The 54,003-nt window shown below is 39.2% G+C and carries 48 protein-coding genes; 12 read left to right on the top strand and 36 right to left on the bottom strand.

Annotated elements, in window-relative coordinates; translation table 11 throughout:
• Window positions 1-179: 179 nt before the first annotated feature.
• The 5 genes from rpoE to IW492_RS15200 all read right to left on the bottom strand — a co-directional run bounded on the left by rpoE (window position 180) and on the right by IW492_RS15200 (window position 4,275).
• The gene (gene rpoE, locus IW492_RS15220; protein ID WP_236671945.1) at window positions 180-809 is read right to left on the bottom strand and encodes a DNA-directed RNA polymerase subunit delta; all 630 of its coding nucleotides are present in this window, start codon (window positions 807-809) and stop codon (window positions 180-182) included.
• Between the two features lie 75 nt (window positions 810-884).
• Window positions 885-1,319 (bottom strand): DUF1934 domain-containing protein, encoded by a 435-nt coding sequence (locus IW492_RS15215; protein ID WP_202068663.1) that lies wholly within the window; start codon window positions 1,317-1,319, stop codon window positions 885-887.
• A gap of 20 nt (window positions 1,320-1,339) precedes the next feature.
• Complete coding sequence (locus IW492_RS15210; RefSeq protein ID WP_202068662.1) at window positions 1,340-2,287, bottom strand: sugar-binding transcriptional regulator; 948 nt, start codon at window positions 2,285-2,287, stop codon at window positions 1,340-1,342.
• Entirely contained in the window at window positions 2,288-3,280 is a 993-nt protein-coding gene (locus IW492_RS15205; protein ID WP_202068661.1) for an alpha-ketoacid dehydrogenase subunit beta, read from the bottom strand.
• The gene (locus tag IW492_RS15200; RefSeq protein ID WP_202068660.1) at window positions 3,280-4,275 is read right to left on the bottom strand and encodes a thiamine pyrophosphate-dependent dehydrogenase E1 component subunit alpha; all 996 of its coding nucleotides are present in this window, start codon (window positions 4,273-4,275) and stop codon (window positions 3,280-3,282) included. Before IW492_RS15200 ends, IW492_RS15205 begins: the two co-directional genes overlap by 1 nt.
• A 378-nt stretch (window positions 4,276-4,653) precedes the next feature.
• Here IW492_RS15200 and IW492_RS15195 point away from each other — a divergent pair, with 378 nt between their 5' ends.
• Genes IW492_RS15195 through yidA form a run of 4 tightly spaced genes read left to right on the top strand, consistent with a single transcriptional unit; the run spans window position 4,654 to window position 8,077 of the window.
• On the top strand, window positions 4,654-5,016 hold the full coding sequence (locus IW492_RS15195) for a hypothetical protein (protein WP_202068659.1): 363 nt from the start codon (window positions 4,654-4,656) through the stop codon (window positions 5,014-5,016).
• Entirely contained in the window at window positions 5,006-5,884 is an 879-nt protein-coding gene (locus IW492_RS15190; RefSeq protein WP_202068657.1) for a lipoate--protein ligase family protein, read from the top strand. Before IW492_RS15195 ends, IW492_RS15190 begins: the two co-directional genes overlap by 11 nt.
• The gene (locus tag IW492_RS15185; RefSeq protein ID WP_202068656.1) at window positions 5,868-7,238 is read left to right on the top strand and encodes an HD domain-containing protein; all 1,371 of its coding nucleotides are present in this window, start codon (window positions 5,868-5,870) and stop codon (window positions 7,236-7,238) included. The genes IW492_RS15190 and IW492_RS15185 overlap by 17 nt, the downstream gene beginning before the upstream one ends.
• A 29-nt stretch (window positions 7,239-7,267) precedes the next feature.
• A complete protein-coding gene (gene yidA / locus IW492_RS15180; RefSeq protein WP_202068655.1) occupies window positions 7,268-8,077 on the top strand; it encodes a sugar-phosphatase in 810 nt (269 codons plus the stop codon).
• A gap of 264 nt (window positions 8,078-8,341) precedes the next feature.
• Here yidA and IW492_RS15175 read toward each other — a convergent pair whose 3' ends face one another.
• The gene (locus IW492_RS15175) at window positions 8,342-8,785 is read right to left on the bottom strand and encodes an NUDIX hydrolase (protein ID WP_202068654.1); all 444 of its coding nucleotides are present in this window, start codon (window positions 8,783-8,785) and stop codon (window positions 8,342-8,344) included.
• 258 nt (window positions 8,786-9,043) lie between these two features.
• Between IW492_RS15175 and gloA the strand changes: the two genes are divergently transcribed.
• Together gloA and IW492_RS15165 are read left to right on the top strand one after the other, a co-directional pair.
• The gene (gene gloA, locus IW492_RS15170; RefSeq protein ID WP_202068653.1) at window positions 9,044-9,421 is read left to right on the top strand and encodes a lactoylglutathione lyase; all 378 of its coding nucleotides are present in this window, start codon (window positions 9,044-9,046) and stop codon (window positions 9,419-9,421) included.
• A gap of 783 nt (window positions 9,422-10,204) precedes the next feature.
• Window positions 10,205-10,927, top strand: a complete 723-nt coding sequence (locus IW492_RS15165) for a gamma-glutamyl-gamma-aminobutyrate hydrolase family protein (protein WP_202068651.1) — start codon at window positions 10,205-10,207, stop codon at window positions 10,925-10,927.
• 139 nt (window positions 10,928-11,066) lie between these two features.
• On the opposite strand, the gene IW492_RS15160 is transcribed toward IW492_RS15165, so the two are convergent.
• The 8 genes from IW492_RS15160 to IW492_RS15125 form a co-directional block, all read right to left on the bottom strand.
• A complete protein-coding gene (locus IW492_RS15160) occupies window positions 11,067-11,891 on the bottom strand; it encodes an aldo/keto reductase (protein WP_202068649.1) in 825 nt (274 codons plus the stop codon).
• A gap of 267 nt (window positions 11,892-12,158) precedes the next feature.
• Complete coding sequence (gene essC / locus IW492_RS15155; RefSeq protein ID WP_330928237.1) at window positions 12,159-16,403, bottom strand: type VII secretion protein EssC; 4,245 nt, start codon at window positions 16,401-16,403, stop codon at window positions 12,159-12,161.
• Window positions 16,404-16,622: 219 nt separating this feature from the next.
• Window positions 16,623-17,837, bottom strand: coding sequence for a type VII secretion protein EssB (gene essB / locus IW492_RS15150; protein ID WP_202068647.1), 1,215 nt, complete (start codon window positions 17,835-17,837; stop codon window positions 16,623-16,625).
• Entirely contained in the window at window positions 17,821-18,093 is a 273-nt protein-coding gene (locus tag IW492_RS15145; RefSeq protein WP_324254748.1) for an EsaB/YukD family protein, read from the bottom strand. Before IW492_RS15145 ends, essB begins: the two co-directional genes overlap by 17 nt.
• A 7-nt stretch (window positions 18,094-18,100) precedes the next feature.
• Complete coding sequence (locus IW492_RS15140) at window positions 18,101-18,562, bottom strand: hypothetical protein (protein ID WP_202068643.1); 462 nt, start codon at window positions 18,560-18,562, stop codon at window positions 18,101-18,103.
• The gene (gene esaA / locus IW492_RS15135; RefSeq protein WP_236671944.1) at window positions 18,559-21,936 is read right to left on the bottom strand and encodes a type VII secretion protein EsaA; all 3,378 of its coding nucleotides are present in this window, start codon (window positions 21,934-21,936) and stop codon (window positions 18,559-18,561) included. The genes IW492_RS15140 and esaA overlap by 4 nt, the downstream gene beginning before the upstream one ends.
• Window positions 21,937-22,042: 106 nt before the next feature.
• The gene (locus IW492_RS15130) at window positions 22,043-22,336 is read right to left on the bottom strand and encodes a WXG100 family type VII secretion target (RefSeq protein ID WP_202068640.1); all 294 of its coding nucleotides are present in this window, start codon (window positions 22,334-22,336) and stop codon (window positions 22,043-22,045) included.
• A 206-nt stretch (window positions 22,337-22,542) separates the two neighbouring features.
• Window positions 22,543-23,568: a branched-chain amino acid aminotransferase gene (locus tag IW492_RS15125; protein WP_324254798.1), complete on the bottom strand. Its 1,026-nt coding sequence runs from the start codon at window positions 23,566-23,568 to the stop codon at window positions 22,543-22,545.
• A gap of 272 nt (window positions 23,569-23,840) precedes the next feature.
• On the opposite strand from IW492_RS15125, the gene IW492_RS15120 reads away from it, so the two are divergent.
• On the top strand, window positions 23,841-24,773 hold the full coding sequence (locus IW492_RS15120; RefSeq protein ID WP_202068638.1) for a mechanosensitive ion channel family protein: 933 nt from the start codon (window positions 23,841-23,843) through the stop codon (window positions 24,771-24,773).
• A gap of 121 nt (window positions 24,774-24,894) precedes the next feature.
• Here the strand turns inward: IW492_RS15120 and IW492_RS18450 are convergent, their stop codons facing one another.
• From IW492_RS18450 to racE, 7 genes are all read right to left on the bottom strand, one after another.
• On the bottom strand, window positions 24,895-25,023 hold the full coding sequence (locus IW492_RS18450) for a hypothetical protein (RefSeq protein ID WP_269160945.1): 129 nt from the start codon (window positions 25,021-25,023) through the stop codon (window positions 24,895-24,897).
• A gap of 119 nt (window positions 25,024-25,142) precedes the next feature.
• Window positions 25,143-26,276 carry an N-acetyldiaminopimelate deacetylase gene (locus tag IW492_RS15115; protein WP_202068637.1) on the bottom strand — a complete coding sequence of 378 codons (1,134 nt, stop codon included), beginning with the start codon at window positions 26,274-26,276 and terminating at the stop codon, window positions 25,143-25,145.
• A gap of 216 nt (window positions 26,277-26,492) precedes the next feature.
• On the bottom strand, window positions 26,493-27,194 hold the full coding sequence (gene dapD, locus IW492_RS15110; RefSeq protein ID WP_202068636.1) for a 2,3,4,5-tetrahydropyridine-2,6-dicarboxylate N-acetyltransferase: 702 nt from the start codon (window positions 27,192-27,194) through the stop codon (window positions 26,493-26,495).
• Window positions 27,195-27,263: 69 nt separating this feature from the next.
• On the bottom strand, window positions 27,264-27,758 hold the full coding sequence (cbpB, locus tag IW492_RS15105; RefSeq protein WP_202068635.1) for a cyclic-di-AMP-binding protein CbpB: 495 nt from the start codon (window positions 27,756-27,758) through the stop codon (window positions 27,264-27,266).
• A gap of 551 nt (window positions 27,759-28,309) precedes the next feature.
• The gene (locus IW492_RS15100) at window positions 28,310-28,825 is read right to left on the bottom strand and encodes a metallophosphoesterase (RefSeq protein WP_202068633.1); all 516 of its coding nucleotides are present in this window, start codon (window positions 28,823-28,825) and stop codon (window positions 28,310-28,312) included.
• Between the two features lie 18 nt (window positions 28,826-28,843).
• On the bottom strand, window positions 28,844-30,190 hold the full coding sequence (gene rph / locus IW492_RS15095) for a ribonuclease PH (RefSeq protein WP_236671942.1): 1,347 nt from the start codon (window positions 30,188-30,190) through the stop codon (window positions 28,844-28,846).
• Window positions 30,183-31,001, bottom strand: a complete 819-nt coding sequence (racE, locus tag IW492_RS15090; protein WP_202068630.1) for a glutamate racemase — start codon at window positions 30,999-31,001, stop codon at window positions 30,183-30,185. Before racE ends, rph begins: the two co-directional genes overlap by 8 nt.
• 549 nt (window positions 31,002-31,550) lie before the next feature.
• On the opposite strand from racE, the gene IW492_RS15085 reads away from it, so the two are divergent.
• The 4 genes from IW492_RS15085 (at window position 31,551) to IW492_RS15070 (ending at window position 34,639) form a co-directional block, all read left to right on the top strand.
• Entirely contained in the window at window positions 31,551-32,282 is a 732-nt protein-coding gene (locus tag IW492_RS15085) for an amino acid ABC transporter ATP-binding protein (protein WP_202068628.1), read from the top strand.
• Window positions 32,283-32,396: 114 nt separating this feature from the next.
• The gene (locus IW492_RS15080; protein ID WP_202068626.1) at window positions 32,397-33,203 is read left to right on the top strand and encodes a transporter substrate-binding domain-containing protein; all 807 of its coding nucleotides are present in this window, start codon (window positions 32,397-32,399) and stop codon (window positions 33,201-33,203) included.
• A gap of 48 nt (window positions 33,204-33,251) precedes the next feature.
• Complete coding sequence (locus IW492_RS15075; RefSeq protein WP_202068624.1) at window positions 33,252-33,968, top strand: amino acid ABC transporter permease; 717 nt, start codon at window positions 33,252-33,254, stop codon at window positions 33,966-33,968.
• A gap of 11 nt (window positions 33,969-33,979) precedes the next feature.
• Window positions 33,980-34,639, top strand: a complete 660-nt coding sequence (locus tag IW492_RS15070; RefSeq protein ID WP_229443824.1) for an amino acid ABC transporter permease — start codon at window positions 33,980-33,982, stop codon at window positions 34,637-34,639.
• Between the two features lie 134 nt (window positions 34,640-34,773).
• Here the strand turns inward: IW492_RS15070 and pheT are convergent, their stop codons facing one another.
• The 6 genes from pheT to lepB form a co-directional block, all read right to left on the bottom strand.
• Window positions 34,774-37,197 (bottom strand): phenylalanine--tRNA ligase subunit beta, encoded by a 2,424-nt coding sequence (gene pheT, locus IW492_RS15065; protein WP_202068621.1) that lies wholly within the window; start codon window positions 37,195-37,197, stop codon window positions 34,774-34,776.
• Between the two features lie 6 nt (window positions 37,198-37,203).
• Window positions 37,204-38,250, bottom strand: coding sequence for a phenylalanine--tRNA ligase subunit alpha (gene pheS / locus IW492_RS15060; protein WP_202068620.1), 1,047 nt, complete (start codon window positions 38,248-38,250; stop codon window positions 37,204-37,206).
• Between the two features lie 512 nt (window positions 38,251-38,762).
• Window positions 38,763-39,107, bottom strand: a complete 345-nt coding sequence (locus IW492_RS15055; protein ID WP_202068619.1) for a winged helix-turn-helix transcriptional regulator — start codon at window positions 39,105-39,107, stop codon at window positions 38,763-38,765.
• A 66-nt stretch (window positions 39,108-39,173) separates the two neighbouring features.
• Complete coding sequence (gene addA / locus IW492_RS15050; RefSeq protein ID WP_202068617.1) at window positions 39,174-43,013, bottom strand: helicase-exonuclease AddAB subunit AddA; 3,840 nt, start codon at window positions 43,011-43,013, stop codon at window positions 39,174-39,176.
• Window positions 43,006-46,581: a PD-(D/E)XK nuclease family protein gene (locus IW492_RS15045; protein WP_202068615.1), complete on the bottom strand. Its 3,576-nt coding sequence runs from the start codon at window positions 46,579-46,581 to the stop codon at window positions 43,006-43,008. The genes addA and IW492_RS15045 overlap by 8 nt, the downstream gene beginning before the upstream one ends.
• Window positions 46,582-46,982: 401 nt before the next feature.
• Window positions 46,983-47,525: a signal peptidase I gene (lepB, locus tag IW492_RS15040; RefSeq protein ID WP_324254747.1), complete on the bottom strand. Its 543-nt coding sequence runs from the start codon at window positions 47,523-47,525 to the stop codon at window positions 46,983-46,985.
• Between the two features lie 686 nt (window positions 47,526-48,211).
• On the opposite strand from lepB, the gene IW492_RS15035 reads away from it, so the two are divergent.
• Window positions 48,212-48,925 carry a hypothetical protein gene (locus tag IW492_RS15035; protein ID WP_202068669.1) on the top strand — a complete coding sequence of 238 codons (714 nt, stop codon included), beginning with the start codon at window positions 48,212-48,214 and terminating at the stop codon, window positions 48,923-48,925.
• Window positions 48,926-48,980: 55 nt separating this feature from the next.
• On the opposite strand, the gene IW492_RS15030 is transcribed toward IW492_RS15035, so the two are convergent.
• From IW492_RS15030 to IW492_RS14990, 9 genes are all read right to left on the bottom strand, one after another.
• A complete protein-coding gene (locus tag IW492_RS15030) occupies window positions 48,981-49,223 on the bottom strand; it encodes a hypothetical protein (protein ID WP_202068613.1) in 243 nt (80 codons plus the stop codon).
• A gap of 126 nt (window positions 49,224-49,349) precedes the next feature.
• Window positions 49,350-49,559: a hypothetical protein gene (locus IW492_RS15025; protein ID WP_202068611.1), complete on the bottom strand. Its 210-nt coding sequence runs from the start codon at window positions 49,557-49,559 to the stop codon at window positions 49,350-49,352.
• A gap of 3 nt (window positions 49,560-49,562) precedes the next feature.
• A complete protein-coding gene (locus IW492_RS15020) occupies window positions 49,563-50,033 on the bottom strand; it encodes a hypothetical protein (protein ID WP_202068610.1) in 471 nt (156 codons plus the stop codon).
• Window positions 50,034-50,052: 19 nt separating this feature from the next.
• Entirely contained in the window at window positions 50,053-50,253 is a 201-nt protein-coding gene (locus IW492_RS15015) for a hypothetical protein (RefSeq protein ID WP_202068609.1), read from the bottom strand.
• Between the two features lie 293 nt (window positions 50,254-50,546).
• Window positions 50,547-51,776 (bottom strand): IS110 family transposase, encoded by a 1,230-nt coding sequence (locus IW492_RS15010; protein ID WP_202068608.1) that lies wholly within the window; start codon window positions 51,774-51,776, stop codon window positions 50,547-50,549.
• Between the two features lie 249 nt (window positions 51,777-52,025).
• Window positions 52,026-52,406: a hypothetical protein gene (locus IW492_RS15005; protein ID WP_202068607.1), complete on the bottom strand. Its 381-nt coding sequence runs from the start codon at window positions 52,404-52,406 to the stop codon at window positions 52,026-52,028.
• 3 nt (window positions 52,407-52,409) lie between these two features.
• Window positions 52,410-52,871: a hypothetical protein gene (locus tag IW492_RS18160; protein ID WP_236671941.1), complete on the bottom strand. Its 462-nt coding sequence runs from the start codon at window positions 52,869-52,871 to the stop codon at window positions 52,410-52,412.
• Window positions 52,872-53,079: 208 nt separating this feature from the next.
• On the bottom strand, window positions 53,080-53,502 hold the full coding sequence (locus IW492_RS14995) for a hypothetical protein (protein WP_202068605.1): 423 nt from the start codon (window positions 53,500-53,502) through the stop codon (window positions 53,080-53,082).
• Window positions 53,503-53,520: 18 nt separating this feature from the next.
• Window positions 53,521-54,003 (bottom strand): hypothetical protein (locus IW492_RS14990; protein ID WP_202068604.1); only part of this gene is annotated, 483 nt, incomplete at its 5' end.

Genomic DNA, 54,003 nt, shown 5'->3' with positions numbered 1-54,003 from the left:
TTTGATGTGGTGGTCGGGAAACCAACTTCATCTTATCAGTTTAGGAGGCTTTTTTACTACCACGCTGGAAGCTCTCAAGAACCCCCAGCATAGCTGGGGGTTTTCAGAACATACAAAAAAAGAAACAGCCTGGAAAAATATTCCTTCCAAGCCATTTCCTATCCTATTTTAAAGACAGATTAGTTTTTTTCTTCAGCCCCGCCGATATACTCCTCTTCGTCTTCATCATCAAAGTCGCTGTCTACATCTTCATCGTCAATAATTGTCAGATCTTCTTCAATACCGGATAAGTCATCATCAGTATCTTCATCTGCCCCAATTTCCTGAAGGTCGCTGTTGTACGCTTTAATTTCTTCATCGTCGTCGTCTTCATCCTCATATAAATCGATGTCATCAGCAGTCAATTCTGCATCTTCCGGATCATCATCGTTATAATCAATTACATCTTCATCATTTGTATCCATAATGAATGCATTCACTTTTTTACGTTTTCTACGACGTGGTTTGTCTTCTTCATCTTCATCCAAGCCATGTGTTACTTCCTCATCGATTGAATCGATTGGATACCATGAACGAAGGCCCCAGCGGTTATCGCCCAGAGAGATAAAACTGCCATCAATATTCAAGTCAGTGTAAAATTGTGCTAAAGAATCACGAATTTCACTGTCAGACTTTTCAAGATAGTTCTGGATTTGGTTAACTAAGTCTGAAAAATCCATGACATCTCCTTTTTGTTCCAAAATTGCGTGAGCAACTTCAATCATGGATAGTTCGTTCTTATTTAATCCTTCAAATACATTAATTTCCAAGCGGTACACGTCCTTTCACAGTCTACACTTTATCATACAAAAACATGTAAAAAAAAGCAATTGATTCTTTAAGAATTACGCAGTAAATTCCAACTCTAAATGATATTCTCCCACTTTTTCACTTTGAGAATAAAGATCATAGTCAATAATAATTGAACCTGAGACCGGCTGATCTTTCAAACTGAATCGAACATTATGAGTAAATGTAGCAATTTCGAATAAACCATAAGGCGTTCGATAGGTAGTTTCCAGTCTTTCCTGATAACCGAATTTCAATCGCATCCGTAATTCTCCCGAACGAATCAACTGAACTTTTCCATCCGGCTCCACTTTTATGGTAACCGGTGTTTCCTCCCCGCCATCCTGAACTTCTTTATAGCGAATATACAATGTATCTCCTATTTTAACGATTTGCCCGGTCAGGTCAAAAAAGAAATCTTTCGTTTCACCAGCTTGTTTTACTTCTGTCTTCAATTGAATAGAAATAGTTGTTCCCTGTGTTAAATCCATCAAAACAATCTCCTTTACCTTTACATCGCCAGTAATGCTTCAGCTGCAGTCTGATTTGTCACTAAAATAGAGCAGCTGTTCCCCATCAGCAACGGGTGAATGCTCTCTGCTTTTTCCTTTCCGCTGCCAATCACCATGACCTGCGGAATATTGACCAAATCTTCTACTTTAATCCCCAGCATACGGCTGCTAATAGTATTGTTAACTGTTTGACCATTTTTGTCAAATAAGGAGGCCACTGCATCCCCTTTAACCTGATCTTTTTTTATGGTCTCCATTTCTTCTTTTCCAAAATATCCCAAGTCATTCCAGGTTGACCGCTTCACCGGATTGCCTACACCTATAATTGCCAGATCCACTTTTTTTGCAGACATCAGGATGGTGTGCATCAACTGACTTTGGTTTAATACATCTGCCAGTTCAGCACTTTCTGCCAATGCAGGAATATAGGCATATTGGCATTGACTGTTTAATTTTTCAGACAAACGAAAAGCCAGATGATTGGTGTCAAAATAAAGATGCTCACCGGAGACTCCTCCGACAAGCGGACAAACATTAATTGATGGGAACGAATAAAATGGCAGCGCATCAATCATATCTGCCAATGTTGTTCCCCATGATAATCCAATTGACATCGACGATACTAAAATACTGCTCAAATAATCAGCTGCTGCCTCACTGACTTTTTGTCTTATCTTTATATCCGGTGCGTGATCATTGTCTGAAACGATGATTACTTCGTCCAGCTGATACCTTTCCTCCAGAGCCAGACTCAGCTTTACGGTATGGGCGGACTCATCCTGAATTGAGACCTTCACAATCCCTTCTTCCTTAGCCTGTTGAAGAATTTTCGAAATGACTGGTCGGGAGATTTTCATTTTTCGGGCAATCTCTGCCTGTGTCAGCCCATTATCATAATAAAGAGTGACTATTTTCATCATTTTTCTTCGGTTTTCACTGATTTTCATCTATTTCTCATCACTTTCATTCATCAACTCTTTAATACACGCTATGATCGTTTCTTTTTGTGGAATCGCACGTTTTTCAAGTAATTGCTGTGCAGGCATCGGGACAAATTCTCCGCCTAAACGAACAACCGGATGCAAAAGTTTTCTGCTGACTGTAGACTCGGCAATAACTGCTGTCAGCTCAGCGCTAAAGCCGCTGTTTTTAACAGCTTCCGTTACCACTACTGCGCGACGGGTTTTGTCAATAGAATTCAGCAGCGTCTCTTTATCTAAAGGAACCAGTGTTCTTGGATCAATCACCTCTACACTAATTCCTGACTTAGCGAGCTCCTCTGCAGCTCTCAGTGTTTTTTCAACCATAATCCCTGTTGCAACAACTGTTACATCCGTTCCTTCCCGCTTAATATCTGCAACCCCCAAAGGCAAAACATACTTTCCTTCCGGTACAGACGCTTCTGTTTTATAAAGTAATTTATGTTCATAAAACATCACCGGGTTATCGTCTTCAATTGCAGCATGCAGCAGGCCTTTCGCATCATAGGCGTTGGAAGGTTGAATAACCTTCAGTCCGGGAATATGGGTCATCCAGTTTTCCAGACTTTGCGAGTGCTGTGCAGCCGCTCCGGTTCCTGATCCTCCTGCCGTTCTCATAACCATTGGTACACTGGCTTTCCCACCATACATATAATGAATTTTAGCTGCCTGATTCACCAGCTGATCCATCGCCACTGTGATAAAGTCTGAAAACTGCAGCTCCATAATCGGTCTCATCCCTGTCATAGCCGCTCCTACAGCTACACCTGCAATGGCACTTTCAGAAATGGGTGTCTCCCTTACGCGTTCAGAACCATACTTTTCCTGAAGACCTTTCGTCACACCAAAACCGCCGCCATACAAACCGATGTCCTCGCCTAACAGAAAGACTTTTGAATCAGCACTTAACGCTTCTCCCAGAGCTTCATTTAATGCTTCCAAATAAGTAATCGTCCGCATTATTGCTTCACTCCTTCCTGATAAACATCCTGCCACAGTTCTTTCAATTCAGGCTCAGGATCATTTAAAACAGATCGAACCATTTCTTCTGTTTCCTGCTGAACAGCTGTTCTGATCTCAGCCAGCTGCGCATTTGATATTGAAAATTCTTCCGCTAATCGTTGCTCAAGCTTTAAAATTGGATCGTGATTTTCCATCCAGTACTGACATTCTTCTTTCGAACGATAAACGAGCTTATCTGATTTCGAATGACCTTTATAACGGTAAGTAATGGCTTCGATCAGGGTTGGACCACCGCCTTTCCGTGCTTTTTCAACGGATATTTCTACTGCTCTTTGAACAGCAAACACATCATTTCCATCAATTGTCAGCCCCTCTATTCCATAGCTTTCAGCCCGATCAGAAAGCTTTTTGACATTTACCATTTGTTGAATGGCGCTGCTCATGCCGTACTGATTATTTTCAATCAGATAAACAACCGGAAGAGCCCAAATAGAAGCCAGATTCAACGCTTCATGAAAACTTCCTTCATTCGTTGCACCATCACCGCCATAACAAAGAACTACCTGCTCTGTCTGATTCATTTTGGCTGTTAAAGCCGCACCCGCAGCAATCGGAAAATTGCCGCCGACAATACCGTTTGAGCCCAAATTTCCAACAGTTAAATCTGCAATATGCATACTGCCGCCTTTCCCCCGGTTAGTTCCTGTCTGTTTTCCAAGAATTTCTGCCAGCATTGCTCTGCGGTCCGTTCCTTTGGCAATCGCATGCCCGTGATTTCTGTGAGTGGAGAGTACCCAATCTGTCTTGTTCAATACACCCGCTCCGCCAGCCGCCGTTGCTTCCTGCCCGATACAAAGATGCATTGTACCGTACATTTTTCCATCGTCAAATAAGTCCTGTACAGCTTCTTCAAACAATCTTATTTCCCACATTGTCCGGTAGCTGTTTAGTGCAAAGCTGGCAGATTTTTCTGCTTTCTTCTGATCAATCATGCGTTTCTCCTTTTATCTGCATTTGGGTTCATCTTAATTCTAAATAAAAGCATTTAGTTTAACAGCAGCTAATTTGACTGCAAAATGATTGCATAACTGAACAGGCAGTTTTCTTCCTTCATAAAAATATGACCACAGACCGCCTGCCATAAACGTGCCTATCATTTAACCAATCTAATTTATCAATCTCTGCCATCTTCCGCCTTTACATTTGTTCACCATCAAATCATATGTAAATATTCTATCTTTTTCCTTGCTTCGTTGCAAGTCAATCAGCACGTTTGTTCCTTTATTCATTTAAAAATAAATTTTTCTTTATACTTTTACTACATAATTTTAGCCATAAATGGTTTATAATATATAAGGGAGGTGAAGACAATGTTGTTTCACGATGAAGAAGCAATGCTTTTTTGTATGCATTGCCAGAAGGAAACACTCCACGACATTCAATATATGAACGAAATAATTTCAAGTATTGAATGTGAGGAATGCCATAATAAAATGAGTATCGATGTAGATGCAATGAAAGAATTCCATCATTATCTCTATGAGCGCATGATGTCCAAGCCTGGACGCTTAACCGAAGAAGCACGGAAAGATTTCAGCAAATTCCTGTCTTCGATGCCGATGAGGCTGCTCAGCAAACCCGTTCGCTTTTCAAATGAATATTCGCAGATGAATAAAGAAGTAAAAAACTATGTCTCAAAAGCAAAACAGGATGAAGAAGCAGATGAAGAATAGCCTTTTAAAAACACTCCTTTCAAACCAAGAAGCTTTTATAATCGATCAAGGTACCCTTTCCCAAGCGGAAGTTCTTTCTCCTTTTGCGCTGACGGATACCCTGACGATTTTTTCAGGTATTCATAAACAGCCGATCCTGCATTTCTGGCAGTTGGAGCAAACGATGATTTTGGGCATGAAAGACACTCGTGTTCCTTATTTCTCTGATGGGATTGCATCGCTGAAAGCAGATGGCTATAAACCGATTATTCGCAACTCAGGAGGCTTAGGTGTAATCGCTGATAAGGGCGTACTGAATGTCTCTCTCATTCTGCCGCAGTCTGCAGAACATAAACTCTCAATTGACAATGCCTATCATTTTTTTAGAGAATGGATTCATTCAGCCTTTGAAACCAGCGGGAAAACCATTGAGGCCTATGAAATTTCCAATTCCTACTGCCCCGGGACATTTGATTTAAGTATCGCCGGGAAAAAATTTGCGGGCATCGCACAACGACGAATAAAAGAAGGCGTTGCCGTAATGGCTTACCTAAGCATTAACGGCAATCAACAATCCAGAGGAGAAGCAGTCCGACGATTTTATCAACATGGATTAAAGGAAGGCTTCGGAGAGAATGGTTTTCCGCCGGTTGAACCAGCAGTAATGGAAAATCTTGGCAATCTGCTGAAGAAACCTTTGGCAATCGATAGTGTAAAGGAAAGACTGCTGCATGTCTTTCAAGAAGAAAATCAAATGCTGGTTGAGGAAAAAAAGATAAACAGTTTAATGCAGCTGTCTGAAATTCAGACAGACTATAAAAAACAGCTAAAAAAAATGATTCAGCGCAATCAGCAGCTGGAGGAGGAACTGCATGACCATTTCTTATAAAAATCAGTTACTGCCTATTGAAAAAGTCTTTCGGGACCCTGTCCATAATTACATTCATGTCCAACATCAGGTGATTTTAGACCTGATTAATTCTGCAGAATTTCAAAGACTTCGACGAATCAAACAGCTGGGTACCTCTTCCCTGACCTTTCACGGCGCAGAACACAGCCGTTTTTCTCATTCACTGGGCGTTTATGAAATAACCAGAAGAATCTGTGATATTTTTCAACGGAATTATTCTGTTGAACAGATTGGAGAAGATGGCTGGAATGATGAGGAACGTTTGGTAGCCCTGTGTGCCGCTTTGCTGCATGATGTGGGTCATGGACCTTATTCACATACATTTGAACATATCTTTCAAACAGATCACGAAAAGATTACTGTGGAAATAATCACTTCTCCGGAAACTGACGTCTTTCAAATCCTCAATCAGGTTTCAGCTGACTTTCCTCAGAAGGTTGCCAGCGTGATTACCAAGGAATACGGAAATCCTCAGGTAGTCCAAATGATTTCCAGTCAGATCGATGCAGATCGGATGGATTACCTGCTGAGAGATGCTTATTTTACCGGTACAGAATACGGCACTTTTGATTTGACCAGAATTCTACGTGTTATCCGACCATATAAAGGCGGTTTGGCCTTTACAATGAACGGCATGCACGCAGTGGAAGATTACATTGTCAGTCGTTACCAAATGTATGTTCAAGTCTATTTCCATCCAGTTTCCAGAGGAATGGAAGTTATTTTAGATCATCTGCTCCATCGGGCTAAAAGTCTGTATGAAGAGCAGCCTGACGACTATCTTCTGCACTCACAACTGCTGGTCCCCTTTTTCAAAGGAGATTACACACTACAGGAATATCTAAAACTGGATGATGGTGTTCTGACTACCTACTTTACACAATGGAGTGAACTAGGCGACTCTGTACTGACCGATTTGACAAAACGCTTTTTAATGCGCAAGCCTTTAAAATCAGCCAAATTCTCGAACGAAACAGATCCGCTGATAATCGAGCACTTAAAAATGCTGATAGAAAAAGTTGGTTATAATCCAAAATATTATACAGCAATTAATTCCAGCTATGATTTACCGTATGACTTCTATCGCCCGGAAAAAAACAGTCACCGGACACAAATTGAAATCATTCAAAAAGACGGAACACTGGTAGAGCTTTCGAAAGTCAGCCAACTAGTTGCTGCGCTTGCCGGTCAGGGCCAAGGAGATCGACGCTTTTACTTCCCTAAAGAAATGCTTCAACCAGCAAAAGATCAGCATTTGGATTTATTTGAAGAAACCTACCATGAATTTCAGTCATTTATTCATAATGGCGCAATTATTGACAATAAAGTTTAATTTTTTAATAGACACTGCAGGAGGAAAACATGACAATTAAGCTAGTAGCAATCGACATCGACGGAACATTACTGGATTCCAACAGAAATATCACTGCCCGGGTAAAAGAGGCTGTGCAAAAGGCCAACAAACAGGGTGTATTTATTGTATTATGTACCGGCAGACCGTTGCCAGGTGTGAAAAGCCTGTTGGAGGAGCTGAATCTTTATCGGGACAATGATTATGTGATTACCTATAACGGCTCTTTGGTGCAGGCAACAAAATCCAAAGAAGTGATTTCAAAATATACGCTGTCCTACACTGATTTCCTTGAAATTGAGCTGGAAGCCAGAAAGGTCGGCAGCCATTTACACATGAGTGATGAGCAGAACATTTATACTTTTAATCGTGATATTGGCAAATATACAGTTCATGAAGCTTATCTGGTGGATATGCCGCTGAAATATCGTTCAGTGGAAGAAATCACGCCAGATATTAACGTGATTAAAATGATGATGATCGATGAACCTAAGATTTTAGATCATTCTATCAGTCAGCTGCCGAGCAGCTTAAAGGAGAAATACACAACTGTTAAAAGTACAGAATTTTACTATGAGATTTTAAATAAAGAAGCCAGCAAAGGAAATGCCCTTGAAAAACTGGCTGCTCATTTAAATATTCCGATTGAAGAAACCATGGCGATTGGTGACAATGAAAATGATTTGTCCATGATTGAAAAAGCAGGTATTGGCGTAGCTATGGGCAATGCAACTGAAAATGTTAAAAATGCTGCGGATGTGCATACTTCTTCAAATGATGAAGATGGTGTGGCTGAAGTTTTATTTAAATATTTGAACTGACTTTTTAATTCAAGAAAAGAAAGTTGTGACAAAGCTTGCTCCTGCGATTACTCGTCGCATGGAGCAGCTTTGTCACAACTTCCTCTTTAAAAAAGCAGCAGTACTGTTATTCATAATGAACATTCAAACTCAATATTTTGAATATAGAAAAAAGCTCTGATTTATCTGTTTCTCTTCTAAAAAAATCCTCATACTTTATACTGTTTAAAATCTGAAAATTTTGCAGCTTTTTTCCTGCCTATTTACAAAAGCTGAATCACGACTTTATAAGCTGTTTTGCCATTTGCGGACTGCCCATTTATGACTTCCTCTTTTCAAAAGTTCAATCCCCTCATCAATCATCACCCATTGAATACCATTACATTTCTCAAGAGGCTCACTGACTTGTGTCCATTCCGAAGCAATAAAAAAATAGCCAGGATTATGATAATCTGTCTCTCTATGACGTGAATGAAAATATTCATCTGCCTGTCCCAGGTACGCACCAATGACTACTTCAATACCCAATTCTTCCAGCATTTCCCGATCAATTGCCTGTTCCTTTGTTTCCCCCTTTTCTATTTCTCCACCAGGCAGAAAGTATGCCCCGTTTGGTGCTTGAATTAATACCATCTCCTGCTGATTATTTCTTGTTACAACAATATACGCACCCAACCTTTTTTTATAATCCCTCTGGTTTGATTTTTCTCCAAAAGTGGGAATTTCCATAAAAGCAACTCCTTGAATTTTTTGACCTCAGCTGATTGACTAAATAGATGAACCAACTGACTTCACATAATTATTCTGATTCTCATTCCTTCGCCATCTAGTTCATCCAGAACTTTCGAAAGCCTGTTAATCCTTTTAATTCTACATTAGAAATTTTTAATGAACAAGCAAAAACTTATCTTTTTATACGCTCTGTGCTAGTATTAAAAAGGAAACACTATTTATTTGATATTTTTAATTTGAAAGGATGATTCACAGATGAAAATGGCACACACTTGCGTCCGTGTAAAAGATTTGGAAGCTTCTCTGGAATTTTATCAGAAGGCATTTGGTTTTGAAGAAAGCCGCAGACGGGATTTTCCTGAAAATAAATTCACCTTAGTCTATTTAACTCTTCCAGGAGATGAATATGAGCTTGAACTAACCTATAATTATGATCATGAAGCATATGATCTTGGAAACGGCTATGGTCATATTGCAATCAGCACAGATGACATTGAAGCTCTTCACAGCAAACATAAAGATGCTGAATTTAATGTAACAGACATGAAAGGACTTCCTGGAACACCGCCTTCTTACTACTTCATAACAGATCCAGATGGTTACAAAGTAGAAGTAATTCGTACAAAATATTAAAATTGAACAGCGGAGAAAATATAACAGTCTTTCTCTTATGGATTATTCTGAAAAGGAATCCGGGATGCTTCTTCAGATCTGGATTCTTTTTTTCAATACGTTAAAACACTTTAATAGCCTTTCCTGCTAAAAGTGATAAAATAGAAAAAGAAATTTTAAACTGGTTTACTTGAAGTAAACATACAGTTGAACACCAAAGGAAGCTGATGTTAATCTTTATATCTTGTTTCCGCATAACTATGACCTGTCTGAAAACTATCGAGAATCAAACAAGGTCCTTCAATTCTTAGTGGCTTTGCCATTTAGAAATTGATGAGATCGAAACGAAGTCCTTCAATTCTTAATGGCTTTGACGTTTAGAAATTGATGAGATCGAAACGAAGTGTAGTGTAGTATAGGGTAGTGAAACTCATAGATACAAAAATTTTCTATAGTAAACATTCATTTAGCAGAATGATATGATTCGTCCCTCCAGAAATAAAAAAAGAAAATTTTCAGCTAACTATTCCCAAATGGCCTATGCTATTTCGTCAAAAACAGGAGCTTCAATTAGTTATTTGTTGAAAGCTGATAATAACCCCCTATTTTCCTAAGTAATTTATTAAAGTATTAGCTTCTGGGGGATGAATCATGGTAACAATATGACAAGTTAAAGAATATAGTAACATTCCTTCTTTAAACAGAACTAGCCTATATTTATTTTTTCGAAAAGACTCGCCACTAAAGTTTTCAGACAGAAACTACGTTACAGTCAGAAAAATAAAAGAATAAAGGAGACAAGTTATGGTCAAACCAATTATCGGTATCGCCGGAAATCAATTAATTCATTCTACAGAATTCTTTCATGGCAATCAGGTTTCATATACTCCGCAGGGCTTTGTGAATGGCATACAGAAAGCTGGGGGAATCCCCTTCATTTTGCCTATTGGAGCTTCAGCTTTGGCTAAAACGTATATTAATCAAATAGACAAGCTGCTTTTAGCAGGCGGACAGGATGTATCACCTGATCTTTATGGTGAAGAGCCTCAACCAAAACTGGAAGAAACTAATAGGAATCGTGATATTTTCGAACTGGCACTGATCACTGAAGCAATGAAACAGAAAAAACCAATTTTTGCAGTATGTCGCGGGATGCAATTATTGAACGTGGCTTTAAAAGGGACTTTGTATCAGGATCTTTCTGAATACAAAGACTGGAAGGTTAAACATGTTCAACAGCCAACAACACCTGAATTTGCCACACATTCTATTGTTACAGAAAAAGGCAGTATTTTGCAGAATATCCTAGGAGAAAAGAAACGGGTAAATTCCTATCATCATCAGGCTGTTCGCGATCTGTCGCCTGAACTTATTCCCACTGCCTACTCGACAGACGGAATTATTGAAGGAGTAGAAGCCAAAAATCCGGAACAGCGTCTTCTTGCTGTACAATGGCATCCCGAATTAAATTTTGACAAAGATGAAAGAGAATGTGCATTATTCGATTACTTTGTTAATCAGCTATAACATCAAAACAAAAACGACAGTCCCAAGTAATTTTTTCAGGCTGTCGTCTTTCTTTGTATATTATTGCTTGTAATGCCCGTTGAGGTCATTTCAATAATTTATGGTAAATCTGGAATAGACATTCTTTCCAATTTCTAGATTAAAAATTGAAGTTATCAGGGTCAGCACCTAGACGTTCATTCATATCCAAGTCATCAATTACTTTTAAATCTTCCTGACTAAGTTCGAAATCAAACACATCAAAGTTTTCTCTGATTCGTTCTTCATGAACAGATTTAGGAATAACAATAATGTCATTTTGCAGATGCCAGCGAATAATTACCTGAGCAGCTGATTTTCCATATTTCTTACCCATTTCAACTAAAACAGGATTTTCCAAACTTTTTCCTTGTCCCAACGGAGACCATGCTTCAACTGCGATATTTTCTTTTTTTAAATATTCTCTTAGAGGTACCTGACTAAGTGTAGGGTGAAGTTCAATTTGATCCACTACAGGTCTGACTTTCGCATCTGCCAAAATATCTTCAACATGATGCTTATGAAAATTAGACAACCCTATAGCCTTTGCCCGTCCGCTTTCATAAATCTCCTCCATTGCTCTCCAAGATTCTTTATATTTATCCTTTACCGGCCAATGAATCAGGTACAGATCAACATAGTCCAATCCCAGCTTATTTAAACTTTCGTCAAAAGCTTTCATCGTGGATTCATAGCCCTGATCTTCATTCCACAGTTTGGTTGTCACAAAAATTTCTTCTCTGGGAATACCAGACAATCGTATGCCTTCTCCTACTCCTTCTTCATTCTTATACACAGCTGCCGTATCAATCAATCGATAGCCTGTTTCCAGCGCCCATTTCACAGAGTCAATGACCTCTTGTCCATCCTGAACACGCCAGACACCTAAACCTAAACGAGGAATGACCGATCCATTTGCTAACTTCTTTGTCTTCTCGAACGTCATAATATTACTCCACCTTTCTTTAAATCCAATACTTCTTTCATTATACGCCAAAAACAGACTGATTAAAAAAAAATTTGGTCTATAAAACAAAGAAAATCAGACCTTTTTGATAAGCAGTAGTTGATCAAATTCAGCAGAATAAAGCTGATGGCGAATCTGTATCAAATTTTCGTAAAATCAATTCAAACAAAAAATATAGGGACACCATATACTGTAACCTTCCATTCAAAGTCTTTCTGTATCTGGATCATCTTCCATATGTCTGCTTCAGCTGATCTCCTGTACGAATTTAATCTTGATAAACTCTTTTTCTGTATAGTAATAGCCGCTGGATTCCGCCAGTTCTGGTTCTTTGGATATATAAGATTTTCCCGCAAATTCCTGATCCGAGATTTTCATAGCAAAAACAGCAGTTTGAATTAATTGCCGATAGTATCTGGGAAGCCCGACTCGTGTTTTAGCCATATATCGATGATCTCCGGCAATAATGAGATGGATGCCTGTCTGCTCAGCTGACAACAATATTTTTTTCAGCTCATCTTCTGTCAGGTGAACTGTCTGTTCAAACTTTTCCATCTCTGTAATATAGATTAGCCAAGGTTTCTGCCCGTGACATCCAGCCTGCTCTCTCCTTCTCACTTCACACAACAATTCTTCTTTAAATTCGATAAATTCTGCAGGTTGATCCCTGTACGAATGAACGGATAAATTCTTTCCTGTACTAATCTTTCCGGAATCGATAACAACAGTATTAACTTGACCGGTCAACAGTTCCACAGACAATAACATTGAACATTTTAATGTCAGAAGTGGTTTGGGCGAGTCACCGATTAATGCAAGATTCAATTGACGATTTAACTCAAAAGTTACAGGTTCAACCTGTTCAAAGTCTAAGCCTAGTGGAAGAAGTCCTTGGCACACCATTTGCTGAACAGCTTTCATTTCTTTAAAGCTGTCAAAGCTGAGAAGCATGGGGACCATAGGAATAGGTTTGGGTCGTTTTCCCATCCAGTAAGTATTCATGGCATTGACTTCCTTTTGAATTGCTTCAATGAGTTTCAATGTGTCTTCTCCTGAAGCAGGCAAAGCTGTTTGGAATAATTCTGGTTCTTCCATTTTGATTAACCCTCTTCCAGGGAGGTCCTCTATCGCAATACTTGTTCTTCCAACAATTGACTTTGCTTCAAAATCATCAATCAGATGTAAGGGGATCTGAACTTTGATATTTCCTGACAACGACATACGCAGCGAATTTTGGCGTCCGGCAGAAAGAAGTAGATGAATGCCGACTGCCGCACCTTCACGAGCAGTCTGATTAAGCATCATCTCAAATTCCCCCTCAAAATCCGATCCTTTCACACCTTCAAAATTATCGATTACTATCAAGATAGTCGGCTCAACCTTGCCGCTTGCTGCCTCATATATTTCAAGACTGGCAGCTGTATATTCTTTTAGCAATACTTTTCTTTTTTTTAGTTCACCATTGATTCTTTTCATAAACTTGAAGATCTTCTCATTCTCATCACATTCCATTATTTCAGCAACATGAGGAAGATTTTTCAAAGGCAGCAATCCATTTGTTCCAAAATCCAGAAGATAAAAGGTTAGATGCTCAGGATTATGTGTGCGAGCCAAATCCATAACCACCGTCTGCAGCAAAGTACTTTTCCCATATCCCGGACTGCTGTAGACAACCATGTGTCCCTCTTCTGTTAGATTAATCTTCAACAATTTCTGCCTTTGTTTTCCAGGTAAATCAACAACACCTAGGACAGGTTCTAATTTTTGCTTTTCAGTTAGCCATAAATATTTAAAATCTGCAGGATGCAGTTCATTGACTGACAATCTCTTCTTTAGCGGAGGAAGCCATGGTCTTGGAATCTCCCGAATCTTTTTGACCTTAGTAATAGTGCAGATTCCTTCAATAATTGTTTCCAGCTCTGTAGGATTTCGATTTATATGTTCAAATTTTTCCAGACCGCTTAAATCTCTGTTCAACAGCTCGTATTGTCCCAGCTCATTGATTCGGTAGATTCTATGGTCATCATCTTGCTGCTTCTTTTTTTTCGGCTGATAACCAGCTCCGCTCCATGCACTTTGAAACAGCTCATAAATTTCATTGTTCCCAACCTGCAAATAAGCCCGACCCGGCTGAACAAGTTCTGATGCATCAGGAGTCTTCAGCATTTCCATACTGTCTGATCGATCCGCAACCTTTAAACAGAGTTTGGCATTGGAATTACTCCATATTTGATCGTTAACTACCCCAGAAGGCTTTTGTGTTGCCAGAATCAAATGAATTCCCAGAGATCGCCCGATACGTGAAACAGAAATCAGTTCACTCATAAATTCAGGCTGCTCTGACTTTAATTCTGCAAATTCATCACTAATCAAAAACAGATGCGGCAGAGGTTCTAGGACAACACCTCTTTTATAAAGTATCTGATACTGGTTGATGTGATTTACATTATTCTCTGCAAACAACTTTTGCCGACGTTTTAACTCTGCATTGATAGACATCAAAGCTCTTCTGCTTTGGGAGCCATCCAAATTTGTTATACTTCCAAGCATATGAGGAAGCTTACTGAAAAGATTTGCCAGTCCTCCGCCTTTATAATCAATAAGAAGAAATGCAAGGTCATGCGGATGAAAATTGACTGCTAAACTTAAAATATAGGTCTGCAACAGCTCAGATTTGCCGGACCCAGTTGTTCCAGCAATCAGCCCATGTGGTCCGTGGGCTTTTTCATGCAGATTAAGAAGCAGCTTTTCTTCATTTCCCCGCATTCCTATAGGCACTGACAGTGTTTTATGCGGAGAATGGTTCCTCCAGCGCTCAATTACCCCTAGCTCTTCAAAAGATTTTACACCATACAACTCAAAAAAGGTAACAGTTTCCGGAATCGCTGATTGGATAGTTTGCAGATGATTCAGCGGTGCCAGCAGCCGTGGCAGTTCTTCGAAATCAAATTCTTCCGGAAAATGATCCGGCTTAAATGAAATTTCTTTTAAATCCCCCTCTTCAAGCAGCAAAATTCCTGTATTTTTATCACGAATATCAATAATTGTTTTTATATAATCAGACAGACTGCTTAATTCATTTTTTACATAGACGACACTACAGCTTAGTTTACCGGTTTCCTCATTTAGGATATCCATAATACTATGATCCAGAATTAATTTTTCATCTGTAATTATCAATACATAATGAGGTGTAAATAAGCTAGCAGTTTTATTATTCCCAGTCTGTTCCACCATCTTCTTCCGATCCTTTAACCTGTGATTTAAAGCGTTCATCACCTGATCACAGCTTCGCTGATCGTAAACAAAACCTCTGATATTTGCATCTTGTAATTTGATATGCGGAAGCCAGCGCAACCAGAACCATTGATCCATTTCTGTTTCAGAAAAAACGATAATAAACTGCAAATCATGATAGCTGTGAAAAAAAGACAGCTGCAGTATCAGCAGATGCAGCTGCTCCAATACCAGTTCTCGTTGACCAATGTACCCCACAGAGGCTTTCACTAAATTAGATAAAATCGGCATTTTTTCGAGCTTAAGATTCTTCAAATAAAGCTCATAAGCCTGACGTTCAAGAGCATCTGTTTCCCCCTGACGCTCTTTGTTAGCATAGGTAAGTTTGACCGTACTGCTTATCTTGCCCAAGCCCAGACGATAAAACAAAAAATCATAATGTCCGGGTATCTTTTCATAAATTCGAGCGTTATATGACCGCCCCATTTTCAGCAGTTCTATTATATCTGGAAAATGATAAAGCTGTCCCAGTTTCTGTTTCTCATTCAATTGATACAGTGTAATAGCTTTATCGGTCAAGTAGCGACTGTACCTTTCATCGCGTTTTTCCCTGTCTTTTTTATACTCTCTTCTGTTTTTAAAATAGCTGTGAATTGAAAATCCAACAGTCATCAAGGTGGTAATGCCGCTTGCCATCATGAAGAATACATTTGAACGGAAAAATGCCATAACTCCGGTTACTGCAAGCATAGTTATCGGTGGAAGGATTGTTTTAATCAGCTGGTCATTTGGAGCCTTTAGAGGAGCACTCGGAGAATTTATTGTTATTTCCTCTTTTTGTCCGCGATAAATAATTCTCGGCGAACGATGAAAATCAGGATACTCTGTATATTCTTCATAACGGGAAATATCAATTTCACATAGTTCAGTGTCAATCACAGTCCCAAAAGTTGCATGTATCTCCCGGTGAAAGATTTTTAATGTATGGATGCCAAAAGATATTTCATCTCCTTTTTTCAAAAGATATTCACTCTTTATCATACATTGATTATTCAACATACCTGATCCGCTTATCAGAATCAGCTGCCACTTGGCGTTTATTTTCTTGAGAAGGGCGGAAAAATCATGATCAGTAATAGTTAATCCGACATTCTTTTGATTACTGATCAATAGCTCTTTTTTATCAAGTAAATCAAAAATCTGTATTTTTTTTGCAGGAGTAACAATCAGTGTAAGCTTTTGTTCTGCAGTCACAGAAAAGGTATAGAAAACATTGACTTCTATTGCCTGTTCTGTAAAATTATGTAACAGCTGCCAGCCATTTTTATAACAAAGAAAAAAGCTGTTTTCTTTCGGTAATGGAAGATGAAGGGTTGCTGCAGCCTCTTCTGAAAAGTAGTAGGTTTGTGTTTTATCTAAAAATAACTGATAACGAAACTCGCCATAATATAAAATTATCTGCCATTTACTTATTTATTTCTCCACCTCCTCAGAAAAACTTTCTACTGCTTCATCCATCATTTTGCTGCGCTTTTCTTGATAGCGGACGTAATCTTCCTCCAGCTCCATCATAAATACCTCCTTTTCTGTTCCTTTCAGACTTCCGTCATTTCGCACCTGTTCCATTTTTTGAATAATACTAAATAGAATTAAATCTGAATCTTCAAGTTTTTTTGCAATATCCAGAGCTTCATCATAATTCCCCCGACCATTTTCAATCCAGTAGTTTAGATAATCTTCCTCTGAACGCAAGGTAATATTGTTTAAAATAACAGCTCGTTGTTTTTCCTGCAAAATTTCTCCCTGAATAAAACTGTATGCAAGTTCATACTTTTGTGTAAACGGCATTTTTTCTATTTGTTCATTTTTAAGAGTAGTGATTACTTCTTCATAATTTCCTTTCAAAAATGCAGTATCTGCCTCTTGCATCCGATATAGAAACGGAATGTAAAAAAAGCTGCCATAGATAAGCGGACCCAACATAACCACAGACAGTATGGACATACATAATGCCATCCGTTTCATCCACATAAATTTTACTTTGCTGACTTTACACATCGTTCTTTCTGAATATGCTGTGGTCTGGAGATAAGTATCCATTAAATAGGCTCTGATTTCCTCTATACTTTCCAATTGAATAATTGTCTGAATAAAAGAATTTCCATTCTTTATTTCCAGCTGTCCTTCATAAAGAGTTGAAAAATTCTGATTTTTTTCAAACAATTCAAGGATCAGGCATTTATACTGACGCAGCAGCTTCTTCTTATTGATGATAAAAGGCGGCATCTTTTCCCTTAGTCCTCTGTATGCTAGTGAGGGAATCAGATTATGATTGAATAAAAGATTGTCCGGATGCAAAAAAAATGTCAGAGGCAAATCGAGCAGTTCCTCTATCGAAGCAGTATTAACCATTGCTCTTAACTTATCTTCATGTGAATGTTTCTTTAAATCCTCAAAACTTAAGTATTCATACGGAAGAGTATAAACTTCTATAACAGCTTCTTCTTTCTGATGACAGTTCATAGGTAAAAGCAGAGGATGAGAAATTTCCAGTAAAGTCAGTTTTTGACGGGATTGTATTCGAACATCTGATTTCTGTATACTTAGCAGCCATTTACTTTTTGTTTTAGCAAATCTAAAACTGTGATTTTCAAAAGTAATCATATATTTCTTAGTCATTTCTTTCATATGCTTCATTCTCCAATATTTCAATCCTGTCACCATCAGTTAAAGAGTAATCTTTCAGCCTGTCTTCTTCTCCCAAAAGAATACCTTTATTTAAAACCTTGAGCTGATATTTTTTTAATAAAATATCTTTATTAAATATCTCGTTCACCTCCCTGATTAGAGAATAAACACTGCTGGTAACAGGAATTCGCAAATCCACACCTGCTTTTTCATTATTTGAATATGAAAGTGTGATATTTATATGTTCGTTGCTGATATTCACACTAACCTCCTCTTTTTTTAGCATAAAATAAGAATACCCCTGTAATTCCTCCAAGATTAACTGCTATAAATATCGCAGGGAGAACGAAAGTGGCAGAAAACAAGTCTGACGAATCTTTTTCTGAATATGCCCTCAGTTTTAGTTGCTCATTCCCAGTAAATAACAGTTCTAAATCAGGTGTTTCAACAGCTATTAACTCTTTTAAAAATAATTGTGCTTTTTCCTGCCGCATCTCCCTGTCAGCCATCTCTTTTCTCTGTCTAAGCTCGTCCATTGTTTCCAGTACAAATAAGTCTTCTTGAATGATATTGCTTTGTTTTTTACTCTTATTTGTATGGTTTTCCGTTAAACGTTCCCCTCTTATATTCAAACTGTTTTCCTGAAACTCTTCTTTGGCCTGCCCGATAGATATTTCAAAAAACATACAACCCAAAATACCGACACAAACAGCCGCTTTCTTCATCCTATTTCTTCTTTCAAATTTTTTTGCGGTTTCCAAATAAAAATATTGAATAGGACCAGTTCTAAAAGAACCACCCCATAGATGAATAACTTTGCACTATCCAATAGTTTCTCTGATAAAACGTCATTTAGAACTGCCTGACCATTCTCAAGAGGACTTATTCGCTGTAATACATCCAACATCCAGTTAGAACCAGCCTCATTGCCAAACGAGCTGACAGAAAATATATAACTGACAAATATAAAGAGACTTACAGCAAAGCCTGCAAGGTGAAGTTGTTTTAATAAGTAATGATTTATCAAAGTAAAGAGTGTCAAAAAAATTAGCAGCACTACTCCCCAAATAAATTGAAAATCTTTTGGAATTTGAAGTTCACTGATACTCAGTGCTGTCAAAATGATTCCCAAAATAAGACAGCTCACACAAAGCAACAGGGTATCTACTATGTTTTGACCAATCCATTTTTGCTTCGAATAAAATACCTTAAGTCTCTGAACTGGTGGCTGAAATACAAAAACAAAGGATAGAAACAAACTTACTGTAAACATGATTAAAACCCATGCAAAAGATTGATTAGTCAAGCTTGTTTGAACAGCTGTCTCTAAATTTCCGAACACCGGATCTGATATAAATTCCAACAGCGTATTGTTAGGCATTCCCTCCTGATAAACATTGTTTAATACATCCGTAAACTCTTCAAAAAAATCACGGTTGCCAGCAAATGCTCCCGACATCTCCTGTTTAAACTTTTCTGCATTGGCAGAAAGATTCATACTGTTTTTCTGAGCCTCCTGAATCTCTCTGTTAAACAAATCAAAAGCTCCTTCTATTTCTGAAGTCTCCTGAATGATCTTTTGAGAGGCTTCTCTCACTTCTTCGGACTTCGTGAGAAGCTTCATAAAGGAATCGTCAATTGCTGGAATACTGGAATTTGTTTGTTCATTGACTACATCCGCCGGTCCCTTTTCCCCCATAGCAGTTTGTGTCATTTTCTGCCAGTCACTTAGTTTTTGCAGCTGTCTGCCGACCATTGTATTCAAGTTCTCAGTATTTTTCTGTATTTCTTCCAACATAATTTGTAGGTCACTGCTTTTCTCTGCCATTGAATCAGCTATTCTCAGAAGCTCATGCAGATTCTGATTCTGTTTATCAAAATCACCGCCATTACTTGCAAATAATTCATCTATAACTATATTGAAAAAAACTGTTAAGTCCATATTTAAATATGATTGCTCATTTAAAAACGACTCAGTTTCAAAGGCAGTAAGTTCATCTACAACCTGTTCATACAGTTCTTTTATCTTTCCAGCCTGCTCTGAATAAGCATTCGCTATTTTCTGGAAATCCTCAGTCAAGAATAAAGAAACATCTACTGGAAGCGCCCATTCCAGAATCCTGTCAATTTGATCGATATTCGGATTCGGAACAATAATTTCTTTACCAGACTCCTGTTCAGTTGGTTTAGCTGCTTTTAAAGTAGGAGAATCGGTGTCAGCTTCTTCATCTGGTGATGGGCTCACTCCCAGCTCTTTCTCGTTCATCTCTTCTGTCATCTGAGAAACGCTTATCAAAAAATTATTGGTAACTGCCAGATTCTCTCCTTCTCCTTTTAATCGATAAGTAATTGTATAGATTCGTTTATCAGAAAATTCATCAACTTCATAGATATATCTATCTCCAGATACATAAACAAGCGTACTTCCTTCTCCATTCATTGAGAGCGATTTAAAATCTACACATTCAGGAACAGTTAGTTGTAACAGTGCCCTTCGCTTATTATTTTCCCAATGAATGTTAAATGAAGCTGTTCTGCTGCAAAGCTTCTCCTTTTCTTCAGCTAGTAAATAGTATGCAGATTCAAAATTTTTATAATAACTGTCAGGTTCTTTCAAAACTGTTGAATTGTTAGTGCTCCAGTCTAATAAGGGCAGCTCTATTCCAGTACTTTCAACAGCTGATATTCCCTCTCCCTTATTATATTCATCTATTCGCAAATTGATATGATTAACCTGTTCTTGGATTGCAGTTAAAAAGCTGTCAATTTCATCGAGCAAACACTTTGCTTGCTCCTCTGATTTTCCATACAGCCTATCGTTAGATCGAAATATCTTTAGAAATTCTGAATGATCAGCAGTGTTCCTTATCGGCAATGAATTCAACCTTTCCTGCAGCTTTTCAATTTGCCTTCTGTTTACTTTTACAGCTTGATTAAGAAAAGAATCCGTTTCTATACTTTCTGATCCTGAATCAATTTTACGTTTTTTGGTTATTACATCTCCTAATGTAATTTTCTGACCGTTTTCCATCTGTTCTGCTTCATCATATCCAAAGATTCGGTAAAACTGTTTTTTATTCTGGTTAAAAAAATCAGTACGAAGCCTGATCAATTGTTCAATCTGATCTTGAATAAGCTGCCTGGATTCTGATAAATTGAAACTTAATGCTTTTGCCTGATAAAAATACTGATCTTCTTTTGCTGAGAAAAACAAGTCAGAAAAAAAATTACTCGATTTATTGATTGCGGAAAATAGTTCCGTTGTTTCCTGACTCAAAAGAGTATTATCCAAAGAAATCAATGACTGAACAAGATCTTCATAAGTCAATTTCCCTTCAGATCGCATAGCCAAAAGTTTTTCTAATTCTGTTTCGAACCCACTAAAATTATCCTCAGAAAAAACAACCGTTTCTTTTAAATGAGTAAAATGATCCTTTACCATTTGGTTTGCTTGCTGTGTCTCCTCAATCTGAGTAGAAATTTGTGGAAAAGACTCTTTAAGATGAGCTGCCGGCAGATACATGTTTTTTTTGAATCCCTCTTCCAGATCTTGTTCACTGCCATACACTTTCTCAATATTCTTTTGAGCTGTATATAGGTTATCAATAATACTGACTACATACATATCTACTAATTGCTTGCTTAATTCATTTACAATCTGCTGTCCAATTCGTTTTGATTCATTCTCAAACGTACTGTTCCCGTCCCCATTGACTTTATAATTCAGCCGTAGTTTTTCCGGTGAAGGATTATCCAAATCAAGCAGCTTCTCAGAGAAATTACTTGGGATAATAATCAGTAGATGATAAGAACCGTTCTTCAGTCCGTTCTCGCCAGTTCCTCTTGCGACAGTATACCAATCATGTGTTGTCTCTTTTTCAACTTTTTTTACATAGTCCGATCCAAGCTGATACAACTTATGGTTGCTTGTTACTCCCTGATCTTCGTTCACTAAGGCAATATTTAGCCGTACAGTCTCCTTTTCATTATTTGATGAAACAGTACTGAACTTTTTATTTATAAACAGCAGCAGTATGAGAAGAACAAGCAATATCCAAACAGCTTTTAATATGTAAATAAGTTTCTTTCTATTCATCATCACTCCTGCTCCTTTGTCATTGCTCTCTTTTTCAGCAAGCTGATTTATAGTTTAAACACTAAAGTAATTCACCTTCCAAATTGTATTTACTCATCGTTGTCATCTGCTATTGAAATCCATGCATGCCTTTAAGCTGCCGATCGGTTTCTTCATAAACATTGGCGGTCTTTTTCAATCTGCTGTCAATTTCATCCAAAAGCTCCGAAAACTGCTGGACTTTGGGTGTCAGTTCAATAAACTGTCCATCAAACTGTTGCGCTGCTTCCCCTCTCCATTCATTCATCGTCTCACGATGCGCTGAAGTCAAGTGATCTAAAATCCCTCTGATTTCTTCTGCCTTTGTTCCATAAACTCCGGATAATTCTTCTAAACGCTGATAATTTACCGTTAAATCTGCCACATTCATTCCTCCAATTTTTTAGTTTAAATGCTTCATGCCTTTCACCTTTCAATTCATCTTTAAAAACGGCACGCTCAAAAGTAATATACGCAATTTTTGTAAAAATTATTGAACCACAAAATTTTTTTATATTTATAGACACAAAGAAAATCGACGTACCCTTTTAATAGAATACGCCGATTAAGTATTTTCTTTTTTATTTTTTGTCAGGCTTTTTGAATCCAGCCTTCCGGAGCCTCGATTTTGCCAAACTGAATTCCTGTCAGTTCATCATACAATTTTTGCGTAACAGGACCTACTTCTGTTTCGCTGTAAAAAACATGGAACGAATCACCATTTTGAATGCCTCCGATCGGAGAGATAGCTGCCGCAGTTCCACAAGCACCTGCTTCTGAAAACTGATCCAGCCCATCCAGATAAACATCCCCTTCAACAACTTCCATCCCCAAATGATGTTCAGCTAAATATAAAAGTGAGTACTTCGTAATACTTGGCAGAATAGACGGGGATATCGGTGTAACAAAACGATTATCCTTTGTAATTCCAAAGAAATTGGCAGAACCAACCTCTTCTATTTTTGTATGTGTTGCCGGATCCAGATAGATGCAATCCGAAAAATGTCTGTCATGAGCCACCTTTCCAGGATACAAACTGGCGGCATAATTTCCACCGACTTTCACAGCTCCTGTTCCATGCGGTGCTGCCCGATCACTGTCAGATACAATAAAGTTTGTAGGTGTCAGACCGCCCTTGAAATAGGCGCCAACCGGCATACAAAAAACTGTAAACAGATATTCCGGAGCTGGACTGACACCAATCCCTTCTCCAACCCCTATAAGCAAAGGCCGAATATATAAAGTAGCGCCCGAACCATATGGCGGTACGAAATCTCTATTTGCATTCACTACCTCTTTAACTGCATTTACAAACTTTTCCTCCGGAACCTGAGGCATCAATAGACGTTCAGCACTGCGGTTCATTCGTTTTGCATTTTCTTCCACCCGAAACAAATTAACTGAACCATCTTCACAGCCATATGCTTTCAATCCTTCAAAACATTGCTGTCCATAATGAAGAGAAGCTGAACCCTCGTGTATATGCAGCGTATTATCCTCTGTTAACAGCCCATCATCCCATTTTCCATCTTTCCATTTAGAAAGATAACGAAATGGTGTTTTGATATATTTAAACCCTAAATTTTCCCAATCGATCATCCTGTGTTCCCCTTCCATTTTCAGAATATTGTATCATATTATCTTCTGAATTGTTAGATTTTTCTCATAATTCACTTTCAAAATCATAAAAAGGAAATTTTAACAGAATATTTCAGTCGAGGTTCAGATCAGATTGCTGTTCAACACTGGAAACTGATTTTATACCAAGATTCTTTCTGATAAGAAACCTGATGATTTTCTTTTTTTGAAAAATAATAAAGCAGACTGTACTGGAATGATTTCCCTTTTTTAGGTAAAATAGAAGAAATGCTTTATAAAGGTGGTTCATTATGTTTCTCTTGCAGCAGTCAACATCAAGTATTGAAAGTACAGTAGATTCCTCTTCAGTTACTTTGACAGAAGAAACAGTGAAAAAAGTCAGTGCGCTTCAACGCTACTGGCAGTCAATCAACTGGGATCAGATTACCGCAGTACTTATTGAAAAGACTATCTATCTTTTATTTCTTATATTGTTATTTGTTTTAATCAATAAAATTGGAAAAGTGCTGATCAATCATTTATATAAAAATCAGATTTCCAAAAAACAGTCACTCAGCAACAGCAGAGTAAACACGCTTCATCTGCTTACCAGTAATGCTTTTCAATACACTCTGTTTTTTTTCTTTTTATACTCCGTATTAAGTGTTTTGGGGGTTCCTATTGGCTCGCTGCTTGCAGGTGCAGGGATTGCGGGGGTTGCCATTGGTCTTGGTGCTCAGGGCTTCATGAACGATATCATTACAGGCTTCTTTATTATTCTGGAGCAGCAGATGGATGTAGGTGACTATATACGTTTGCTCAGTCTTGATATTGAAGGAACAGTCACCTCAATCGGACTGCGAACAACACAGCTGAAATCACTTGATGGAACCGTTCATTTTATCCCTAATCGAAATATTACCACGATCAGCAATCTGTCTCGTTCCAACATTCAGGTCGTCATAGACATCCGAATAGTGCCGGAGGAAGGTATTGAAAAGATTCAGGAGCTGATTTCCGGGGTGAACGAACGTCTGGCAGAAAAGCATGATGAAGACATCCAAAACGGCCCTACTCTTTTCGGCATGGTCGATTTAGGCAATGGTAATTTCGCAATTCGTACCACGATGTATGTCTTAAACGGAAAACAATCTGGAATCAGGGAAGAATTTCTGGCGCAGTATGTTTCAGCACTTTCAACCGAAGGATTCACTATTCCAAATACACCCATTAATATGCAATAAAGTAAAAGAAGATCGGGACAAAAGCGATCAGCTCTGAGAATTAAGAAGGAATATCCGAAAATTGTCAAGGAACACTATTCATAGAATGAATAGCTGTGAATTGATACCTTCCTGGAGCTCCTCATATTTTCAGGATAGTTCGGCTTAATTCCGAAGGAGTTGCTCCTGCGGTTACTCGTCGCATGAAGACCTTTGCTCCTGCGGTTACTCGTCGCATGAAGACCTTTGCTCCTGCGGTTACTCGTCGCATGAAGACCTTTGCTCCTGCGGTTACTCGTCGCAAAAAGAATTTTTGCTTTTGTACCGCCGTTTATTCGGGTGTAGATATGAAGAGAGTTTGGAACTTTATTTCTGTCCCAAACTCGTTTTTTATTTCTTCAAATCCAAAGACTGCAGAAAATCACCTACATGTTCTACTGCAAAAGTCAGGGCGTCTTCATTTGGATTAAATTTTTCAGAATGCAACCCAAATGGGCTTTCAACTCCAAGCCAAAACATAGTTCCCGGAACTTTGGAAAGCAAATAACCAAAATCCTCACCTGTCATTGCTGCCGGTGCTTTTTCAAAAGCAACACCTTGCTTATTTTTCATAAATTCAATGAACTGCTCTGTTGTATTCTGGTCATTGACAACAGGCACATAGCCTTTCTGATCCAAAGTCACCTCCACTTCACAGTTAAATGACTGGCTGATTCCCTGTGCAAGTTCGCGGATTCTCCTTTGTGTCAGCTGGTTGCTCGCTTCTGATAAAGTCCGAATCGTCCCTGAAATTTTTGCTTCACCTGTAATCACATTATTTGTTGTGCCTGCATTAAATGTACCAAATGTGATTACTCCACCATCTACAGGATTAACATTTCTGCTGATAATTGTCTGTGCCTGCTGAATAAAGCTGGTGGCAGCAATAATCATATCATTTGATTCATGAGGAAATGCAGCATGACCACCCTTTCCTTTAAAATGAACACGAACTTCACAGGTAGCCGCAAATAATGTGCCTTTTCTAGTTGTAATTTTTCCCACTGGTAAATCCGGATTTACATGCAGGGCATAAAATTCATCCGGCAGCCAGTCGCCAAATGCCCCCTGCTCATACATCAGCATTCCTCCAGCTTCATTTTCCTCAGCCGGTTGAAACAGAAAAAGATAATTATTTTTTGGTTGGTTGGAACTTATCTTTTCCAGCAGCCCCAAACCAATCGTCATATGAAAATCATGACCGCATGCATGCATTTTCCCTTCATGAGTAGAACGAAAATCTGAATAAACTTCCTCAGTAATGGGAAGTCCGTCAATATCCGCACGCCAGCCTATAGTCTTTTCAGGGTCGCTGCCATAAACAAAAACCAGAATTCCTGTCTGCCAGCTTTTGATTTCAATATATTCCTTTTTTATTCCTTCTATTTCTTCCAGCAGACAACGCTGCGTTTTAACTTCTTCCAGACCAATTTCCGGTATCCGGTGAAGCGCTCTTCTAATTTCACTTAACCTTTCTTGTATCACAGACCAGTCTCCTATTCAAAAAAACTTCTATACACAGAAAAGAAAGCATGGAACAAATAAAGTTCACACGCTTGTCTTTGTCCTTTCTTAACCTCTCAGTGTTCGATATACTGTTCTCCTGCTCAAGCTGTAACATTCGGCAACCACAGACCCCAGTTCATCTCTTGACAGATCATCGAAACAATCAAAAAATTTCTCCATCCTCTATAGCTGGATTTAAAGATTTCTCAATTCTTTCATTATCGTTGTTTTATCTTTGGTTTTTTCGTCAAAATCCTTGATTTTTATTGCTGGAATTCCTGCAACAACAGTATTCGGTGCCACATCATTTATAACAACTGCTCCGGCAGCAACAACCGCACCTTTACCTACACGAACACCTTCAAGAACTACTGCATTCGCACCAATCATCACATTGTCTTCGATCACAACCGGCTCTGCACTTGGCGGTTCAATCACTCCGGCCAGTACAGTTCCTGCACCAATATGACAATGTTTGCCGATGATTGCTCTTCCACCGAGAATGGCGCCCATATCAATCATCGAACCTTCACCAATCACTGCTCCGATATTGATTATGGCACCCATCATAATAACTGCCTGATTACCTATTTCAACCTGATCACGGATAATTGCACCAGGCTCAATTCTTGCATTTATTTCTTTCGTATCCAATAAAGGAATCGCAGAATTCCGACCATCATTTTCTACAACATAATCATCAATAACTGCCTGATTTTCTTCTAAAAATTTTTTAATATCAGCCCATTCGCCAAATAAAGTTCCCGTTTTACAGTTTGCAAAAGCCTTTATTTCTTCCGGATAAACCACTTCTTTCAGCTTTCCTTTAAGTGTGACTTTCACTGTTGTTTTCTTTTTAGCGCTCCCGATATAATTGATTATTTCATGGGCATCCATTTACACAACTCCCTTCAGTTTCTAACAAACAGCATAACAGAAATAAAAAGAAATGTGAATTTTAAAAAATCAAATTGCCTGATTTTCCTGGTCCTCCTCGACTTTCGGCAGCACAATATTATGCCTTTCCAGTTCGTGTGCCATATGATTAATCGCTTTCAGCAATTCCTTTCTTGTAATAATACCTTTGAAGCACTGGTTATTATCGACAACCGGCAGAAACGGTGAATCCACCAGCAAGTGCAGCACATCTTCCAACTCCCATTCTTCGCCGATTACAGGAACCCCTACTTCCATCACATCGGCGACTGTAAACTCCTGCAGCTTTTCCAAATCAATCGAGGTAAGGTCAAACATTTTATCTACCACATCTGAAAGACTGATTAAGCCGACAAAGCGGTCTCCTTTATCCAATACGGGAATTTTTGAATATCTTACTTGAGATAAAACAAGCAGCGCATGATTTAAAGGGTTCAAACACATAACATTGGCAACATTCTCGCCAGGTATCATAAATGTATCTTGTTTCTCTAACAATAATTCTTTAACAGCATTTCCAATCATTGGAGTGCCTCCATTCGTTTTTCACTACATTCTTTATTGTACAAAAAACGACAGGGAATGTCTCTAAATTCGCAGTTTTTTCATAGATCATTTAAAGTTTTTTACAATTCAGTTCGTACTGCCGGATTTTAAAAAGAGAGTGGGGCAGAATAAAGTTCCAAACTCTACTTCGTATCTAGCCTCGAATAATCGGCGGAACAAAAGCAAAAATTCTTTTTGCGATGAGTAACCGCAGGAGCAGCTTCTTCACCGAGTAGGTAACAGGACTTCATCTACTCTGCTAAAGCAATCCTAGTGAAGCCTGTCAACTCTCGTATGTTTCATACATAGAAGTTGATGGGATCGAAGCGAAGTATATCAATTCTCAGCTATTCATTCTATAAATAGTATTCCTTGATAATTTTCGGAGCTGATTGCTTTTGTCCCGATTTCACCTTTTACAACAAGAAAAAACTCTAAATCATCATCTAGACTTCTGTCGGAACAAACGATTTAGAGCTGTTTTAAAAATGATTGATTAGGTTCTCTGTAACATCCGTAAAATAGATAAATTATTTTTTAAAGCTGAAATGAAGTTCGGGAACCAGCGAAAAGCTGCGGTCATAATATTGAACATCCAGCTGCTCTTCTGTACTGTCAATGATTGCATATGACTGAATTTGGATTGGTCCTCTAGGTTGACGAATACTTCCCGGATTTAAAAACAGTATACCCTGATGCATTTCACAGCCAATTTCATGCGTATGTCCAAATAAAGCGATATTGGCTCCGGCTTCTTCCGCCTGCAGAGCCAACTGTGTCAGTCCAAAACGTACATTGGACAGATGCCCATGTGTCAGAAAAATAACATCTTCACCTGTATTCTTTATTGCTGTTTCCGGAAATCCCAGATCATAGTCGCAGTTTCCCTTTACAGCTGCTGTGAAATAATCCCACAAATGATCAGAAGTATCAAGTTCAGAATCTCCGCAATGAAAAAATGCATCGACTTTCCCTTTATACTGCTTGACTAACTGTACTAAAATATCTCGATCTCCATGATTATCGCTTACAACTAAATACCTCATTCTTTTCCTCCTGTCAGATCAGCTGTTCAGCCAATTCTCCCATTGTGTTTTTAATTGCTTCACAGCTTTTCCTCTGTGGCTGATTGTATTTTTCAGCTCTGGAGAAATTTCTGCTGCTGTTTTTTCTTCTTCTGGAACATAAAACAGAGGATCATATCCAAAGCCGTTTTCTCCTCTTGGAATTGTTCCGATTCGTCCTTCCCATTCTCCTTCAACTACCAGACTTTGCTTCTCAGGAGCAGCAAAAACCAGTGTACAATGGAAACGTGCAGTCCGCTCGTTTTCCGGAACATCTGTCATTTCATGCAGGAGCTTGGCATTATTTGCCGCATCGCTTTTTATTTCTCCTGCAAACCGGGCAGAATAAACACCTGGTCTGCCGCCTAATGCATCTACAATTAAACCTGAATCGTCTGCAAGAACCGGCTGATGAAGAATCCCTGCAATTGTTTCTGCTTTTAACCGGGCATTTTCTTCAAAAGTTTCACCAGTCTCCTCCACATCGGGAAGCTGCGGATAATCTAAAAGGGTTTTTACTTCATATCCTTTCGCTGCAAACAACTGTTTAAATTCTGACGCTTTTCCAGGATTCCCTGTCGCAATGACAATCGTCTTCTGATCTGAATCAATCGGCTCTTCTGCTGCTTGATACAAAATTGTCTTTTGTTCAGCTATCAGCTCGCTGATTCCTGTTTTTCCATAAAAAAGCATTGTATTTAGTTCATCTCCTGAAAAAGTTGCTTCTTCGCCGGTCCCCTGAATTTCAACAAACTCCCCTGCTTCTGTCATAACCAGATTCATATCAACTTTCGCAGCAAAGTCTTCTTCATAATCCAAGTCCAGCACACATTGCCCATCCGGCAAAATACCCACACTGACTGCCGCAAGATGCTGCTTGATAGGATCTTCAGTCAGTTTTCCTTTAATTAAAAGGGTTTCAACAGCAAGCTTCATCGCTGTAAAAGCTCCTGTAATACTGGCGGTTCGCGTTCCGCCATCTGCCTGAATAACATCGCAGTCAACAATAATACTGCGTTCTCCTAATTTTTCCAGATCAACTACCGCTCTCAAAGAACGCCCGATAAGACGTTGGATTTCCATCGTTCGGCCAGAAAGCTTTCCTTTTACACTTTCCCGCCTATTTCTCGTGTTGGTTGCCCGAGGAAGCATGCTATATTCCGCTGTTACCCAGCCAGTCCCCTGCCCTTTCAAAAAGGGAGGAACCTTCTCTTCAATTGTTGCAGAACAAATAACCTTGGTATCTCCAAAAGAGATAACAACAGATCCCTCGGGATGTTTAAAAACACCTGTTTCAATTGTAATCCTTCTCAATTCGCGCTCGTTTCTTCCATCGTGTCTAATCAAACTTGCTTCCTCCTATATTTACATGTTCTACATTGACTGTTTCCAACTCAAGCCAGTCGTTGGCAATTCGTTTAAACATGGCTGCTGAACCAGTTGTATAAAATTTATTCAATGGTGGTTGTTCCTGCGGTCTTCCTGCCAAATTGAAATAATCCAGCAGAACACTGACCTCACTCACAGTTTCCATACCTGAATCTATCAGCTTGATTCTGTTTCCCATAAAGTTTTGAATCAGCGGCCGCAGCAGCGGGTAATGAGTGCACCCCAAAATCAGTGTATCCAATCCCTTGGTTTTAAGAGGTTTCAGCGTTTCAGTCACTACCTTCTTTGCAACAGAAGAATGATATTCACTGCTTTCTACGATAGGGACAAATTTAGGACAAGAAAGACTTGTCACATGAATAACAGGGACTTTCTCTTTCAATGCATTTTTATAGGAACCGCTTTTGATTGTTCCCATTGTCCCGATAACACCAATTTGATTATTTTTGGTTGCCTTAACTGCCGCCCGGGAGCCTGGCAGAATAACACCGACTACCGGAATATTCAGCTTTTCTTTGATTTCGTCCAATGCGACAGCAGTCGCCGTATTGCAGGCAATCACCAGCATCTTTATATTCTTCTTCAAAAGAAACGACGTCATTTCCCACGTGTACTGGATTACCTGTTCAGCTGGACGTGGCCCATATGGACAGCGTGCAGTATCTCCCAAATAAATCAGACGTTCATTCGGCAGCTGCTTCATTGCTTCTTTCACTACCGTCAGACCACCCACACCGGAATCTATAAATCCAATTGCTTCATTATTCATCTTTTATTCAAACCTTTTATATAGTAGTATTTTTTTCAATACCTTTATTCTCCACTTTTTTATGGACTTTTTCAAGTTTTATTCTCTATTCGGCAATCCATTTATTTTTTCAACAGCCTATCCAGTTATCCTAACTGCTCAATAAATAATTTGATAAAAAACTGGAAATCGCTCAAAACTTATGTTATAATTTCTAACATTAACGAAAGGAAAGAATTATGAGCATAAGATTAAATTACGAGGATAAATGTTTTTATATTGTTGAAAAAAGACGTATTTATTTAAAAATTATGATCTTTTCTGCTATTTTCCCAGTAATTTACTAAATTAAAATTTTTTATCCACTCATTTTATTTTTCCAACTGGTTATTTAATCTAACATACCTTAGAATTGAACCATGTTTCTTTCTCGTTATAAAAGAAAACAACACGTCTCATTTTTTTGGTACTCAATGACTCTGGTTGTTGAACAAGTAAAGGAGATAACGAACGATTCCTCATTTACCGTTAAAGAGGAAGATTATCTTCAATAAATAAAGGAGATTGACTATGATTTCATTGGAACATGTAAACAAGTACTTTGGCGATCATCATGTACTAAAGGATATTTCCTTCTCAGTCGATCAGGGAGAGAAAATCGTTATTATCGGTCCTTCCGGCTCCGGCAAAAGTACATTAATTCGCTGTATCAACCGTCTGGAAAAAGTGAGTGACGGAAAAATTATTGTGGACGGGATAAACATCACTGAGCCAAAAGCTCCCATTCAATCTGTACGTAAAAAAGTAGCCATGGTATTTCAGGGCTTCAATCTTTACGCACACAAAACAATTATTGACAACCTAACACTCGCACCGATTAAGGTAAAAGGCGTCAGCAAAGAGGAAGCAACCCGTACAGGGATGGAATATCTTGAACGTGTCGGACTAGCCGACAAAGCAAAAGCATATCCGGCTCAACTTTCCGGAGGACAGCAGCAACGGGTGGCAATTGCCCGTTCCCTGAACATGCACCCGGAAGTCATACTTTTTGACGAACCTACCTCAGCCCTTGACCCCGAAATGATTCAGGAAGTTTTAGACGTGATGGTAGATCTTTCCAAACAAAGCATTACCATGATCTGCGTAACTCACGAAATGGGCTTTGCCAGACAGGTAGCAGATAAGGTTATTTTTATGGATGAGGGAAAAATCGTCGAAACCGGTACCCCTGAACATTTCTTCACGAACACTCAGAATGAACGTGCGAAAGAGTTTCTCAGCAAAATTATTCATAATTCTTAAACACTATGGTTTGTTTATCCGTTGCCGCTTCTGTCACCTGCTTACACTGCACCCGACACATATTACCGGCTCTTATTCTTGACGCATAATCAACTAAAACAAGGAGGATGTTTTATGAAAAAAATGAAAAAACTATTAGGCGGACTGACTCTTTTAGCAGCACTTGGGCTATTCACAGCTTGTGGAGGCTCTGAAGACGCAGCTACTTCAAGCGGCTCTGCTATTGACAAAATTAAAGATGCAGGCGTCATCAAAGTCGGCATTAAGGAAGACGTACCTAATTTTGGTTATATGAACCCGGACACAAATAAAAATGAAGGTATGGAGCCTGACATTGCCCGCAAAATTGCAAAAGAATTAACCGGCAGTGAAGACAATGTTGAATTTGTCGGCGTTACTGCAAAAACCCGCGGACCACTTTTGGATAACGGCGAGGTGGATATGATTATTGCAACATTTACTATTACAGATGAACGAAAAGAAACGTACAACTTTACCACTCCTTATTATCAGGATGAAGTTGGCTTCTTAGTACGAAAATCTGACGGTTTTACTGATACAGCCAGCTTAGATGGAAAAACTATCGGTGTTGCTCAGTCAGCAACAACCAAGGAAGCAATTATCGCTGAAGGTGATTCTTTAGGCGTTTCATTTAACTTCCAGGAGCTTGGCTCTTATCCTGAACTGAAAACAGCTTTAACATCTAAACGTATTGATGCATTCTCAGTAGATAAATCTATTCTGACTGGATACGTTGATGATGATACTGAAATTCTGGCAGACGGTTTCTCTCCGCAGGAATATGGTATTGCTACGAAAAAATCAAGCTCAGACTTAAACGACTACTTGAACAATCTGATTGAAAAATGGCAGGAAGATGGTTCACTGGACGAGATTTACACGACTTGGAATTTGAAATAATCTTTCTGATTCTACATCGTTTTGTATGAATTTAGGAGGGGTTTATTTATGTCATTTATCATTTCTGCATCCTGGCTGGAGGAAGGGCCTTTTGCCCTTCAGCGCTGGCAGGCGGTTATCAGAGACTGGCGTCTGTTCGCAGATGCTTTCCTGTATACCATTATGATTTCACTTGGAGCACTTGCACTTGCTTTAATCCTAGGCGTTCTTTTTGGGAGCTTCTCAACAACCAAGAATATACTGCTTAAAATAATCAGCCGTGTCTATGTTGAGTTTTTTCAAAATACGCCGCTGTTAATTCAGTTTGTTGTTGTTTATTACGGCTTGCCTCTATTTGGGTATCAGTTTCTGACATTTTCAGCAACTACAACTGCTATTCTCTGTGTCGGACTCTACCATGGAGCCTATATTTCCGAAGTCGTCCGTTCTGGAATTGGTGCTGTACCGAAAGGTCAATTTGAAGCCGCATATTCTCAAGGATTTACATCGGCTCAAACCATGCGCTATGTGATTCTGCCTCAGGCATGGAAAATCATGCTGCCGCCGCTGACAAATCAGGTGGTTAACTTAATCAAAAATACGGCGACAGTTGCAATTATCTCAGGCATGGACATCATGTTTACTGCCAACAGTTGGTCATCAATCAATCTAAATTATATCCCGGCCTTTACAGTTGCCGGTTTGCTTTACTTTATCCTTTGCTTCCCGCTGGCAACCCTTGCGAGACGTCTTGAGGAAAACAATAAGAAAGCTTACAACAGATAAGGGGGTAAATGATGTCAGAACAAATTAGTCAAATTTTCACTGAAAATAATCTGCGATTTTTATGGGACGGACTTTCACTTACTCTTTTTATCTCATTTTCCGCTATCGCGTTAAGTACAATTTTTGGAACAATTTTGGCAGTTTTACGTAATAAAAAAGGCGGACCGCTGAAATTACTGGCAAGTATTTATATTGAAGTCGTTCGAAACATTCCAAACCTGCTTTGGATCTATGTCATTTTTCTGATTTTTAAAATTAAATCTACCCCTGCAGGTATTGTCAGCTTTACAGTCTTCACCACTGCGGCTTTGGCGGAAATAATTCGCGGCGGCTTAAACGGAGTGGATAAAGGACAGAAAGAAGCGGCACGTTCTCAGGGTTTCAGTAATTTCCAGATATTGTTGTATATTGTACTGCCTCAGGCAATTCGCAATGTGCTGCCTGCCATCATTTCACAGTTTGTAACAGTCATAAAAGATACCAGTTTTCTGTATTCTGTTATTGCTTTGCAGGAGCTGTTCGGAAAATCCTATATCCTTATGGGACGTTATGTACAGACTGCGCAGGTCTTCACCATATACGGACTGGTCGCATTAATTTATTTCACTGTCAACTTTGCCATTTCACAGTTTTCAAGATGGCTGTCTCGAAACTGGGCAAAAGGGTATTAACTAAACAGCTAAACTTAAGGAACCGGAAATGCATCACTATTTTCCCTGTTCCTTTTTTGTTGAATCACGAATTGTCAGTATTACTTAAAAACTGTGCATCAAAAACAGTTCGTGTTTTTGATGCACAGTTCATTTTATCTTATTGTCACTCCGTAAGTCTCAGCCAGAGCTTTTTCAATTTTGTTCATCGCCCCATTAATTTCTTCATCCACCAGTGTTGCTTCTGAATTGGCAAATGTCAGACTATAAGCCACGGATTTCATTCCAACTTCAATATTCTCACCCTGATACACATCAAATAAGTGAATATTTTTCAGGAAGCGCCCTGCATGTTTCTGTATGCAGGCGGTCAGGTCCTGATTGGTCACTGTTTCTTTAACCAGTAACGCAATATCCCGTTTTACTTCCGGGAACTTGGATACTGCTTCAAAGACAAACGCTTCTTTTTCTCCAGTCAGCAACCCCTGCAGATTCAATTCCGCAACATAGGCAGAAGGAATATCGTAGGCTTTTGCAGTTAACGGATGAATCTGTCCGACAAATCCGATAACTTCTCCGTTCAGCTTGATATAAGCGGTTCTTCCCGGATGCATTTCTTTTACGTCCTGTGTTGCTTCATACGTGATGCCTTTCGCGTAATCTGTCAGCTCAAACAAGCTGTCCAGCATTCCTTTGATTGTGTAGAAATCAACTGGAGAAGCATTGGTCTGCCAGTCTTTTTCAGTATAATTTCCAGTCAAAGCAATCGCCAAATGATTTTCTTCATAAGGCAGATCTTTCAATGGATTATTTTCCTGATAAAAGACCCGTCCGATTTCATACAATGCGATATCATTATTCTTACGGGCAATATTATAGTGTACATCATCAAGCAGTCCTGAGATAAGGTTCATACGAAGAACTGAACGCTCCTCACTCATTGGCCACTGAAGTTTTGTTGGGCTGCTTTGCTTCAAACTAAATTGTCCCGCTTTATCTTCTGTCGTCAATGCATAGCTGATTGCTTCGCTGACGCCATAGCCTTCAAGGATTCCTTTCAGCTGACGCATAAACTGCTGGGTTCTTGTCAGACTGCCGGCAACTGTTTCTCCTTTAGGCAATGTGGAAGGCAACCGATCATACCCATAAATCCGGGCAAGCTCTTCGATCAGGTCTGCTTCAATTGTAATATCCCATCTTCTCGAAGGTACTTCAACTGTGTAAATACCATTGTCAGAGGTATAGTCGAAGCCTAATGCCGTGAATATTTCTGCAACATCTGCATCTGTTAAATCCGTTCCTAAATACTGATTGGCACGATCAACTGATACACTGACATAAACTGGCTCAAGAGTAATTTCACTGCCCACACTGCTGCCGGAAACAACTGTTCCGCCGGAAAGCTCAGCAATCATCGCTGCCGCCACTTCTCCTGCTTCCGCCACTGTACCTTTATTGATTCCTTTTTCAAAACGGCTGGAGGATTCACTGCGCAGATTAAACTGTTTAGAGGTTCGGCGAATGGACAGACTGTCAAATAATGCAGATTCCAATGCAACCGTCGTTGTTTCATCGGTAATTTCAGAATTGGCACCACCCATTATTCCTGCAAGAGCAACTGGAACCTGACCGTTTGTAATTACGATATTCTCTGGAGAAAGCTTACGCATTTCGCCATCCAGTGTGACCATTTCTTCTGCTTCTTCAGCGCGACGCACCAAAATTTGTTTACTTCCCAATTTATCGTAGTCAAAAGCATGCAGCGGCTGTCCAAATAGCAGCAGGATATAGTTCGTCACGTCAACTACGTTGTTAATTGGACGTATTCCCTCATTCATCAAACAAGTCTGCAGCCAAAGAGGACTTTCCTGAATCTTCACATTTTTAATGATCCGAATCTGATAAGCAGGCGCATCTGCCTGATCTTTTACTTCTACAGAAACATATTCTTCTGCTTTTTCGCCAGTATTTTCCAAAAGCCTGATCTCATCAAACCTTGGTGTCTGACGGTAAATTGCACCAACCTCATAAGCTGCTCCGCGTATACTCAATGCATCTGCCCGGTTTGGTGTAATAGACAGCTCAATAATGGCATCATCCATATCTAAATAGGAAAAGACAGCCTCTCCATTGACAGCATCCTGAGGCATGTAGTAAATTCCATCTGCATAAGCCTTAGGAATAACATTATCTGAATAGCCCAGCTCCTGCAGGGAACAAATCATACCATTCGACACTTCCCCACGCATTTTACCTTTTTTAATTTTTTGATTCCCAGTGATACGAGCACCTGGAAGTGCCACGATCACTTTAATGCCGACTTTTACATTCGGTGCTCCGCATACAATTTGAGAAAGCTCTTCCTCCCCAATATCGACCTGACAGATGGATAAATGATCTGAGTTAGGATGCGGAATACATTCTTTCACTTCTCCTACAACAATTTTTTTCAGACCTTCTTCAGGGATCTCAACAGCTTCCACTTCAATTCCTGTTACGGACATTTTATCCGCCAATTCCTCAGGCGTTACCTTTGTTAAGTCTAAATATCTGCTTAACCATTTATATGAAACGAACATGGGTCATTACTTCCTTTCCTTGAATTGATTTAAGAACCGCAGATCATTCTGATAGAAGCTGCGAATATCATTTACGCCATAGCGAAGCATCGCTACACGATCAGGTCCTAAACCAAAGGCGAATCCAGTATACTCTGTCGGATCAATACCTGACATTTGCAACACATCCGGATGCACCATTCCTGCACCTAAAATTTCAATCCAGCCGGTATGCTTGCAGACATTACAACCTTCTCCGCCGCATTTGAAGCAGCTGACATCAACTTCAACAGATGGTTCAGTAAACGGAAAATAGCTTGGACGAAGACGAATTTTACGATCCTCTCCGAACATTTTCTGCATAACAACTTCCAGAGTTCCTTTTAAGTCGCCCATTGTAATATTTTTGTCAATGACCAGCCCTTCAATTTGATGAAACTGGTGGCTGTGCGTTGCATCATCATTATCTCTGCGGAACACTTTCCCCGGAGAAATCATACGCAGCGCCCCTTTAGAAAAATCGTGTTTTTCCATTGTTCGGGCCTGAACCGGAGATGTATGCGTTCGAATCAATATCTCATCTGAAATGTAGAAAGTATCCTGCATATCTCTGGCAGGATGATCTTTTGGCAAATTCATCCGTTCAAAGTTATAATGGTCAGACTCCACTTCATACCCGTCAACCACCTGATAGCCCATTCCAACAAAAATATCTTCAATTTCTTCCATTACCTGAGATAGAATATGCCGGGTTCCTCTTGTCATTTGTCTGCCGGGAAGCGTTACATCCAACGTTTCTTTAGCCAGAGAAGCATTCATTGCTTCCTGCTCCAATATTTCTTTTCGTTCCTCGATGGCCTGACTCAACAAATCTCTGATTTCATTCGCAAAGCTGCCGACAACCGGACGTTCCTCAGGCGAGAGATCTTTCATCCCTCTAAGTACTTCTGTGATCGGCCCTTTCTTTCCCAGTGTTTCTACGCGTATTTGGTTCAACACTTTTAAATCACTGCTTTGATTGATTTTTATAAGTGTTTCATCTTTCAGCACTTCCAATTGGGACTGTAGTGACATAATTCTCTTCCTTTCTTCTTTGCATTCCTATTACAGGCTTGACACTGCTGACCGCTCCGTTCCTTCCTGAGCCTCTGTTCAGAAACAATCGACAGCGGGCGGTTTCCCAATCCATTCCTGTTATAAACAATTATTTTTATGATTGCACTTGACCTCAGCAGCCCAACAGATAGCAGCCTATCAGGAAAATGACAGCACGAAGACAAAACAACGGCTTGCGCTTCTTCCAGGAAAAAACTAAGAGCTCGTTCCTGTAAAAGGAACGAGCTCTCGTGGTACCATCCTCATTCACGACAAATAACTGTCATGCACTCTATCTTTTAACGGCTTTTGCCGGTCAAGTCAATCAAGACTAAACAAACTCCGGAAGTGAAATGTTCATTTTTCGATTTCGTGACCTGCTTCCAGTCCATGACAGGTCTTCCCTTATACGAATCAGCCAAACTACTTGCTTCCATCAACGTTTCTTTATTATCCAATTGACTTTAGTTTACAAGAACTTTTCTGTTTGGTCAACTGCATTCTTCTTCAGTGACCCACTCTTCTGCCCAAGCCTGCAGCTGCTTCATTGACTGCTCCAACGCCTGCCCTTTATCCGTCAGCATATACTCAAGCCTTGAAGAATCATCGCATCGTGCTGCTTTAGTAACAAGCTGCTCCCTTTCAAGCTCTCTTAACCGTTCAACAAGCAGACGGTCGCTAAGCATTGGAATCTTATTCTTAAGTTCTCCAAAACGTTGAGGACCATTTTCCAACAAAACATCAATAATCAAACCATTCCATTTTTTTCCCAATATACCGAAAGCTTTTTCAAACTTGGGACATAAGGAAAAATCCGTTGTCTTTACTTGCTCCATCTTCCTCACCTCATAAAATGAGTATAGCATAGAACTTACTATTTGTAAGTCAATCTGCTTTTCATCTTAATTTTTCCTTATTTCAATAACTTTTCTATCCAGCATATCCACAATCACTTCTGCGTTTAACAGAACCATATAAACATGACTGACTTCCTTCCCGGAAGACAGGCTTAGTGCCTGTTGATAAAGCCTCAACTGACCTTGATAACGACTGATGATCTTATCCAGTACTTTGGGGTCATACACATTCTTAACGAAATCTGTTTTATAGTCAAACAGAATGCATTCTTCGTCCAGTTCCACATACCCGTCGATAATCCCATGGATCAGCAAATCATCACCAGTTTGTTCGGGATAATCCTTAATCACCTGATCTGCTTCAAGCAGCATGGAGAACGGCTGCTCCCGCTTTACTTTTTCCGGATTTGCAAGCATTAACTGTCCGAGTTCAGAGTCAAAAAAGTCCAGCAGCTTGGCTAAATCAATTTTTTTACTTATATTCTCCGTAAGTAGTCCCTGATCAGTCAATTCCTTCACCAGCTGTTCCAAACTTTCTATTGAAGGTGATGTATTTAAATCCAAAAGCTGTAAAAGATAATGTGTCGCTGTTCCAATCTCGGCAGCAGAGGGCTGTTGAATCTCTTCTAAAAATGCCGGTTTGCTAAACTCCTGCGTTGTCATCCGATGAACAATCTGACTGTTAGGGTTCACCCGACCAATCAAAGGTTTTGAAACAGGTTGTTCTTTTGAAGAACCTGCTAAATCCGAAATTTCCATTTTACTTATGGCTCTTTCATCCGGATCTTCAAATATCCGTTTAATTTCCGAAACAGACTGGTAATTTGTAGTTTTTGCTGCCACTTCAAATGGATAACGATAATTTAAAATTTTTAAGCCTCTAGTCAGCAGTACCTGGCTTTCCTGTCTGGACGATTCAACTGGTTCAGCCGTATGTTCCGCCTGAAGTGAAACAAATGCCTGCTGAATTTGCTGATCATCAAAAAAGGACACACTAAATCTTCCCGGATGTTCCTGTACTTTTGAAACTGCTGTGGTTTCATAGAAGGAATGCAGACTGCTCGCATCTGGATGCCGAATCAGTGTCATGCCAATCCAGTTCATCAGGCTGCTTTTGCTTTGCAGTCGATTTTCCTGAGGCAGAACTACGGTTGAAATCTCTTTGGCTTTGCCCCATTCTTTCCAGGCTGCTTCCTGATCATTGTATGAGCCTACAAGAAACAGCTTCTGTTCTGCTCTCGTCAGTGCCACATAGAGCTTGCGCATTTCCTCAGACAGCAGCTTATTCATCTTAATTTGTTTCAACGCCAGAAACGGCAGTGTATCATACAATATTCTGGTTTCTTCTTCCAGATACCGAATACCCGTACCTAGCCGATCATCAAAAATATACCGTTCTTTCAAATCTGAAAGATTAAATTCCTTGGTCATATCTAAAATAAACACAACCGGAAATTCCAATCCTTTACTGGCATGAATCGTCATTACCCGAACCGCATTTTCATCTTCTAAAATAACCGGCTCTGCCAGATCCTTATCTTTTTCCTGCATTTTTTCGATAAAACGGATAAATTGAAACAGTCCGCGGAAGCTCGTCTTTTCATAATTCGCTGCCCGGTCAATCAATGCATACAGATTCGCCTGCCGCTGCCTGCCTGCAGGCATCCCGGCGACATAATCAAGATAGGCGGTTTCTTCATAAATTTTCCAGATCAGTTCAGACAAATGAACTCTGCGTGCCATCTCCCGCCACCGTGCCAGACTATCTGCAAACCGAAACGTCTTCTCTGCAATCTCTTTTTCTTCTGCAGTTTTTTCCGCTTTGTCATTAAATTTAAGAAACGCTTCGTAGTACAGACCTTCCTTCTGAGTCAGACGTATTTGAACCAGATCTGTTTCCTTCAGACCGACAATCGGCGACCGCAGAACGGCAGCCAGCGGAATATCCTGATAAGGATTATCGATGATCTGAAGCAGAGAAATCATTGTCCGTATCTCCGTTGCCTGAAAATAGTTCTGTGCATCATTCACCTGCAGAGGAATACCAACGGCTTTAAAGATTTCCAAAATAGTCAGGTTGTTCTTTTTCGTTGGCGTCAGCAATACAATATCCTTATAAGTGACAGCACGGTTAGCCTTTAGCTTCTTATCATAGATTTGGAAGCCCTGATCAATCATTTCACGGATTTTCAGAGCAGTCATATGCAGCTCGCCTTCCGTTTTATCCTCAATCAGCAGCTCCTCTGACAGCACCACAGGCGGCATGTCTTCCACTATTTTTTTCTTCTCATAAATCAACAGTTCTGTATCATAGTTTTCTGCCTCCAAAAACTGCTGAAAGCCGTTTACCAGCTGTGCATCTTCATCATAGATTATCTGACCCACACGTTCATCCATCAGCTGTTCAAATACCAGATTGGTAAAATTCAGTACATTCCTGCGTGATCTGAAATTCTCTGCCAGCACAATACGTTTGCCATTTTCCTGACGGCCATACTGGTTATACTTTTCAATGAACAAACTTGGATCTGCCAGACGAAAGGAATAAATGGACTGCTTTACATCCCCCACCATAAAGAGATTTCCTTCAGGGTCTTCTGAACGATACAGCCAATATAAAATACTTTCCTGCAGCCGGTTAATATCCTGATATTCGTCCACCAGCACCTCATCAAACTTGCTTCGATAATAGCTGGAAGCTTCTGTTGCCTCCCAGCCTGCTTCATTTTTTTGTGCCAGAATATTCAACGTAAAATGTTCAAGATCGTTAAAATCCACCAGACCTTTACGAAGCTTCTCTTCGCCATACTTCTTCATAAATGCAGCACCAACCTCGGCCATTTTGCTGACCAGATCAGCCGCTTTACTCATAACTTCTTTCATTTTAGATGGGGATAAGGTGAACAGCGAAGCCGTTAAATCATTGATTGCTTTCTTATTCTGATCTCTCAGCGCTTTAATCTGTTCCACATCTTCTTTCAGCTCAGCAACCCGCACCGTAGGAAAACGGTCAAACACCAGCTGCTCCTTCCACTGATAGGCAGCTTCAAGCTGATTGTTTTCAAGATACTTAGCAAACTGCTGCGCCCACTCTGTTTCTTTGACAATCAGTGCAGCGATCTTCTCCATTTTCTCCTGACCAGCTGAAACGTCCAGCGCACGATTGCAGCGCTCAATAACCAGCTGCAGACTTTCCAATATCTGAGGCTTCAAGGTTTCCTGATATAAAGAGGATTCCCCTATGTCTCCTTCAATTTGATAAGTCTGAGGCAGCTTCGCCAGCCATTCTTCCGAATCAGGATTTGCTTTTGCAAACTCATATAGAGAAAAAATAAGTCGAGTCAGTCCGTCATCTGAGCGGTCATTGGAAAAGTTGCCTGTCAGCTGATAAAATGCTGCTTCTCCCTGTTCATACAACGATTCTCTCAGGTCATCCCAAACATCTTCCTTAAGAAGCAGCATTTCCGTTTCATCCGTTAACAAGCGAAACACCGGGTCCATGTCGATCAGATAATAGAATCGGCGAATGACAGATAAGCAAAAGGAATGAAGTGTGCTGATATTCGCAGTCGGCAGCAGGGAAAGCTGTCTGATAAAATGCTGTTTCTGCGCTGGATCACTAACCTGATTCAGCGCTTTTTGAAGCTCTGCCTGAATCCGTTCCTTCATCTCTCTGGCAGCAGCTTCTGTATAGGTCACAACCAGCAAACGGTCGATGTCCGTCCCGCTCTTGATTTTTTCGATCACACGCCGAACCAGAACCGTTGTTTTTCCAGATCCGGCCGAAGCAGAGACCAAAATATTTTGTCCTTCATCAAAAATGGCTTGCCACTGATGATCTGTAAACAGTTCATTTTCAGGGCGTAATGGAATTTCTCTACTCATTGCTTTGTCCCCCCTCTCCATCTTTCTGTCTCATACGATCCAGAACCTCCTGCTTATTCATTGTTTCCATTCGATGATAATTATTTTCTTTCAGCATCACATCAAAATTACAGACACTGCGAAACGGACAAAATTTGCAGGCAATCCGCTCTTTTCCCTGATAGGCTGGGTCCAAATCTACTTCACCGCTGATGATTTTATTTCCCGCCTCTGTATATTTATTTCGATTATGATCTCGAAGTGTCTCAAATTCTTCCAGTGTGACGAACTTATCTTCCTGTCTTCGCCCCGGCTTGATCAGCTCTTTGGCAGATTCTTCAATCGGATAAACCAGCGAGCTTTGTTTTGGCTCCAGTGAGCGATCCAAATACTCCAGAAGCTTGGCATCATTCAACAACAGACCGTCAAACTGGAATTTTTTGAGCAGCTGTCGTTCCTGATTGTCTTCTCCATCATAATTCAGCATTGGATTATGGACATGAAGATACAATGAGCCTGCTGCTTTTGCCTGCTGTCCCACTAAATCCACAGCATCCATCAGAGCCACATCCAAATACGTCAGCATCTGCATTGCCAAACCATAATAGGCCTCTGTTAAATTAAACTTCCGATGACTGGATTTGTAATCAATAATCCCGAGATACGTCTCTCCATCGATTTCCAGCTGATCCACACGGTCGATTTTCCCGCGAACGCTGATCTGTCCGTCTCTATTTAGCGGCAGCTCCAAGCCGCGAATCCCTGTTTTTCCAGCAAGCTGTCCAAACAGCACCTCTGTCTGTACAGTGGAAAGCCCGCTTCGTTCACTTTGTTTTTTCAATGCCCAGCTTACCTTCTTAATAGTCTGATGGAGCTGATAGCGAATATAGTTCATTCGATGAGACGAATTCAGTATATCAAATCGCTGATCGCCCATTGTCACCTGCAGGACCTCTTCAGTTACATGATTCAGCTCTTCATCTGACAAATCAGAAAGGTTGAGATTATTTTTAATCAAAACCTTAAATAACTGATCAAGGGCTTCATGGAAAAATTCTCCAGTTGCTGCAGAAGACAAGCCAAATACATCCCGTTCCCTCAATCTCAGTCCGTATCTGGAAAAATACTGGTACTGACAGCGATAGAAGCTTTCAACTCTGGAAACAGAGGTATGAATATGCTTCCCATACAGCTCTTCAGCCAGCTCTTCTCCGATTGATTCCGGTATATTTTGATGATTCAGGCTTTCAAAAATCCGAGTTGCCAGTGGTGCCAGCGGCTGATTCCCCAATGCTCGTTCCAGCATCAGCCAGAAGCCGGACAAGCCATGATTGGTTTCTATTTTCTGACGTTTTAAATTAGTCAAATCACTGATTAAAGTTCGATAAGTCCCCACGTGTGCCAAGCTGGTCTGCTCATCATCTGAGATTGACAAGCTGGCCTTTTCCATCATCGGCAGCTGCAGATTTTTCTGCAAAATCGTTAAATAGGAAGACGGCTTGACATCAGAGGACGTATCCGTCATTCTTGGATAAGACAAGTAGAGCTTATCTGTTGCCGACAGCAGCATGATATAAGCAACATAAGGCTCGCGAGCCAGTCGTTGTCGTGTGTCCTGCATGAAAAATTTTCCGTCATCCAAACTCTCATTCATCCGAACACGTTCTTCATCAGAAAGCAGTGTTTTGTTTTCCATTTTTTTAGGAAAGACCTGATCCGTCAGACCAACTGCAAAGGTCACTTTCCCCTGTCCCGGATGAAGCGTATCAATATTACGGATCTGCACCTGATCAATAGAGGTTGGGATCTTGCTGTAGGTCAGACCCTCAAGTCCGCTGGAAAAGATTTCCTGAAACTCATCAAAATCAAAAGGTTCCTCCTTGTAAATCATCACATATTCATCCAGCAGCGCCATCAACGCATCCCAGGTCTGTTCATGATTCCGTGCCTCTTCCAGTTCACCTGAAGCGATTGCCTGATTCCGCCACCTCTGCATCTGTTCCTGAACCCCGCTGTCCAGTAAAAATCGATAGAACAAAACAGCCGCATCCTCGCCTGTTTCAGCTTCCTTGAATGCTTTAAAAAATGTCGGCAGGATTTGACGAACTGCCTGTCTCACTTTATTGGATTCGACTTCCAGATCAGAAGTATCATCCTGCTTCTCCTCTTCAAAATCATAGCGGAGAAACTGCCAGTCTGTTTCCCGTGTCCAGGAATTCCCTTCATATCCATAAGCCAAAACAATATTTTCAGTGATATCAATTCTTCTGCGCCATTCATTTCGTTGAACTTCCCAATCGAAATCATCATTGACCACAGAGCCCGGAAAAAAAAGCTCTGTCCTTAAAAATCTCAAAACATCACGGTAACGGAAATGATAGTTGCTGACGGCGAACAGCGATTGAATAAATTCCACCAGAGGATGCTGCTCCATCGACATATCCTGATCGATATATATTGGAATATCATGCAGCCGAAAGATTGGTTTCAACAACGGCTGATACTTATCAAATTCTCTGACAGCTACCTGAATGTCCTTATAGCGATAGCCTTCCTCCGAAACCAATCTGCGAATTTCCTTTGCTGCAGCATTCAGCTCTTCCTTTGGTGTTTCACTGCACCAAAGCTGGATACTCTCAATATTTTTCGGAACTGCTTTCCCGTCATCCAGGCTTCTTCTCGTCTGCACCCAATATTCTGCTGTCTGGCGGATGCCCTCAGAGCGAATCTGCGACAGGTTATTTTCTGCATGGTCAGTCAGTACAGGTACTTTTACCTGACGAGCCAACTGGTACAGCTGAAAATAAGTTGTTCCTGTTCCATAAAACAAATCAACAGCTGCCGGTTTTTCAACAGGGTATGCACGATCCAGAATCAACGATACTTTCACTTCAGCCCCCTGCTTCAAGAGAGTCTGCAGCAATTGCTGTTCTTTTGCTGTAAAATGATCAAATCCGTTTAAAACAAACATAACGTTGCTCAAATCTTCAAATGCCAAATAGGCACAAAGAGCTGTGATCAACTCAATTTCATTAATACCATGCCGCTGCAACTGACGTTCAAACTCTGTAAAGATCCAGCGAATATCCTTTAATTTCTGTGCTGTATCCAGCCCTTCAGAAAACTGTTCCTTATCAAGAAGGAGCGCCAGATCCTCCAATGCAACATTTCCATCTTTCATTTCCTGATAAAGAGCAAACAGTTGCTGAATAAAACCAGATTTATTGATCTCCCCGCGAAAAACCGTTAAATCCTCTGCATGCTCGGATAGAATTTTTCGAAAAATCATTGCGGCACCAACATCAGTAAGTACTTCCTGCTGATAATATGGGGTATGCTGCAGATAATACCATGACAGCCGCTGAAAACTGAAAACCTGCAGACGCATGGCTGCCATTGTTTTCACGGCAGGATTTATCCGCTCTTTTATTTCCTTAAGAATCTGAACTTCCTTTTCAAATTTTATATGGTTGGGAACCAGATAAAAAACCTGATTTTTCTGATCTGCAGCCAGCCACTCCAATGCCTGACTAACCATCACTGATTCCAGATTTTTATCGCCCGTTCCTCGAATAAACTGTAATGACATATGACACACCCTTTCATTCATCCTCTGAGCATTTTACACTTCTCTTATTATACAACTGATTTCAGTATACTGACTAGGACCAGTCTGAAAACTCTAGCAGCAACTAGTTTCGAAATAATGAAATAAGTGAACTTTAAAGCATTGCCGCTCCAGCTTCCTTTATTGTTTTCTGACACATCCTAATACAATCCCACTCTGATTAATAATGACCGATTAAAATGAAATACGCAGAATACAAGTCAATCAGCTTTATTTTTTCATTTTACTCCAAACAAAAAACCGGGAACACTGCTGATCCCAGTTTTAGTATTGTCAAAAATAGATTAACTATCAATGTTCTTCATTTATTTCGCCTATTAACAAATATCAATCTGCTGAAAACGAGCCGCTTCTTTCCAGCTCTAGATCGTTCCAAATCGACTGAACGGCCATAGGACGAATTTAACATTTCCGGAAATCTTTTCTTCGCTTACAAAGCCGATCATCCGTCCATCTTTTGAATTTCTGCGGTTATCACCCAGCACAAAATATTCACCCTCCGGTACTTTCTCTGCGTCCAGCTGTTCCAGGGAAAAATCATAGGTCAGAGGACCGCCGTCCGTTAAGTCTTTCTTAAACTGATCCAGATACGGTTCATCTACTTCCTTACCGTCCACATACAACACATCGTTTTTATACTCAATTGTTTCACCGGGAAGTCCAATCACCCGTTTAATGTAATTTTTATTTTCTTCATCGGGAGCCGGGAAGGTTACGATATCAAATCGATCCACTCCAGTATTTTTTAATGCAATCACCCGTTCCCCGTCTGCCAATGTCGGATCCATCGAATGACCTTTTACAACTACCGGCATGAATACAAACTGTCTCAATAAAAACAGAATGGATGCAAGTCCGACAAAAAATAATATAGTCTTTAACATCTCTTTTGATTTCAAAATTATTCCTCCAAAATGCTTACTTTCTATAGTTTACCACACTCAATATCTCTAACCAAACTTATTTGTCTCTATTAATAAATAATTAACGGCTGTCTTGACATAATCTGATAAAACTTTAGCTGTAAATGTAAAATCAGCCCGTATATGACCACACAGACAGCAGCTACTCATAAACTATCTTAAGTAAAATTCGTTAAAAATGAACAGTTCTAACGACACCTTTGCTAATTCTAAAATAAATAAATAGATATCCCCTCTCTCATCCCTTCTGCTTAATTTAGCCCAAAAAACTACCCACCCTTTGGGGGAGGGTGGGAAAGGAGTTAAAAATGAAAAAGTGTTTGTTAGGGTTTGTTTATTGGTATGAGTTCATAATACATTGAAGTTGTGAAGATTTTGAGAACAAATTATTTTTCTATTTTGAACTTTATATGACGGTTCCGTTATAGTCGTTAAATCCCGGAAAAAGTCTCAGAAATCTTCATTTATTTTCTGCCTCGCTGTTACTATTTGAAGCAAAAATGTATCCTGTCTAAGTAAAAGAACGACCATTTTTAGACTTACAGCCCATCAAAATAGCCCTCTTGCACCTTAAGTCTTTTAAAAATAACTTTAAAAAGGGTGACGGAAAAAGAAACATTTGATACACTAGACTCTGAAAGAAAATCAAAATGACTGAGGAGGTCATCATGTTTATATCATTCGGTCAATATATTGGGCTGATCATTTTAACCATCATCATGATTATACTGATTATTTACTTAACACTGACAAAAGATAGAGAAGAAAAACAAGAGCGACTGAGAAATAAAATTGTTGAAAAATTTGCCCAGCCGCAACAGCCGACAGATCAGCAAAATTACGTCTATCTAAATGACGAAACAGCTGAACAGGAACAGACAAATCAGACAGCTTATTCCAATCAGGACGCTTATTATACGAATCAGCCGCAAGAGCATACTTATCAGGATAACTATCCTAATGATACATACTATCAAAACGATCAGACGAATGAAAACTACTCATCCGAGCAGCATTATGATCAGGGAACCCAGTATGAGCAGCAAACCTCTGAGAATTCCTACGATCAGAATTACTATTCTGAACAGCAAAATGATTATTATTCACAACCTGACCAATACTCTGACAGCCCGACCAATCATCAATATGAAGATAGCCAGCAAACAGAAAATCTGTACGATAATCAGTCATATGATAATCAGACAAACGAATACGGTCACTCTGACCGCTATTCTGAGTATACAAATAATCAATACAATCAAACAGATCAATACAACGAGCAAACAGCTGAAAATGACTATTCTCCGCAACCGGATTCTTATCAACAACCGGAACATTCTGACGCTCAATATACAGACGATCAGGAAAAAGAAGATCAGTAATCGTTGAAAAAAAGTCAGCAGTTCACTTCTCAACCAGGAAGCGGATTGCTGACTTTTAGATATTGGGAGCAGTATCCTCGTTTTTGATAAACACTGCCAACTCTTCACAGGAACTAAATTTGTGACGAGAAAAATTTCTGTCCCCACTTACCAACAAACCATATTCCAATGAGCCATTCACAAAATTTATCGAGATAAGAACAAAGATATCTCGGACATCCTGATACGGTTCAATTACCTGAAAAAACAGGTCATTGATGACGGTAAAGTCCAGTGAAGGATCAACATCCCTTATCATTTTCTGTTCAGCTTCTACAATAAAGCTAGATTTTGTTAGCTATTGGCAACTTGATTAGTGAGTTTATCCTTACTATTCAAGGCTTTATCACTTGATTACCAGTCTTGTGATAAAGTGGCTTTTTATTTAGTTATTTTGTTTTATAAAACTATGAATTCCCTCGAAAATAACATCTCTTAGCGCCTCAGGATAATCAGAATATCCTTTCTTTTCCATGATTATATCCAACGCTTGAGCAACATTACCATCAAGAATTATTGTAACACCTGGTGTTAGTTCTCCAGTCTCTTCATTTTTAAATGTTTCCTTTATCATGGTCAATTTATCTTTTTCCATAATTTAATCCTTTCTAGTTAAATAGTTTATGCCATTTTCTTCCCAATATCTGTATTCTAAAGAAATTTGCTCAAAAAATCTTCCGAAATATCCAGTCCAATCATCAGGAATATATTCTTCAAAAGATATAGATTCAGGATAATTGGAATAAACAATGCGATTATCAAAATCTATTAAAAGACTAGGATTATAATTATATACAGCATCATCTCTATCTCTGCTAAGCTCTTTAAAAAAGTTCAATTTGATAGATTTTGTTGAAGCTTTATATTTTTCTACATTTTTCAAAAAAATATTTGCTGTATCCTCATTTAAAATACTTATATTCCTTCTTTCTTCTGGATACTCTTCACTGGAATATCCAGCTTGGCTATAATCCAAATACCATAATTCTGTATCAGTAATATACCAAGTTAACACTCCACTACGTTTTACCCCTATGATAATATTTTCTGCATATATAGGTGTTTGCATACTAGCATACTCACCTCTTTCACTTTACTATTTTTGCATTTTTAGCATACTCCACTAACCACTGATTAATAGGATCTGGCAGTTCATAAGCAACTCCTTCAAAATTAAATTTATCAAAAACACCTTTATCAACTATTTTAGGAGCTGTACCGCCTTGATTCAAAGGATTAGTTTTATACCCATTTTGAGAAATTGCATTTTCTTTAATTAAGTCATCCAAATATTGAGGTACTTCAAATTCAACTACATAAGAATCTGGACGCTTACCTTGGAAATAATTTGCATGATCTTGCCCTGTTGAAACATTTAAATTATGGTCAGTTTTCCACTTGCTATTTAGTGATAGTGTACCATCATCATTAACTAAAAGTAAATCCTTGCTATCTCCACCTTGAACTCTGCGATATGTGACTGTTTCTTCTACTCCAGCCCCACTGGCTTTCTCTGGGCTGAAATATACCTTTAAGAATGTGTGTTAGAACATTGGTTTAACAATATTCTAACACATTTCTATTAACTTACAGCCTTCTGTTTCAGTTCTGGGAGTTCATAAGCAACTTTTTTCTTCATCATCACATAGATAATTCGAATGAGCTTTCGCATGATACAGATTAAAGCCTGTATTTTGGTTTTCCCCTCGGATATTTTCTTCTCAAAGTACGCTCGATACACTGGATTTCTTGGTTCTCCCTTGTTCGTGAGATAAATTTGTTGTATGGCTAAAAAGTAAAGCGTAGAATAGAGATTTCTGTTCCCTTGTGACTTGTTCTGTACGTCTTTTCCTTTTCCTGCTGAACCAAAGTGTAAAGGGGCTACACCTGCGTAATTTGCTAGTTTGTGTGGACTGGAAAATCGATGTATATCGCCTATATGAGCGACTAAGGAACAAGCTGTTACGACATTTACACCCGGTATTGTTTCCAATTGATAGCCTAATCTTCTATACATTTTCTTTTCGAGTGTTTCTATACTTGAAATCTCTCTTAAGATAAACCGAATTTGTTGGGCAATACTTCGAACAAGACAATCTCTTTCTTTTTGATAGTCTAAGGTTGTCTGTTGTTCTTGTGCCACTAAATCAAGAATTTTTCTCGCTCGATTTGTTGAACAAGTATTATGACTTGGTACTCGTAAGAATGCCCCTAGTTCTTCCTCTGATACGTATTCTAAATACTTGGGTGAAGGGAATCTTTCATAAAAGGCTAAAGAGGTAGCACAAGTTAATTCATGAAAAAACTGTTTATAGCTTGGATAAGCAACTTGTAGTTGTTCATGGAATTGTCGTGTAAGACCTCCCAAACTTTTAACTAACGCATTTCTTCGGTTCACAATGTGACGCATTGTCCAATAATAATCTTGCGGATTGGCGTCAGGTAAAAGGTGCGAACGCCTCATAAGAACTGCACTTATACATTGGGCGTCCCAACTATCATTTTTCTTGGTACTGGCATAACTCATGCGTTCCATAAAAGATAACGAGGGATTCACTTCTTTTACAGGATACTTCCTATCTAGCAAGAAAATAGATAAATACCTTCCATAATGCGTTACGTCTTCCAACCCAAAAATTGGGATCAGTTCGCCTTTTTGTTTCAATACATACTTTTCTAATTGGTGAAATCCTTGTAGGGTATTTTTGATGGTAATTTCACCTTGTTTTTCTTCTAAATAATTCAATAATACAGCGGTATGGGTTTCTTTGTGTATGTCCATACCTACATACAAATACTTGGTTCTGTCCATAGTCCTCCAGTTCTATTCAAGCTATGAGTGGCAATCTCGGTTTGAAGCCTCTACATACTCACTATTTCGAGCAGTGGGCAAGAAAGCGTCAGCCTATCCCATTTCTTGAATTGGAGAATTTCTTAAATTGTGGTATACTCAACTTGTTGAGGGTTAGCTTTTGTTAGCTATTGGCAACTTGATTAGTGAGTTCTAGCTTACTAGTCAAGGCTTTACTATCCGACGCCAATCAGATAGTGAAGTGCCTTTTTATGTTGTTTTCAAGTATTCTATTTCTTCATCAGACCATCTTTCATGAATCTTTTTCTTCAACTCATCAGAAATTTTAAATATGTCTAGCCACTCAGAACTTTGTCTCACACTATCAATATTCCACAAATTTGTATTGTCAATATTTAATACTTTTTTTCTGAGAAGATAAGCATCTTTTTCAATCTCTTCATCAATTAGTCCATTCTCTTTCAACTCATTCAAATTATTTTTACTGAGAAAAGAAGTAACACCAACAATTAAATCTTCAAAAATGAATGTTTCTATTTCTTCATTAGATAAATCTAAAATGAACATACCACTTTTATTTAAAGTATCTATAAACCAATCAAACTTTTCACCTAAAGATAATTTTTTCAACTACTATTTACCTCCAAACTTTATAATTGTTGCTTTATCATTTGAAAAGTCTATATAATCTTCCCCAACAATTTTAACTTTACCAGTATCACCTGTTGAAAATCCATAATATGAACCTCCATGTATTCCCTCACCGGGGTGGTAGAATACCATTCCATCTCCTTCGTTAGTAAACTTCCAACCAGTACCAGCTGAACCATATGATGCCTCAGTCCATTCTTCCCCCAATATAGATTTGATTTCATTTTTAGAGCTTCCGTATAATTTTTCAGGGTTAGAAATAATATCCTCTAACGAACTAGGTTTCCATTTAACATTTCCAGCACCATATTTATCTTTAAAATAATTATTCCAATCTTTTCCAGATACAGGGTTCTCTGCGCCAAAATCTGTTTTAGGAGGATTAGCCCCACTAGCTTTCTCTGGGCTATAAATTAACTCTAGATGTAGAAAAAGAAACAACAATATTGAATCGCTTCTTTTTTCAATAATGAGCTTTTATACAATAAATACAGCTAGCTTTTGTTAGCTATTGGCAACTTGATTAGTGAGTGTGTTCTTACTAATCAAGGCTTTATCACTCGATTACCAGTCTTGTGATAAAGTACCTTTTTATTTTTTATGAAAAAATCAAATAAATTAAATACTTGCACTTGCACTAAATAAATATTAATTAGAAATCCGAATATGGAAATTCTTCCAAGCCAATAGCTTCAATGCTTTCACAATAAAAGTTAATAAAACCATATCCATCATTTTCTCCATAACCACTATCATCATGTACATGAAAACGCATATCATTAGGAAAATCAACCTTTTCCTCTCTCATATCATGTATGATAAGCCTTCCAATAGGGGAATAGTTAACTTCTCTCAACGATAATTGTCTTACATTTACAAATCGTAACTTTTCTAAAAAAATTTGGTTGTTTGCTACATTCGCAATTTTAGTATCTATGTTCAAAATTGTTAATTGCTCATTAAAAATATTTTCTTCTATACCAAAGTCTATCCGCATGATTTGCTTATCATACCAACCTAACGCTACATCCCTTTTAGATTGCAATTTTTCGTAGTTTTTTATATAATTCTTCATTATCCATCCCCCTAAAGTTTACTTCAAAAACTTAATAGTATTAGTATTTTTATCTATTTCTCCTAGTCGAAGTATACCATTCTCATCCAAGAAATATTTTGCCTCATTTGCAGATAATCCTCCATCAAACCATTGATATTCATGTATATGAGGATTTGTATGATGCGCTTTGTTTCCGTGATACGAATAATCAATTCTCATACTCTGTTTTCCATTTTGATCGTAAATCACTATTGATTTTTCTACTTCTCCACTTGAACCCAGTCTTTCAAATTCTATTTTGCTATTTGGTGTTCCATCCATAGATGAGTAGTTATTTTTGTAGTATTCATCTGGTAAGAACGGTTCTTTGGCAAAGTCATCTACAGCCCCACCAGGTTTCTTACCAGCACTTGCCGCTTCATCCCCATGCTTGCTGGCGCTTATCGCTAAGTCATCGCCATATCTGGCTGCATCATCAAGATAATTTGATGGGATACCTGCCAGCTCCAGCATTTCCTC

The organism is Enterococcus sp. BWB1-3, from assembly GCF_016745275.1.
GTDB lineage: Bacteria > Bacillota > Bacilli > Lactobacillales > Enterococcaceae > Enterococcus_L.
Note: the sequence above shows the minus strand (reverse complement) of the source record. Positions and strands in the feature narration are given on the sequence as shown.

What these genes read in the sequence shown, in the direction of transcription:
- IW492_RS15215 (WP_202068663.1), bottom strand. Translation starts at nt 1,319, where the DNA reads ATGGATTTAACACAGGGAACAACTATTTCTATTCAATTGAAGACAGAA.
- IW492_RS15210 (WP_202068662.1), bottom strand. Translation starts at nt 2,287, where the DNA reads ATGAAAATCAGTGAAAACCGAAGAAAAATGATGAAAATAGTCACTCTT.
- IW492_RS15205 (WP_202068661.1), bottom strand. Translation starts at nt 3,280, where the DNA reads ATGCGGACGATTACTTATTTGGAAGCATTAAATGAAGCTCTGGGAGAA.
- IW492_RS15200 (WP_202068660.1), bottom strand. Translation starts at nt 4,275, where the DNA reads ATGATTGATCAGAAGAAAGCAGAAAAATCTGCCAGCTTTGCACTAAAC.
- IW492_RS15195 (WP_202068659.1), top strand. Translation starts at nt 4,654, where the DNA reads ATGTTGTTTCACGATGAAGAAGCAATGCTTTTTTGTATGCATTGCCAG.
- IW492_RS15190 (WP_202068657.1), top strand. Translation starts at nt 5,006, where the DNA reads ATGAAGAATAGCCTTTTAAAAACACTCCTTTCAAACCAAGAAGCTTTT.
- IW492_RS15185 (WP_202068656.1), top strand. Translation starts at nt 5,868, where the DNA reads ATGACCATTTCTTATAAAAATCAGTTACTGCCTATTGAAAAAGTCTTT.
- yidA (WP_202068655.1), top strand. Translation starts at nt 7,268, where the DNA reads ATGACAATTAAGCTAGTAGCAATCGACATCGACGGAACATTACTGGAT.
- IW492_RS15175 (WP_202068654.1), bottom strand. Translation starts at nt 8,785, where the DNA reads ATGGAAATTCCCACTTTTGGAGAAAAATCAAACCAGAGGGATTATAAA.
- gloA (WP_202068653.1), top strand. Translation starts at nt 9,044, where the DNA reads ATGAAAATGGCACACACTTGCGTCCGTGTAAAAGATTTGGAAGCTTCT.
- IW492_RS15165 (WP_202068651.1), top strand. Translation starts at nt 10,205, where the DNA reads ATGGTCAAACCAATTATCGGTATCGCCGGAAATCAATTAATTCATTCT.
- IW492_RS15160 (WP_202068649.1), bottom strand. Translation starts at nt 11,891, where the DNA reads ATGACGTTCGAGAAGACAAAGAAGTTAGCAAATGGATCGGTCATTCCT.
- essB (WP_202068647.1), bottom strand. Translation starts at nt 17,837, where the DNA reads ATGAAAGAAATGACTAAGAAATATATGATTACTTTTGAAAATCACAGT.
- IW492_RS15140 (WP_202068643.1), bottom strand. Translation starts at nt 18,562, where the DNA reads ATGAAGAAAGCGGCTGTTTGTGTCGGTATTTTGGGTTGTATGTTTTTT.
- esaA (WP_236671944.1), bottom strand. Translation starts at nt 21,936, where the DNA reads ATGATGAATAGAAAGAAACTTATTTACATATTAAAAGCTGTTTGGATA.
- IW492_RS15125 (WP_324254798.1), bottom strand. Translation starts at nt 23,568, where the DNA reads ATGGAAGGGGAACACAGGATGATCGATTGGGAAAATTTAGGGTTTAAA.
- IW492_RS15120 (WP_202068638.1), top strand. Translation starts at nt 23,841, where the DNA reads ATGTTTCTCTTGCAGCAGTCAACATCAAGTATTGAAAGTACAGTAGAT.
- IW492_RS18450 (WP_269160945.1), bottom strand. Translation starts at nt 25,023, where the DNA reads ATGCGACGAGTAACCGCAGGAGCAAAGGTCTTCATGCGACGAGTAACC.
- dapD (WP_202068636.1), bottom strand. Translation starts at nt 27,194, where the DNA reads ATGGATGCCCATGAAATAATCAATTATATCGGGAGCGCTAAAAAGAAA.
- cbpB (WP_202068635.1), bottom strand. Translation starts at nt 27,758, where the DNA reads ATGATTGGAAATGCTGTTAAAGAATTATTGTTAGAGAAACAAGATACA.
- IW492_RS15100 (WP_202068633.1), bottom strand. Translation starts at nt 28,825, where the DNA reads ATGAGGTATTTAGTTGTAAGCGATAATCATGGAGATCGAGATATTTTA.
- racE (WP_202068630.1), bottom strand. Translation starts at nt 31,001, where the DNA reads ATGAATAATGAAGCAATTGGATTTATAGATTCCGGTGTGGGTGGTCTG.
- IW492_RS15085 (WP_202068628.1), top strand. Translation starts at nt 31,551, where the DNA reads ATGATTTCATTGGAACATGTAAACAAGTACTTTGGCGATCATCATGTA.
- IW492_RS15080 (WP_202068626.1), top strand. Translation starts at nt 32,397, where the DNA reads ATGAAAAAAATGAAAAAACTATTAGGCGGACTGACTCTTTTAGCAGCA.
- IW492_RS15075 (WP_202068624.1), top strand. Translation starts at nt 33,252, where the DNA reads ATGTCATTTATCATTTCTGCATCCTGGCTGGAGGAAGGGCCTTTTGCC.
- IW492_RS15070 (WP_229443824.1), top strand. Translation starts at nt 33,980, where the DNA reads ATGTCAGAACAAATTAGTCAAATTTTCACTGAAAATAATCTGCGATTT.
- pheT (WP_202068621.1), bottom strand. Translation starts at nt 37,197, where the DNA reads ATGTTCGTTTCATATAAATGGTTAAGCAGATATTTAGACTTAACAAAG.
- pheS (WP_202068620.1), bottom strand. Translation starts at nt 38,250, where the DNA reads ATGTCACTACAGTCCCAATTGGAAGTGCTGAAAGATGAAACACTTATA.
- IW492_RS15055 (WP_202068619.1), bottom strand. Translation starts at nt 39,107, where the DNA reads ATGGAGCAAGTAAAGACAACGGATTTTTCCTTATGTCCCAAGTTTGAA.
- addA (WP_202068617.1), bottom strand. Translation starts at nt 43,013, where the DNA reads ATGAGTAGAGAAATTCCATTACGCCCTGAAAATGAACTGTTTACAGAT.
- IW492_RS15045 (WP_202068615.1), bottom strand. Translation starts at nt 46,581, where the DNA reads ATGTCATTACAGTTTATTCGAGGAACGGGCGATAAAAATCTGGAATCA.
- IW492_RS15035 (WP_202068669.1), top strand. Translation starts at nt 48,212, where the DNA reads ATGTTTATATCATTCGGTCAATATATTGGGCTGATCATTTTAACCATC.
- IW492_RS15030 (WP_202068613.1), bottom strand. Translation starts at nt 49,223, where the DNA reads ATGATAAGGGATGTTGATCCTTCACTGGACTTTACCGTCATCAATGAC.
- IW492_RS15025 (WP_202068611.1), bottom strand. Translation starts at nt 49,559, where the DNA reads ATGGAAAAAGATAAATTGACCATGATAAAGGAAACATTTAAAAATGAA.
- IW492_RS15020 (WP_202068610.1), bottom strand. Translation starts at nt 50,033, where the DNA reads ATGCAAACACCTATATATGCAGAAAATATTATCATAGGGGTAAAACGT.
- IW492_RS15010 (WP_202068608.1), bottom strand. Translation starts at nt 51,776, where the DNA reads ATGGACAGAACCAAGTATTTGTATGTAGGTATGGACATACACAAAGAA.
- IW492_RS14995 (WP_202068605.1), bottom strand. Translation starts at nt 53,502, where the DNA reads ATGAAGAATTATATAAAAAACTACGAAAAATTGCAATCTAAAAGGGAT.